Origin of the sequence: Carboxylicivirga caseinilyticus (genome assembly GCF_050589785.1) — a bacterium.
Lineage (GTDB): Bacteria > Bacteroidota > Bacteroidia > Bacteroidales > Marinilabiliaceae > Carboxylicivirga > Carboxylicivirga caseinilyticus.
Genome location: NZ_JBNGOX010000049.1, coordinates 1 through 41,640, shown reverse-complemented (window position 1 = coordinate 41,640; position 41,640 = coordinate 1). Strand labels below are relative to the sequence as shown.

Below are 41,640 nucleotides of genomic sequence, written 5' to 3'. Positions count from 1 at the left end.
ACAGTCCGTTTAAGAAACAACAATATCCAGCAACAAATTTATGACCTTGTTAACTCCATGTTCTGAAAATGGGTGTCTTTCGCACAAAACAGGAGCCCTCGATTATTTCGAGGGCTTTTTGTTTAATAGTTCTTCTAATCGAATAATTTCATCTCTGTATTGAGCAGCAAGTATAAAATCCAGTTCTTTTGCTGCTTTTTGCATTTCCTTTTTTGTTTTATCTATAGTTTTCTGCAAAGCTTCTTTACTCATGTAGCCAACTACAGGATCGGCAGCAATATCTTTCCCTTCGGGTTCAACGTAAGCTTTTGCTTTACCTTTTAAAACATTTGTATTTTGCTTGTTTATTTGAGTAGGAGTGATGTTGTTTTCTTCATTGTACTTAAGCTGTTTCAACCTCCTGTAATTAGTGCTATCAATAGTTGCCTGCATACTTTTGGTAATTTTATCCGCATACATGATAACTTTTCCGTTCAAATTTCGGGCTGCTCGTCCTGCTGTTTGGGTAAGTGATCGTTCAGATCGCAAGAAACCTTCTTTATCAGCATCAAGAATAGCAACCAGAGATACTTCTGGTAAATCTAATCCCTCTCTTAAAAGGTTAACTCCAACCAGTACATCTAATGTTCCTGCCCGAAGGTTTTCCATTATCTTTACACGCTCTAAAGTGTCAACATCAGAATGAATATATTCGCAATTAACAGATACTCGGTTTAAGTATTTAGTTAATTCTTCAGCCATCCGTTTTGTTAAGGTAGTTACAAGAGTACGCTCATTTTTCTCAATTCTTTCCTGTATTTCATTAATGAGGTCGTCAATTTGATTTAAGCTTGGTCGGATATCGATGACGGGGTCAATTAGTCCGGTTGGACGAATTAGTTGTTCAACAATAACACCTTCAGATTTTTCTAACTCATAATCAGCAGGGGTTGCACTAACATAAATAACTTGATTAACTAATTGTTCGAATTCCTCAAATCTAAGCGGTCTGTTGTCCATTGCAGCGGGTAATCTGAATCCATATTCAACCAGGTTTTGTTTTCTTGATTTATCGCCACCATACATGGCTCTGATTTGAGGAATAGTTACGTGGCTTTCATCAATTATGGTTAGGAAATCTTCAGGAAAATAGTCGAGTAGGCAGAAGGGACGAGTTCCTTCTTTTCTACCATCAAAATATCTGGAGTAATTTTCTATTCCAGGACAATACCCAAGTTCTCGAATCATTTCAAGATCGTAATTAACTCTTTCATCAAGTCTTTTTGCCTCCTGCTTCTTACCATTTTCTCTCAGGAATGATAAGTGTTGAACTAAATCATCCTGAATTTCTTTAATGGCTTGTTGGGTTTTTGCCTTTGAGGTAATAAATATATTAGCAGGATAGATAACTGTTGAATCTAGTGATTCGATTTTTGCTCCGCTGTCAGGATTGAAAGTTTCAATTTCTTCAATTTCATCTCCCCAGAAAATAACTCGGAATGCATAATCTGAATAGGCAAGGAAAATTTCAACAGTGTCACCTTTTACGCGGAAATTTCCTCTTTCAAACATTACTTCGTTTCTGGAGTATAGACTGTCCACTAATTGGCGTAAAAAAGCATTTCTGGTTATCTGATCTCCAACTTTAAGATATATGACACCTTCATGAAAGTCTTCCGGATTTCCTATTCCATATAAACAAGAAACAGAAGACACTACAATTACATCCCGTCTTCCTGATAGTAACGCAGACGTTGCACTGAGTCGTAGTTTTTCAATTTCATCATTTATTGAAAGATCCTTTTCAATATAAGTGTCTGTCACGGGAAGGTATGCCTCTGGTTGGTAATAATCGTAATAGGAAACAAAATATTCAACTGCATTATCAGGAAAGAAGGTTTTAAACTCACCATAAAGCTGTGCAGCAAGTGTTTTATTATGTGATAGAATTAAAGTAGGTCTTTGAGTTTCTTTAATAACATTAGCCATGGTAAAGGTTTTACCTGACCCTGTAACTCCTAAAAGTGTTTGATGCTTGGCGTTATTAGATATTCCCTCTTTTAGGGCAATAATAGCTTGAGGTTGATCTCCTGTAGGAGAGAAGTCTGCCGTAATTTTAAAATCCATTCTTTCAGTCTTGATTTGGTCAAATTTAAGAAAAGATAAAGAATGGTAACAAAAAAGAGCCGCAAGTGCAGCTCTTTAAATATTTTTATCTTCTTCTAAGTGATTTTCGTCGTTTGTTTATCGATTTGAGATTTTTCCTCGAAGAAGTACTCATTTGTCGTCTTGTTTTTAGGTAAGCTTTTCTGTTGTATTTAGGTTCGTTTTTCCATTTACTATCTTTGAGTAGGAAAGAAACGCCAATTGTTGCTGTATAATAAAAATCGGATGCATCTGTCGGGTGAACTGCTACAATGTTATCGGGAGTGCCGCTATACCATTCTTTATGTCCGTCAACCATATCAGTAAAAGGTAATGTTGCAGTGTATTCTGCATTTACACTAATTACAGAATTAACCCAGTAGGATAAACCTAAGCCTCCTGACACAGCTGGCGCAATTCCTGAAACGTGATGTCTCAATGTGTTGGGATCAAATCCTGCAGGACCATACCATGTTTTTGTATTGTAATAAACTAAACCAAACTGTCCGATCATATATGGACTAAAAGATCTCTGTTTAAAATAACCTAATGCCAAGTCTAATGGTTTGAACTTTAGTCCAACCATAAAATCAGCATAGTAATTTTCAAAATAGGTATACAATACATCCGTGTCGGTATAGTTTTGTTCACCCTTCATATTTCCACCCATCAATTGAATCCGGGCAGATAAAAATGGTAACAACTCTTTTTCAGCAGCACCTCCCAATGAATAACTGGTTCTGGATTGATCAACTAAATCACCATAAAACATGTTAATACCCGCCCGTGGCGTAAGGTGCACTCCATCCCATAATGTTGATCTGCGTCTTCGTTGAGCTGATGCTTGACTGACAAAAGCAAACACAGTTAGTGTTAGGATGAGATATCGTATTGGTTTCGGCATTCGAATGTGCTTTGAATTTTGAATGTAAAAATGTGAAAAAGTTTGTTATTAGAAAAATCAATTTTTTGTAAAAAGCATAAAAATGGCATTTCTAAGCTAAAAACTTTATAGATTATCAATTTTTAATAGTGAATGTTACGTTCCTTTAGACTTAAATTTAGCCCAAATTGTTACTAAATTTTGATTAAATGTAGTAAACTTCTTGAAAATATAGTCTATCACTAACCAATTATAAATGATTTTAAATTGTTTTTATTTAATTCTGAGTTAAAATTTTTCCCTGCGGAGGTATATAAGAATTCAATTTCCTGTTTGAAATATTCTTCCACTTTCCCTCTAACCACTTTCATTGTACTATTTATTAATTTATTATCTTCAGTAAATGCTTCAGGTAAAATAACTGATGTAGATGGCATCCATCTTGTAGGGAAAGTTAATTCAGGTGAAGTTGAATTTTTTACTTGGTCAATTTCGTTTTTCAGTATATCAAGAATTTCCTGAATAGTATCTGAATTTTCTATTGACTTATTATATTGTTTCAACCATAATTGAATTTTCTCTTTATTAGGCACAATTAAACCTGTGGTGTAAGGACTTTGATTATTGTGTAAAACAAACTGGTCGATAAACTGACAGTGATCTATTATAGCCTCCTCAATTCCTTCAGGGCTATATTTTTCTCCATCAGCACCAATTAGCAGGCTTTTGAAGCGACCTAAAACATATAAATAATTTTCTGAATCCAGATATCCTAAATCACCGGTAAATAACCAACCTTCTTTTATTGTTTCTTCAGTAGCATCAGGGTTTTTCCAGTAACCTTTCATAACATTTTCACCCTTGATAACGATTTCTCCTTTTTCACCAATTGGAAGTTCATTTCCTTCTTCATCGCAAATTTTTATTTCCAGGTCATTCACAACTTTTCCAGATGAACCAAGTTTGTGAAATTTGGGAGTATTAGCAGAAATAATAGGTGAGGCTTCACTTAATCCATAACCTTGGTACATTGGCATACCAATGGCATAAAAGAATCGCTGAAGTTCAATATCTAATAAGGCCCCTCCACCAATAAAATATTGTAGTTGACCTCCAAATTTTTCTTTTATCTTATTAAAGAGAATACTTTTAAAAATAGAATAGATTGGTTTCGTTAAAATCTTAAGGCCTTTACCTGCATTATCGCCTGTTCCATTATACCAATAAGCAAATTTCAATCCGTTTTTAAATAAAATTGTCGCAATATTTCCTTTTGCTTCAATCCCTTTTTCTATGTTTTTTTTGAAATTTTTAGCTAATGCAGGAACACTCATTAATATTTCGGGTTTGACTTCCATCATATTATTGACGAAATTTTTTAGTGTTTCGTGCTGATTACGACCAATCTGAACAGATGCTATTGAGGCTCCCTTATGCATAAAAGAGTATAAGGCTGCAGTGTGAGCGAAAGCGTGATCCCATGGTAAAACAACCAATGTTTTGTAATGCTGAGGAATTTCTATGTAACTAAATGCCTGCTCAATATTAGCGGTATAATTTCTTTGAGATAATATTATGCCTTTAGGGTCTGCAGTTGTTCCAGATGTATAACAGATATTTCCAAAAGTATCAGGTGTTACTTTTTGAATGGCTTCGTTTAAAGCATTTGGTTTTTCAGTATCAAATTCCTTCGCTTTAGTGTATAGTGTGTTAATGCTTATTTCATTTTCCTCCAGATTCTCTATTGAATCAAGTATAATGTACCTTTTTACATTAACTAATTGATCCTTAATTAATCTGATTTTGGGTAATTGGTTCTTTGATACAATGATTATTTCAGACTCTGAATGGTTTAATCTGAAAATAAGATCAGTATCAGCCTCAAGTTTCGTAGAAAGTGGAACGTTTATGGCTCCAATGTGAAAGATTGCTAATTCGCTAACTAACCATAATCTTCTGCCTTCTGACAAAAGAGCTAAACGGTCTCCATTTTGAATGCCTAAAGATAATAATCCATTAGCAAAGGTGTAAACTTCCTTTTTTATTTCCTGATAGCTGTAATTTTTAAAAGAATCATCTTCTTTTTCCCATACAAAGGTATTATTTGGATAGTTTTTGACAGTTTCTTCAAAAAAATCAATAATTGTTTTCATAATATCTTGTTGGATTTGTATTAATAACCTCTCTTAGTTCTTTAAAATGAAGGTTTTTTGCTATTGATTGCTGATTGAATTTTGTTATTTTATAACTGCTAAAGTACAAAGAATTCTTAAATCTCGTCAAATGTACGATAACGAACACTGATTGTTCGTATATAAACACAATTGATAAATAATTGATAATTCAATTATTTGATAATTTGGTGTTTAAAGATTTGTGGCATAAATATTGATTCATTAACTTAATATGCACATATGTCGTTAAACTTTAACCTAGAATTGTCATGAAGAGATTTATTGTTATTGCACTTGTATTTATGGGGTTAATACAGTTCAGTACTCAGGCTCAGGAAACTAATCAAGAGCAAGATAGTATTGAGTGTTTAAAAAACTATTCACTATACAGTTTATCTTTTAAAAAAAAGATGTATGATTATGCCATGCCAGCATGGCGTGAAATGTTTAAAAATTGCCCTGATGTAACGGTTAGTATATATTCCGATGGAGTAGCCTTGTATAAGCATTACATGAAAAAAGAGAAAGATGCTTCAAGGAAGGAAGCTTATTTGGATAGTATTATGATGGTTTATGACCAAAGAATCAAATATTTTGGTTCTCATCCAAAGTATCCGAAAGGATGGATTTTGGGAAGAAAAGCAATGGATTTGTTAAAGTATCGTAGAAATAATGTAGAGACATTAGAAGAATCTCTTGGATATTTTGAAGAATGTTACGATTCACAAAAACTATCTGTTGAACCATTGGTTGCTTTAAATTGGTTTAATACTACAGCTGCATTGGTTAAGCAAGATAGAGTTAGCCCAGATGAAGCATTGGATGTTTTTATTAAGGTCGATGAAATAGTTAATATTCACATAGAAAATGAAAAGAATCCTGAAAAGCAGGCTTTATTAGCTCAAATTAGTAAAGCTTGCGGTGAGACATTAGCTGGGACAGGATTAAATGATTGCAATCAAATTGAATTGGCCCTGACTCCACGTTATGAGGATATTAAGGATAATCAGGGTGCAATAAATCGTATGTTACAATTAATGAATAATCTTGACTGTACTAATAATGAATTGTTTGCAAAAGCATCTGAACAAAACTATAAACTTAATCCTAACGCCTCAGCTGCCTATTTTTTAGCTAGATATTTCTTAAAACAAGAACAGACAGATAGGGCTATCGAATATTATAATAAGGCAATTGATTTGGTGGAGGTAGATGATTTAAGAGCTAAATATTATTATGAATTGGCATTGCTTACTTTCTCCTATTCAAAAGATGGACCAAAGGCAAGAGAATATGCTGTCAAAGCTATTCAGAATAAGAGTAAATGGGGAATGCCTTACATCTTAATTGGTAATATTTATGCCATGGAAAGTAAAAAGTATGGTTCTAATGATTTCGAACACAGAACTGTGTATTGGGCTGCTATTGATCAATATAAGAAAGCAAAGGCAGTAGATCCTGAGTGTGGTGAAGAAGCTGATAAACAGATTCATGTTTATTCACAATATATTCCAGACAAGGAAACAGGTTTCTTTCAAGGTATTGAAGAGGGGTCGAAATATACTGTTGGCTCCTGGATTAATGTTGAAACAACCGTACGTTACAGATAAAAAATTGCTTCAAATAAATTCATGTTGAATTTTGGATTACGAAATGAGGTTACTTGAAAGTAGCCTCATTTTTTGTTTTTATATATAAATAATAAATACAATTAATAAAAGTGAAAAGGTCATAAGTACATATAAAAATGTATTGTTTAAGGATGGTTTGGAATATGGGTTCTTAAACCTTCCATAGAAACATTATTTTTTATGTGCTTTAATGTTTTAGAATGTGATGCTTTTCTGTTTTTATCTTAAATTTGCAGCACAAACAAATATTCAATTCTAAAATTTCATTCATGGTCCTGTTTTTCAAGGGAAACAATAAGAAAATCTTGGCTGTCGGCACCCAATCCGACTTGTTGGCTGAAGACATTAAGAAACTCGAATGGCTATTTAGCGGGGCAAAGCTTTCTGAAAGTAAAACTTTAGAAGGCTTTTTTGTTGGTCCACGTAAGGAGATGATTACTCCATGGAGCACCAATGCGGTGGAGATTACCCAAAACATGGGAATCAGTGGAATTCTTCGTATCGAGGAATTTTTCGAGGTGGATTCGGATAAAGCAGAGTTCGACCCTATGCTGCAGGTGTTATACAAAGGATTGGCTCAAGAAATCTTTACGATTGATAAAGAATCTGATCCGATTGTTGAAATTGAAGACGTTGCTGCTTACAACAAAGCTGAAGGCTTGGCATTGAGCGATGACGAAGTTGGCTATCTTGACGGATTAGCTAAGAAATTAGGAAGAAAATTAACCGACAGTGAGGTTTTTGGATTCTCTCAGGTGAATTCAGAACACTGTCGTCATAAAATATTTAATGGTACATTTATCATCGATGGTGAAGAAAAACCAAGTTCTTTATTTAAGCTGATTAAGCGTACTTCTGAAGAAAATCCAAATTATCTGGTTTCGGCTTATAAAGATAACGTTGCGTTTATCGAAGGGCCTAAAGCCATTCAGTTTGCACCCGAAACACAGGATAAACCTGATTTTTTCCAGACTAAAGAAATTGATACGGTTCTTTCTCTTAAGGCCGAAACGCATAACTTCCCAACAACAGTTGAACCTTTTAATGGGGCAGCAACAGGTTCAGGAGGCGAGATTCGCGATCGTTTGGGTGGAGGTAAAGCATCTTTGCCATTGGCAGGTACAGCTGTTTACATGACTTCTTATTCACGTTCAGAAGAAGGAAGAGCTTGGGAGCAAGCCACTGAAGCTCGTCCATGGTTATATCAAACGCCAGAGCAAATACTTATAAAAGCTTCCAACGGTGCCAGTGATTTTGGTAACAAGTTCGGTCAGCCCATGATTTGTGGTTCGGTATTGACTTTTGAGCATTTCGAGAACCAAAAGAAATTTGCCTTCGATAAGGTGATTATGATGGCCGGTGGTATTGGATTTGCTAAAAAATCGGATGCTTTAAAAGATACACCAGAAGCTGGAGATAAAGTTGTGATCCTGGGTGGTGATAACTACCGCATTGGTATGGGTGGTGGTGCTGTATCATCGGTTGCTACCGGTGAATTTGATAACAGCATTGAGTTGAATGCCGTTCAGCGTTCAAACCCTGAAATGCAAAAACGTGCCATGAATGCCATTCGAGCGATGGCTGAAGCTGATGAAAACCCGATTGTGTTAATTCATGACCACGGTGCAGGTGGTCACTTAAACTGTTTGTCGGAGTTGGTTGAAGAAACAGGTGGCACTATTCATCTTGACAAACTTCCTGTTGGTGACCCAACATTATCGGCTAAAGAAATTGCTGGTAACGAGTCGCAGGAAAGAATGGGATTGGTATTAAAAGAAAAAGATATTGAGCGTTTGAAATTGGTTGCTGATCGCGAGCGTTCTCCAATGTATGTGGTTGGAGAAACAACCGGCGATATGAGCTTCGTTTTCAAGGATGATAAAGGAAATGCGCCAATCAACTGGCAACTTTCTGATATGTTCGGTAATCCTCCTAAAACCATCATGACGGACAAAACGGTTGAAGAATCGTTTGCACCTGTTGTATATGATGAATCAAAAATTGAGGAATACCTTAAAAATGTATTGCAATTAGAGGCTGTTGCCTGTAAAGATTGGTTAACCAACAAAGTGGACCGCTCTGTTACTGGTAAAGTGGCTAAGCAACAATGTGCCGGTGAGGTTCAAATCCCATTGAATAACCTTGGTGCAACTACCATCGATTATACAGGTACTTCTGGTTTGGCTACTTCTGTAGGTCATGCACCAGTTGCTGCAATGATCGATCCTGCTGCTGGTTCTGTATTATCTATTGCCGAGTCGTTAACGAACCTTGTTTGGGCACCATTTGCTCACGGTATTAAAGGTGTTTCGTTAAGTGCCAACTGGATGTGGCCTTGTAAGAATGCAGGTGAAGATGCCCGTTTATATAAAGCTGTTGAGGCAGTAAGTGACTTTGCAACAGATTTGGGAATCAATATCCCAACGGGTAAGGATTCACTTTCGATGACTCAGAAATATAAAGACGGAGATGTGGTTTATTCTCCGGGAACCGTTATTATTTCTGCAGCAGCTGAAGTAAGCGACGTGAAAAAGATTGTTGAGCCAGTATTGGTTAAGGATACTGATACGTCAATTATCTACATCGATTTATCGTTCGATAGCCATAAATTAGGTGGTAGTACTTTTGCTCAGGTTGTGAATAAGCTAGGAGCAGAAGCTCCAACTGTAACAGATACTGATTACTTCAAAACTGGTTTGGAAACAATTCAGTCTTTAATTGAAGATGAGTTAATTTTAGCAGGTCATGATATTTCTGCCGGTGGTATGGCAACCGCATTGTTAGAAATGAATTTTGCCAATACCACTCACGGTATTAAAGCTGATTTATCAGATATTGCTGAAGAAGATTTAGTGAAGATTCTATTTGCTGAAAATCCGGGTGTGTTGATTCAGGTGAAAGATGTGGCTAAAGTAACTGCTCTGTTAGAAGAAAAAGAATTAGGTTTCACCGTAATCGGTTCTCCTGTCGAGGAAAGAACTTTAACGATTATTAAAGGAGCTGATACTTTATCATTCAATATTAACGAAATGAGAGACGCATGGTACAAAACTTCGTATTTGTTAGACAGAAGACAAAGTACTGAGAAGTTGGCCAAAGAGCGTTTCGATAATTATAAAAATCAACCTTTACAATTCAACTTTACTGAAGGATTCAGCGGTAAGTTGGCCGATTTAGGTTTGGATGCTGTTCGTAAAGGGAAATCAGGAGTTAAAGCAGCTATCATTCGTGAGAAAGGTGTGAATGGTGATCGTGAGATGGCTTACTCAATGTATTTAGCCGGTTTTGATGTGAAAGATGTTCACATGACCGATTTAATTACAGGCAGAGAAAGATTGGAAGACATTAACTTTATTGTTTTTGTAGGAGGATTCTCAAACTCAGATGTACTGGGTTCTGCTAAAGGATGGGCCGGAGCTTTCCTTTATAACGAAAAAGCAAAAGCTGCATTGGATGCATTCTATGCTCGCGAGGATACCTTGAGTTTAGGTGTTTGTAACGGATGTCAGTTAATGGTTGAGTTGGGTCTTGTTTATCCTGATCACGCCGAAAAACCAACAATGCTGCATAATGAGTCGCATAAGTTCGAATCGAACTTCATAAATATGGACATTGCTAAGAACAATTCAGTAATGTTAAATACCTTGGCAGGAAGTCGCTTAGGTGTTTGGATTGCTCACGGAGAAGGAAAATTCAATATGCCTTATGCAGAGGATCAATATCACATTGCAGGTAAATATTCGTATGATGCATATCCTGCTAATCCAAACGGAAGTGATTTTGCAACCGCGGCAATCTGCTCTAAAGATGGACGTCACTTAGCTATGATGCCTCATTTGGAGAGAGCTATCTTCCCTTGGCAATGGGCACATTACCCAACTGATCGTAAAGCGGATGAGGTAACTCCCTGGATTGAAGCTTTTGTTAATGCCCGTAAGTGGGTGGAAGCAAAGAAATAAATTTACTTACCTTAGTATAGAAAATGGCAATCTTATCAGGTTGCCATTTTTATTAATATAAACTTTCAATCAGATTTTGATAGCATGAAATTACCTGCTTACGTCTTACTTTCAATGAATTTGTAAGCATTCCATTTTCAATAGTAAAGGGCTCTGGCAACAGAGCAAATTTTACTATTTGTTCGTGTATTGGTAATTCGCTTTGTATTTCCTCAATAATTTCTTCAAAATACGTCTGAACCATTTTGTGGGTTATCATTTGATTCACTTCAGAAATAGTTTCTCCTTTTTGCTTAAGCCATTCAGATAATTTCTCATAAGCCGGCACTAATAGGGCTGTAATATAGTGTCGGCTATCTCCAATTATACATGTTTGCTCAATCATTTCACTTTTTGATAAAAGAAGTTCAATTTTTTGAGGTGATATATATTTACCGGTAGATGTTTTTATAATGTCTTTAATACGTTCTGACATATAAAGTTGGTTATTTCCGGTTAGTTGTCCCTGGTCGCCTGTATAATACCATCCATCGATTAATACTTCGTTGGTTTGTTCGGGTTTCTTATAGTAACCTTTAAATATGGTCTCGCCTTTGACAAGAATCATATTGTCTTCCGAAATTTTAACTTCTATTTCTGGCATGATTTCGCCAGTGTAATTAAAATCATATTTATCACTTCGCATGCACGAAACAGTTGCCAATGTTTCTGTTGCACCGTAACCGTAATTTACAAATATGCCCAATGCGTGAAAAAAGCGTTTTAATTCTGGTGTCATGGCCGCGCCCGAACAAGGCATGAATTTAATCTGATTACCAAAGAATTTTCTGATTTTAGAAAATACCAGTTTATCAGCAACAGAGTGTTTAATTGATAACAAGTATGGTGTTTTTATGTCATCTTTTTGATATTCAATGTATTTATGACCAACAGCAATTGACCAGTTGAATATGCTTTTTTTAATAGTACCACCTTCTTCTGATACAGAGATAATACGATCATAGACTTTTTCAAAAAAGCGTGGTACTACACACATTACAGTTGGTTGTACAATCGGAAGCTCTTTTGTAATTTCTTTAGGATCTTTGTTGTAAACGTTCGTTCCACCTGAATATAAAAGAAAATAAGTCCATCCTCGTTCAAAAATGTGGCTTAATGGTAAAAAACATAAGGAAATATCAGTGTCATCAACAGAAAGCCTTTTTTTGTGTATTCTGAATGATGCCATAAAATTGCTGTGATCCAGCATAACACCTTTAGGTTCACCTGTTGTTCCTGAAGTATATATGATGGTAGCTAAATCGCTTGATTGTCCACTGTTTAATCTTTCAGCGAGTTCAGTTTGTGTTCGATTTGAATAATTTGAGTTCATGATTGTCTCCAATTCAATCACACGATCATCCTTTTGCTGAGGACAATTAAAGGTGATGATCAATTCTAACGAGCATGTATCAATATTTAACAGAGGAAGTGCTTTTTGAACTTGTTCTTCATCGCCAATGAATAGTATCTTCATTTCCGTTTCATTGATGATGTATTCGAGTTGTTGTGTAGTTGAGGTGGAGTAGAAGGGAACTATCACACATCGGCAGGATAATATAGCTAAATCTGCAATTGTCCATTGTGGACAGTTATAACTAAATATTCCGATATTATCCTGAATATTAACGCCACAATTTAATAGAAAGGATGCTATAATTTCAGATTGGTTCTTAAATGTTCTCCAGTTAATTGAATGATAAGTATTTTCAATTTTGTACCTGAATACTTCCCTCAGATCATATTTCTCAGCTCTATTACGCAGCATGTGTGCGATATGTTCATCAATCATGTGTTTCCCCTATTTTGTTTCAGGAGAGTGTTTCCATCTTTTGTGAGACCATAACCAGTTTTCCGGTTTTGCAATTATGATTTCCTCCAGTTTTTTGACATAGCGCTTTGTTAACTCTCCATCCTTTAAAGCGCTGGGATTACTACATAAATCTGACAATTCAACGGTATAGAATCCCCTTTTAATTCGTTGAATATTAATATAAATAACAGGGTAGTTATTAGCTTTTGCATGTTTCTCCATCCCATGAAGAAAGGCTGTTCTTTGTCCTAAGAAATCAATCCAGTAGGCATGTTTTAATTGTTTATCCGATGGACTTTGATCGGCAGCCATAAGGTATACGCATGGTTTATTTTTGTTTGCTTCAAATGTTTTTGAAGTTTCGTAAATGGAAACTAATTCAGTTCCGCATCTTGACCTGCTTTTAAGGATTGCTTTATTAATGATTTTATTTCTGATGGGTTTGTAAAATGCGATATATCGGTATGGTGTTTGCACTCCTGCTGATACGCTTCCCCATTCCCAATTATTATAATGGGCTGTAACTCCAATTACGCTTTGACCGTTTTGCAGATATTTATCTAATAATTCCGGGTTAAGAATTGTATGACGTTTTGCGATGGTTGATTTGCGTAAAGTGAATGTTTTAAGACTCTCGGCCAGATTATCAGCCAGGTTTTGATAAGTAAGTTTAATCAGTTCATTTATTTCACTTTCACGTTTATCAGGAAATACTCTTTTAAGGTTTGACTGAATTACTTTTTGCCTGTATTTTATCCAATTTCCTAAAATTATTCTGGTAAAATCAGAAAAAAGATAGAGAATAAAAAATGGCGTTATACCAATAATAGCTATAAAAAAATAGAATAATCCCCCGAATATGACATTCATATATTGATATGAATAAAAATTAAAAGCTTGAATTTAAGTCGCAAAATAATGAATAATCTTCAAAGTAAGATGTCTATTTCTCCCAATTAGACTTATTTCCACTTATATTGCATTTGTTTATACTGTCCTGGCGACATATTAAATTCTTTTTTAAAGCTTTTAATGAAATATGAGCTGCTGTTAAAGCCAACCTGATAAGCAATTTCGGCTATCTGCAAATCTGTTGAAATAAGTTTTATGGCTCCTTCTTTCAAGCGAATGGTTCTGATGAAATCAGATGTTGATTTACCAGTTAAAGCCTTTAGTTTTCTATGTAAGTTACTACGACTCATATTCAGTTCATTACCAAGCTCAATAACTCCAAAAGTTTCGTCGGCCATATTTGTTTTAACAATTTCAAGCGCTTTTGTCACAAATTTCTCATCAATACCACTTGAAGTTACTTCTGATGGAACAATGATAGAATTACCTGTAAACAGTTCCTTTAGTTTCTCCCTGCTATGTAGCAGGTTTTCGATGTATGCAATTAATAAATCAGGGTTGAAGGGTTTTGGAACATAAGCATCTGCTCCAATTGATATACCCTCGATTCTGTTTTCAACTGAACTTTTGGCCGAAAGCAAAATAATCGGTATGTGACTGGTTTGGATATCATTTTTAACTAATTGGCATAATTCAATTCCGTTCAACTTGGGCATCATCACGTCGGTAATTATTAAATCTACTGAACGGTTAACTATTAATTTATGGGCCTGCTCTCCATCATATGCCTTAATAATATTGTAATGATTGCGAAGAATGCTGTTTAAATAATTAATCACTTCTCCATTATCATCGATTATTATTAATGTGTATTTATGTTTTACCTCTTTATAAGGTTCAGAATTGGGTGTTGAGTTGACTGTGGCAAGAGGCACTTCAAAGTGTTTTTGATTGTTATGTGATTCTAGGTCTCTGTTATCGATCACAAAGGGAATGGAAGCAGTAAAAGTAGTTCCAATTCCTTTTTCCGACTTCACATTAAGTGTGCCACCATGTAGCTTTACCAGTGATTTGGCTAATGGAAGCCCAATTCCTGTGCCTGGATTATGTTTATGGATACCTTGATTAAATTGTTTGTATTGTTCGAATACTTTATCCGGATCATCAGTTTGAATACCGGGTCCATCATCAATAACTGCTATTAATAAACAATTGCGATCTTTTTTGTCTAAACATTCTTCAATATCTACTGATAGAATTACTTCGCCATTTTCTTTGCCATATTTAAAAGCATTAGATAGGAGGTTGTATATTACCTTTTCAATAACATCTTCATCAAATTGAATAACAAGGCTTTCAATACTAGTTTTGATTTTGAAATTAATTTGGTGTTCAGTAGCCATATATGAAAAAGCCTGAGCTGACTCTTTTATAAACGAAATAATATCGCCTGTGGTAACATTTAATTCCATTGAGCCGGTTTCAACTTTTCTGAAATCCATCACCTGATTTATTAATCGTAATAAAAGGTTGGTGTTTTTATGCATAATCACAAAGAGCTCCTTGTCATCGTTATTCAGGGTTAGTCTTTTTCGAAGGGCTTCCAATGGGCCGGCAATTAAGGTTAATGGCGTACGGAATTCATGAGATATGTTGGTGAAAAATTGCAGACGCATCTGGTTAAGCTCCTTAATACGCTGACTTTCCATTGATTCAAACTGAAGTTTTCTTTTTAAATCAATCCAAAGAATAGAATAACGAATATAGGCATATATAATAATGCCCAGAGTAAGAAAATAGGCAAGAAAGGCATACCATCTTTTCCACCATGGTGCTAATACTTTTACGTGAAGTATTGTCTCTGAATGACTCCAGATACCATCATTATTGGCAGCTTTAACTCGAAAAATGTAATTACCCGGTTTTAAATTATTGTATTTGGCAATACGGTTTGTAGAATTTTCACTCCAGCTTTCAGAAGAGTTTTCTAACAGGTAGCTATAGGTGTTTTTTTCTGAATAGTAGTTGATGGCCACGAATTCAATTCCAAAATTATTTTGTTTGTGATTTAGTACCAATTCTTTAGTATCAGCAATGTTTTTAGTCAACGGACTATTAGCACTACCTACTTTTACGGGTACATTATTAATCAGTAGGTTGGTCAACTGAACATGAGGAACATAAGCATTTTCTTTTGTAATGTTAGGATTGAAATAATTTAAACCTTTAACACTTCCAGCAAATATCAGATCAGAATCGGTTATCATCAAAGTGTTGAAAGCACTGCCAATCAATCCATCCCGATTATCAAAATTCTGGAAACGTCCGGTTTCTATATCGTATTTTGATATTCCTCCCTGGGTGGCAATCCATATCCGATTGTTGTTATCTTGTTTGATATCATAAACCTGTTCCTGAGCCAATCCATCTTTTATGCCTAGTTCATTAAAAGTACCATTTTGGGGATCGATAATAATGACTCCACCGCCGTTTGTGCCAAGCCACATGTTGCCATCATAACTCTCATTAATGGTTAATATTGCATTCTTGCCAACGCCACTATTGTTGATCTCATCAAATAGCCAGCGCTTATATTGTTTGGTTTGATAGTACCATACGTAAACACCATTGCTGGTTCCAATCCATAAATTGTTTTTAGAGTCAACTTTTAAGCTTAGTATATAATCATTTAAGACATAGCCTAAAGCGGGAAATATTTCTTTTAAAGGTTTGAACTCTTTTGATTGAATATCAAAATTAAAAAGACCATTCCCAAGTGTACCTACCCAAAGCTGGTTAGCTTCCTGTTGGCCGATTGACCATACCGATAAATAAAGTTCTTCATTTTTAGTAGGTTCAATTGGATTGTATGAGTTAAAATTACCGTTTGAAGGGTTGAATAAAGCTAATCCACCACCATAAGTACCCAACCAGATGTTACCTTTTATATCTTCAAACAATCGTTTAATAACATTACTTTTCAGGTTAGAACTTTGTTGAGTATATCTCTTAAATCTTCCGTTATGTATATCAAAAAGGTTTAGGCCTCCACCGTCAGTTCCAATCCAGATTCTATCCTTATTGTCCTGCAGTAATGATATCACAGCATCTTCACTCAGGCTGAAGGGATTATTCGGCTCATTGGTAAAATAGGTAAAGCGGTTTCGGTCCAGATTTAACAATCTGATACCTTTACCTATAGTACCAATCCAATATAATCCGTTTCCATCAACAAATACTGTATAAACGGCTTTGGTATCAAGTCCTCTGAATGCTTTTGCCAGTTCTGTATTGTAGATTACCTGATTATTTGTTTGATCAATCACATAAATACAATCACCATCAATTGAAGCTAATATTTTGCCATCTTGAGATTGAGATAAGGACATAATAATGTTGATATTGTCATTACCATCTTTGTTAAGATTTAGCTTTATATATTGATAATTCTCCTTACTAAATTTATATAAACCCATGTTATTGGTGGCAATCCAGATAAAACCCAATCCATCATCAAGCAAACTGTTAATTTGCATGTTTTCAAAGTCGAAGTGTTTAAATGTCCTGGAATTTTTGTTATACAGACTAAGTCCATTTCCATAGGTCCCCATCCACAGTTCATCATCACTACCATTGCACAATGCAGATATATAATTAATGTAGTTATATTGCCTATGGTTTTGTGGAAAGGCATCAAAAGTTTTTGTCTCTTTATTATAAGAATTTAATCCTCCACCCATTGTTCCAATCCATAACCTGTTTTGATCGTCCATTAATAGGGCACCAATCTGGTTATTTGAGATAGAATAACCTTGGACTGTGTCTACATAAAATGTACTGATTTGTTCAGTGTCGTGATGAAATCTGTTTAATCCGAATTTTGTACCTATCCATATATTTCCTTCTTCGTCTTCTACCAGCGAAGTAATGAAGTTGTCAGAAATAGTGTTGGGTTCATCGTGCTTATGGTAGAAATTAGTTATTTCATATCCATCGTACCTGTTTAATCCATAATAACTTCCAAACCAAATGTAACCTCTGCTGTCCTGTATAATGGAATTAACCGAGTTATTACTAAGCCCATCATCTGTATCCAGACTTTCAAAGCGATACTGTGAAAATTGTGAATAAGCAGATACTGAAAGTATTGATACTAAAAGAAAGGTGATAACGAACCTTCGATTTAATTCATTCATAGATGGTTTGGAAATATTATTTGGGTTAAACGTGAATAAAAATAGCTAAAATAAATGCATTACAAAATGAAATCTTGTTTATCCTTATGAAGTTCTTTCAAAAACTTTTTTTAGCTAATATTTTTGTGCTTAAATATATAAGGATAAAATTATCCTTTTTTAACGAACTTTTCTTTGTCTAATTAAGTAAAAAAGTACCAATTTTGCATTCTCTTAATTTAAACCAAATTGTTCTGAGCCTGTTTAAAGCAGTAACCTTATTTAATTAATTAGAAAAGTTTAGATAAAATGAGTCATAAAGTGCCTGTGGCCAATAAGATTAAAACCGATTTACACGAAATTTTAGAAGTTCGTAATTTAACAGATTCAACTTTTGTTATGCGTTTTGAGCGCAAGGGACTGGAGTTTGAAGCTGGTCAGCATATATGTGTAGGACCACCTAATGGAATTCATACTCGGGAATATTCAATATATAGTGCCGAAAATGATGATTATATTGAAATACTGGTGAAGGAAGTTGAAAATGGGTTGGTTTCGCCAAGCCTGAAGAAACTTCAGAAAGGTGGCTTTGTTGTGGTAGAAGAACCTGTAGGTTATTTTACAATCAATAACAAACTGCCAAAGAATCAGAAATACGTATTTATTGCCAGTGGTACCGGAGTTTCACCTTTTCATAGTTTTGTCTTATCAAAACCTGAGATTGATTATACTTTGTTGCATGGTGTAAAATATGGGTCGGAAGGATATGAGTCAGAAACATACGACAAAAAGCGTTATGTAAAGTGTACATCGCGTGAGGGAACAGGTAACTATTATGGAAGGGTTACTGATTACCTGAAAGAAAACAAATTCGGTAAGGATGTTCAGTATTTCTTGTGTGGGAATTGCAATATGATACATGATGTGTATGATATATTGGAAGAGCAGGGGGTAAGTACCGATAACATTCACGCAGAAGTTTATTTTTAACAAATTAAAGCTAGTAGCCAGCAGCTAACAGCTAGAAGCTAATATGATGAAGTACCATTTAGTGACATTGGGATGTCAGATGAATATGTCTGACAGTGAAAGAGTGAGAAATGTGCTGGAAGGCATGGGTTATCAATGGGTAGAAAATGAAGAAGAGGCTAATATTATTGGTATTCTTGCTTGTTCAGTTCGACAGAAAGCCATAGACAAGGTGTATTCAAAAATAGCACTTTGGAATAAACGCAAGCAATCGCAGAACCTGATTACATTTATTAGCGGATGTATTTTACCTGCTGATGAAGAGAAGTTTCTGAAGCTTTTTGATATCGTATTTGCCATGCGCGAGCTTCCTAAGTTTCCGCAAATGTTATCGCAATATGGTATAACCACACCTGCCGGACTGGAAAAAGAAAATCTGAATCCAAAAGAAGAAATTAACTTTTTCTGGAAGGTTAAACCCAAGTATAACAGTTCTTTTGAAGCTTTTATACCAATTCAAAATGGTTGTGATAAGTTCTGTTCGTTTTGTGCAGTTCCTTATACTCGTGGCAGAGAAGTAAGTCGTCCATCGGTGGAAATCATAAGCGAGGTAAGAAGTCTTGTTGAGAAAGGATACAAGTCGATTACTTTGTTAGGACAAAATGTAAACTCATATGGGCTGGATAAAAAAGGTGCAGAAATCAACTTTGCACAGTTGCTTGAGGAGATAGGTAAGATTGGTGAATCAACTCAGCATCGTTTCTGGGTATATTTTACCTCTCCGCATCCGCGTGATATGGGACGTGAAGTGATTGAAGTAATTGCTAAATACAAATGCCTTGGAAAGCAGATTCATCTTCCTATTCAATCGGGAGATGATAAGGTGTTGATTAAGATGAACCGTAAACATTCGGTTAAAAAGTATCGCGAATCGATAGAAGCTATTCGTGAACTGATACCACAGGCAACCTTGTTTACCGATATTATTGTTGGTTTTTCAGGTGAAACGGAAGAGCAGTTTCAGAATACACGCAAGGCCATGCGAGAGTTTGAATACAATATGGCTTACATTGCCATGTATTCGAAACGTCCGGGGGCGGCATCATATAGCTGGCCCGATGATGTGGATCATAAGATAAAGAAAGAGCGTTTAGCTTTATTGACTGAAGACTTGGCAGAAGTTTCAGGTAAATACAATCGAAATATGGTGGATAAGGAATTCATCATTCTGGTGCGCGATACCGATCGTAAGAGTGGCTACTTAAGTGGTCAGACTGAAGGTAAGATCACCGTTCGATTTGCATCAGAAGATAAGAGTTTGATTGGTCAGTTTGTAAAAGTAAAAATTACATCGGCAACAAATTTTTCAGTGGAAGGCGAGTTGGTTGAAGTAGAAAGTTTGCAGGAGGTATAATGTTTCAGTTAGCAAAGAAAAGGGTAGGTTTTAAGACTTTGGGCTGTCGGTTAAATCAGTTTGAAACCGATGCGATGGCATCGAAATTTGTGGCTATGGGCTACGATGTGGTAGAAGACAGCAAAGATACCGATGTGTTTGTGGTGAATACCTGTACCGTTACTAACCAAAGCGATCAAAAATCGCGGTATGCAGTTAATCATGCGTTGAAGAATGGTCATAACGGAATGCTGATTATAACCGGCTGTATGGCCAATCATCATAAAGAGGCTTTGGAAGAACTGTATCCCAATGCCTATGTGGTGGATAACGAAAACAAAAGTGCTATTCCTCAATTGGTGCAGGCTCATTTTAATAAAGAGATTGTTCCTGCAAATACTACACAAGGTGGCGTTTTTAACTATGCGCCAGCATCTGAGACATTTCATACGCGCAGTATGATCAAGATTCAGGATGGGTGTGATAACTTCTGTACTTTCTGTATTATTCCCAAAGTAAGAGGAAGAGCTACCAGTCGGCCAGTAGAGGATATTCTGAAGAATATTACAGAAGTGGTTGGTTTTGGCTATAAAGAAGTTGTGATAACCGGTGTGAATATTAGCCGTTATGAGCACGAAGGAGTCAAATTCTCAGGGCTTCTGGCAAAAATACTGGATCTGCCATTTGATTTCAGGGTGCGTATTTCATCCATTGAACCTGATGGTTTCGACGATGAGTTTTTTGCTTTATTGACACATCCTAAAATGACGCCTCATTTGCATTTGTGCTTACAAAGTGCTTCTGAATCTGTTTTGTTGCAGATGCGAAGAATGTACACCTATCGTTCGTACAAACAGATTGTTCAGCGCCTGAGAGAAATTGATCCGAAATTTAATATTACAACAGATATTATTGTTGGCTTTCCGGGTGAATCTGAAGAGGATTTTCAGGCTTCATTAGATTCGGTTGATCAGATTGGTTTTAGCCATGTGCATACTTTCAAATACTCAAAAAGGGATAACACCCGGGCTGCCCGAATGACCAATGTGATTCCGGAAAAAGTTAAGTCGGATAGGAGTGAACAACTACGACATAAGACTGCGGAGGCCAAAAGAAATTACCGCCAACAGTTTATTGGATCAGAGCAAACTGTTTTGGTTGAAAAGATTGATAAAAGAGGCTTTGCTCATGGTTATGGTGAATATTATGTTCCGGTTCAGTTTAAAGCTGATGAGGTCAAGAAGAATAGCTTTTACAAAGTGAAGCTAACAGGTTTAACAGATTCTAGGGAAGAGCCTGTCTTGATTGGACAATTGATTGATTAGACGATTGGCTGATTATTCAATTAGTCGATTTTCAATGTGACAATTAATCAATTTTCAGTAAAGCAATTGATGTATTATTAATTTGTTTAATTGTTGGGTTAAAAGATAATTTTCAGAGCTATTCTTTTAAACATAAGGTTTAGATCATTACTTATTAAGCGCATATTTAGCTTTGCTGATTTTTAAATTTTGACTACGTCGATCTTCGATTCACCAATTGATGTTCCGCTAATGCGGAACAATTTGTGTTAATTAGTGAAATTTGTGGTTGATTATATTTAAAGACCGTTCTTTATATGCTTAGATGAAAGAGAGCACTTTTACCTACAATATTATTTAGCAAAATAAGTCCTAAACTCATGCTCAAAGTTGGGCGTAAAAACATTTTTACCCAAATTCTCATTGATCTCGTCTATCGACCAGAAACGTAGTTCATCTACTTCGGTTTCAGCTTTTTTGAATGGACCTTTATGGTTAGTTTTGAAAAGAAATACCAACTCATGTTCTATTTCGCTTTTCCATAAATAGGGCTTTAGTCCTTCAGCTTTGAATTGCTGCAAACCAATTTCTTCAAAAGTCTCTTTTTGCAGAGCTTGCTCAATATTTTCGCCTGCACTTACATGACCACCAACTGCTGTATCCCATTTGCCGGGCTGAACCAGCTTATTCATAGGTCGCTTTTGTAATAGTAGTTTTCCATCATTAAAAACATGTAAATGAACCACCGGGTGTAATAGTTTTGATCCATTATGAACCACTGATCGGGGAGCAGAACCCAATACCTGGCCTTTTTCATTCACCAAAGGCAACCATTCTTCTTTTTGTAGCTTTGGAGCTTGTTTCTTTTTCGTGTACCATTCAAAAGCAAAGAAAATACCCATCACAACAAACATTCCGGCACCATTTATAAAACTCCATACCTCTTTTATCTCAACAAATGAAGAAGCAATGGCAGCCCAAGAATATACCAGCATCACCCAAAAGATACGTTTCATGCTTTGTTGCATTTCCCAAACCTGGTATGGATTCATCTGTATCTGCTTCATATAACGTTGGCTCATCTGAAGAAGAATATTGTGTTTCGAAAAAGAGGAAAAGCCTATCATACCCGTCATTAAAAGACTGATGATTCCGGGTTTCAATTTAAAAAATATCTCGTTATCCAAAGCGATAGAAACAGCCCCGAGTGCAACAAGTAACCCAACATCAAGTATTACAAACCGGTCTGTTTTTCGTTCTTTAATATAGCTGTATGCCAACTCGATTATTCCTACTGCAATAGCAATAATTAAACCATAGAGAGTTCCCCATATTTCATCAACTACAATAAAAATAATGATGGGTAAAAAGCCGGGCAGGAGTCGTTTGATGAGGTCGAGTCTGTTCATATTTTGATTGTTTGCTGCGAAGATAGCTGTTTGTTATAGATTTTCTATCAATCTGTCAATTTGGCTGCTATTACCCTCTGCTTCCAAACTTTTTTGGGGTGCTACCTAACTTTTACCCCTTGCTACGTTGCTTTTTTGTGGTGATACCTTATCATTTGTCATAATTTCGGTGCTTTTATTCGCTGTTACCTCACTTCTAACGTGTACTAGACTGTTTTTAGTTATTGCTAAACAACTTTAGAACATTACTTCCACAGTTTTGAATCTTTGCTACTTAGGTTGGACGTCATTACTACTGTAGTTTGTTCCGTTGCTATACTACGTTATACTCTGCAATAATGGTTATTGATTATAAGTGTTGATAATATTAATATATTGTTTATTTTAGAATTGCAATGTTTGACCACTTATCAACTAACTTATGGGTATACTAAAAGAAATACCGGAATTATTGCAGGAAGGTGTTATCACTGATGAAACAGCAAAACGTATTCAGGATTACTATAAAAGCAAAAAAAGTTCCTCAACCAATAAACTTTTTATTGTTTTTGGTGTCTTGGGTGCTATATTGGTTGGACTTGGGCTTATTCTGATCATCGCTCATAACTGGGATGAGCTTTCGAGAATGACAAAAACCATATTTGCTTTTCTTCCTCTTATTATCGGTCAGTATTTGAGCGGATGGGTTATTCTAAAGAAAAGGGATAGTATTGCATGGCGAGAAAGTGTAAGTGCTTTTTTGTTTTTCGCTGTTGGAGCAAGTATCTCACTGGTGAGTCAGATATACAATATTCCGGGTAATTTAAGTTCATTTTTGCTTACATGGATGTTGTTGTGTATTCCACTGATTTATCTGATGAAATCTTCGGTTGCATCATTGCTTTGTTTGGCTGGAATTACCTATTATGCTGCAGAAACCAGTTACTGGACTTATCCGTCGTCAGATTCATACATGTATTGGGTGTCATTACTATTAATAATGCCTCATTATTATCATTTGTATCGGAAAAAGCCAACGAGTAATTTTATGGTTTTTCATAATTGGATCATTCCTTTATCGCTGGTTATCATTCTTGGTACACTGGCTGAAAAATTCGATGAGTTAATGTATATAGCATATATTGTCTTATTTGGCATTTTTAGTCTGATTGGTGACAGGGAATTCATTTCTAAGCAAAGATTATTAAGTAATGGCTATAGCGTTATGGGGAGCTTAGGTAGTATTATTATATTATTGATGTTGAGTTTTAACTGGTTTTGGGATCATCTGAGGACGACTGAAGTTTTGATGAATGAATTGGTACGCTCGAACGAATTTCTCTCAATTATAGTTTTGATTGCCTTAGCATTGGTGATGCTATTCTATCGAAAAAGAGAATTGACGATTGAAAACATGAATCCATTCTCGTTTATATTTCTTTTGTTGATACCAACTTATATTATTGGATTGAATTCTTCGGTAGCGATTATCCTGATTAATTTATTTGTATTGGGTTTAGGTATTTTAATTATTCTTCAGGGAGCTCAAAAAAATCATTTTGGAATATTGAATTATGGATTGCTAATCATTACCGCATTGGTTGTTTGTCGGTTCTTTGATTCGGATCTGAGTTTTGTTTTGAGAGGTGTGTTATTTGTTATAGTGGGAGTGGGCTTTTTTGCTTCAAATTATGTAATGCTGAAAAAAAGGAAATCTAATGAATAGGAAAAGTATAATATTGCCCCTTTTTATTCTGGTAGCATTGGTACAATTGTTTGTACCCTCTAAAATGATTTGGGACAGAGAAGCAATTTTAAGAGAAGGAACAGAAATTAAACTAAAAACAGCACCAATCGATCCTAATGATCCGTTCAGAGGAAAATATATTGTATTGGATTATGAAGAAAATAGCATCAAGAAAGACAGTACAGAAAGTTGGAGTCGGGGAGATGAGGTATTTGTTTATTTTAGCATGGATAAGGATGGATTTGCTAAGATAGAATCGGTTTCCAGAGCAATAATTGATGATAATCAACTGTTTGTGAAGGCAACTATTGGTAATCGTATTTGGAATGACACAGCAATGATACGGGTGGATTACGATTTTAATCGTTTTTATATGGAGGAATCTAAAGCCAAAAATGCTGAGATTGTTCATCGTGAGGCATTAAACGACACCAGTAAAATATCATACGCTCTTGTAAGTATTATGAATGGGGATGCGGTGGTGAAAGACGTTTTTATTGATGATGTTTCTGTCCATGAACTGGCTAAAGAAGATAATTAGGTATAGTTGAAAATATGTTTGATTGGCATAATTGATAGTTATTCGACTCCTCTGGAGTCGAGTGTTGAGTTGATCATATATTCTATAAATATATGATGCCTCTGGCATCAATAAAAGTCTTTAAAATTGGATGAACAGAAGCTTATGTTAGATTTTGATTAAAGGAATACTTACTGTTTTGAACTCCTTACGAGTTACGCATTTGTAGAAAGGGAATGCTTTTAATGGCTCAAATGGAGTTAATTCTTCGAACATTTTATAAATATATAATATCTCTGGTATTATTAGCTTTTTTGTAGATTGAAATTAAAGGGAATCTATACAAGGGAAATTATTGACTTTGAACTCCAGAGGAGTTCTATATCTATAGAAAAAGTTGTAATTTAAAAAACGACTCCAGCGGAGTCGAATATATACACCAAACCTACATTACCATGGCCAATACCTATTCTCAAATCTACATTCAGATTGTATTTGCCATACAAAACAGAGAAGCTTCCATCCAGTCGGAATGGGAAGCTGAATTACACAAATATATCTCAGGTATTGTAAAAGAAAAAGGGCAGAAAATGCTATCCATTAATGGAACAGATAATCATATCCATTTTCTAATTGGAATGAAGCCTTCCTGTTGTTTATCAGATCTGGTAAGAGAAATCAAAAAATCATCCACAAATTTTATAGAAGATAAAGGATTTAGTAGTTATAAGTTTAAATGGCAGGAGGGATTTGGGGCTTTTTCTTATGGTCAATCTCAGTTAGATGCGGTGATCAAGTATATCGAGAATCAGAAGGTCCATCATAACAAGAGTAGTTTTAAAGATGAATACGTCAAATTATTGAAGTTATTTAATGTTGAATTTAAGGATAAATTTGTTTGATTGGCATGGTAAATAGATATTCGACTCCGCTGGAGTCGGCTGTTGTATTGGATGGATATTCTATAAATATATGATGCCTCTGGTATCAATTATTTGAGCAATAGATTTATGGTTATAAAGTGGTTTTTTGAGATGAACTCCAGAGGAGTTCCATCTTTATAGCGAGATAATATGATGCTATCAACGACTCCAGCGGAGTCGTACCTATAAAACAAGAAAACCGAAGATAAGCATCTCCGGTTTTAAAATTCATTCGACTATATGGATGTTTATGAATTGTTGCGTTCGTATACAAACCAGTAGGCTGCACCCACAAATAAGGCACCACCAACAATATTACCCAGGGTAACCGGAATCAGATTATTTACCACAAAGCTTGTCCAGGTAACATCAGCTCCATAAAAAATAGCTGTAGGTATAAAAAACATATTGGCTATCGAGTGCTCAAATCCCATTGCCACAAAGGCCATAACCGGGAACCAAATTCCTAATATCTTACCCGAAATATCTTTGGCACCATATGAAAGCCACATGGCCAGCGCAACCATCCAGTTACAGCCAATACCTTTTAAAAAGGCTTTGTAAAACGGATTAGCTGTTTTTGCTTCAGCAATGCCTCTGATGCTTTCTAACCAGGGATCTTTAGCAAATAAATCAGTTAAATAAGCAAAACACAGAGCAACAATGATTGAACCAATAAAATTGCCAAGATAGACTAACGACCAGTTTTTTAAGATGGATTGAAAGTTTGTTTTACCCTGAAACCATGAAGGAATAAAATAAGCCGTATTACCAGTGAAAAGATCGGCTCCGGCAATAGCAACTAAGATGAGTCCCAATGGGAAAACGGCCCCAAATAAGAACTTCTGAATACCTGGATTGGAAGCCTCTAATCCGGGAAGTCCACCACCTACTACCACAGCAAGTAATCCTCCCATGGCAATATAACCTCCGGCAAGAATGGCTAATACAATGGTATTTGCGACTGATGTATTGGTTTTTGTCTCGGCTACTTTATTAACAACCGATACAATTTCTTTTGAGTTATAGTAGTTCATTTTTTATAATGCTTTGCTAAAAACAAAAAAGTTTGATCCTTTTCTTAGTTAATTATTACTTCCTTAAAATACTGCTTGAATATTTGGTAGGCAGTTTCCAATTGTTCAGGAGTATTGGATGGAACGCCTTCCAGTTCGTATTTCCAGCCCAGGTGATCATATTTATGAGCTCCCAGGTGATGATATGGCTGTATTTCCAGCTTTTCAATGTTTTCGTATCCACCAAAGTGTTCTCCCAGTTGTTTCAGATCTTTCAGATCGTCGCTGTATCCGGGTACCAAAACATAACGTAACCAAACAGGTTTATTTATTTCGTTAAGGTATTCAGCCAGTTTAAGTGTTTTATCATTGCTTTGTCCAACCAATGCGCGATGACGCTCTTCATTCATCTGCTTGATGTCGAGCAGAACAATATCGATATATTCCAGGGCTTCCTTTACAAAGTCATTAAGAACACTACCGTTGGTATCAACACAAATATGAAAACCTTCTGCCTTTAACGCTTTTAAAACCGGTATTAATTCCTTAGCCTGAAGCAAGGGTTCACCACCTGAAAAGGTTAAACCACCTTTTTTACCAAAGAAAGGTTGTTGGTTTATAGCCATGCTTACAATCTCTTCAGCCGAAGTAGGTTTGCCTCCTTTACATTCAATGGTATCAGGATTGGCACAGTACAAACATTTAAAATTACAGCCCTGCAAAAAAACCACAAGACGAATTCCGGGACCATCATAAGTCCCCAACGATTCAAATGAATGAACGTTTAACATGGCGTTAGTTTAAAAAGGTAAATAAGAGAAGAAGGCAGAAGCTACATAGCAACTGCCTCCTGTATATTGATCATTTGCCTGCTACATGCGATCGAAGAAGCTTCTTGAAATCACTTCCAATTGTTGCTCACGTGTAAGTTTTACAAAGTTAACAGCGTAACCCGATACACGAATGGTCAACTGAGGATATTCTCCCGGATTTTCCATTGCATCTTCCAAAAGTTCGCGGTTCAACACGTTTACATTTAAGTGATGTGCTTCTTTTGAGAAGTAGGCATCCATCATGGTAACAAGGTTCTCACGACGAACATTTTCGTCAGCACCTAATGATTTAGGCACAATGCTGAAGGTATTTGAAATACCATCCAATGCATTTTTATAGTCTAACTTAGCCACTGAGTTTAACGATGCAATGGCTCCGTTTTTATCACGACCATGCATTGGGTTGGCTCCTGGTGCAAATGGCACACCATGTGCTCGACCATCAGGCGTAGCACCTGTTTTCAATCCGTAAACCACGTTTGAAGTAATGGTTAATATCGACATGGTAGGCTCAGCATTTTTATATACACCTAGCTCTGATAATAAGCTATTGAAATACCCTGATACTTCTACCGCCAGATTGTCTACACGATCATCGTCGTTACCATAACAAGGGAAATCACCTTCGATTTTGAAGTCGGTACTTAAACCTTGTTCGTTACGAACCACTTTTACTTTAGCATGCTTAATAGCCGATAAGGAGTCTGCTACAATTGACAAACCGGCGATTCCATAAGCCAGGTTGATACGTGGATTGGTATCAACAAATGCCATCTGAGCTTTTTCGTAGTAATATTTATCGTGCATGTAATGGATGATGTTCATCGACTCGTTGTAAACACGAGCAACTTCTTTCATGGCAATTTTGTAATTAGCCATTATTTCGTCAAAGTCAAGAACATCACTTTTCAAAGCAGGAACACCTTCAATCATTTGTTTACCCGACATCTCACAACGTCCGCCATTGATTGCTAATAATAAGGTTTTAGCAAGGTTGGTACGGGCTCCAAAGAACTGGATGTGTTTACCAATTTCCTGGAACGAAACACAACAAGCAATACCGTAGTCATCTGATTTACGTGTGCTTTGCATCAAATCATCGTTTTCGTACTGAATTGATGATGTATCGATTGATACCTGAGCACAGAAGTTCTTAAAGTTTTCAGGCAAAGTGTTTGACCAAAGTACAGTCATGTTAGGCTCCGGAGAAGGACCTAAGTTGTATAATGTTTGTAGAAAACGGAAAGATGTTTTGGTAATCTTGTGACGACCGTCCATTAAACGTCCACCGATAGCTTCAGTTACCCAGGTTGGGTCGCCGGCAAAAATTTCATTATATGCATTCATACGCAGGTGACGAACCATACGTAATTTCATTACAAACTGATCGATAAATTCCTGAGCGCGTTCTTCAGTAATTGTTCCATTTTGTAGATCGTACTCAATATAAATGTCAAGGAATGATGAAACATTACCCAATGACATGGCAGCACCGTCTTGCTCTTTTACAGCTGCAAGATAAGCCATATAAACCCATTGAACAGCTTCCTGTGCTGATTCTGCAGGACGACTTAAATCCAAGCCATATTTGGTACCTAGTTCTTTAATTTGAGCCAAAGCTTTGATCTGCTCAGCTACCTCTTCGCGCAAACGGATTTTATCATCGGTCATAGGGCCTAATAATCCACGCAGATCTTCTTTTTTAGCCTCAATTAAACGGTCGATACCATATAAGGCCAAACGACGATAATCACCAATAATACGACCGCGTGCATAATTATCAGGTAGTCCGGTTAAGAATCCTAATGAACGGAACTTACGTATTTCATCAGTATATACATCAAATACACCATCATTGTGTGTTTTAGCATAATTACGGAAAATATCTTTAACGCGATCTGAAACCTCCAAACCTTGTTCACTACAGGCTTTTTCTACCACTGCAATACCTCCGTAAGGCTTCATGGCACGTTTTAAAAGCTCGTCTGTTTGAAGACCAACGATCAATTCAAGATCTTTTTGGATATAACCAGCATCAAAAGCGGTGATGTTTGATACAATTTCTGTATCGATTGAACGCACTCCGTTATTTTCGGTTTCTTCCTTAATAGCCTCCTTACAAAGATCCCATAATTTTTGGGTTCTTTCTGTTGGACCACATAAGAAAGAACTGTCTCCTTCATAAGGGGTGATGTTCATTTGAACAAAGTTTCTTACGTTAATTTCTTTGTTCCAAAGTCCATCTCTGAACATGTCTTTAATCTTGCTCATGATTAATTGATATTTACCTTTTATATAATATGCTATATAATTTCTAGCGATGTTTCGGGTGCAAAGTAAATAGCAAAAAATTAAATTTTCAACGCTATAAAAGACTTTTAAGTCTTATTTAAGAGGTTGGAATTCAGACATTCTAAATAATGATCATATTCAAGATTCTTATATGCCGAAAATGAAAATGCCTGATATCAATGAAGTTGAATAGGTGCTATGTGGAGATTGCAATATAAAACTTTAAATTGTAATGTGAAGATTACAACCTTATTTAGAATGATTGCTTCCAAAATATTTAACAAACATTAACATGTTTTGCAGCAGATTTTTGTCTTTTGCGATGATTTTTCAGGATGTATTTAAAATAAAAAGGCACTCTTATGAGTGCCTTAAGTATCTGAATAGATGGAATATTATTACAAATTGTTCAAATAATCCGTTACGTTCTTTTCAACACGACTTACAACAGTTGAAACATCGGCCTTTTCGAATTTATCACCTGTAATACTTTCATATAATTCAATGTATCGTTCAGAAATCTGATCAACAAACTCGTCTGGAATTTCTGGTAAAACATCACCTTTGCGTCCCTGGAAGTTGTTTTCCATTAACCATTCACGTACAAATTCTTTAGAAAGTTGCTTTTGGTTTTCACCTTTATCAAAACGTTCCTGATAACCGTCGGCATAGAAATAACGGGATGAGTCAGGTGTATGGATTTCATCAATCAGGTAAATCTGTCCATCTTTTTTACCAAACTCATATTTGGTATCTACCAAAATCAATCCTTTTTCTTTGGCAATTTCACTACCACGCTTGAAAAGTGCCAATGAGATTCTCTCCAATTCAATATAATCTTCTTCTGAAACTAATCCTTGTTTCAAAATTTCTTCACGCGTGATATTTTCGTCGTGTGCTCCTAATTCAGCTTTGGTAGTAGGTGTTAGAATTGGTTCAGGAAATGCCTGGTGTTCCTTTAAGCCTTCAGGAAGCGGTACACCACAAATTTCACGTCCACCATCTTTGTATAAACGCCATGAGCTACCGGTAAGATATCCACGAACAATCATTTCTACTGCAAAAGGCTCACACATATGACCAACTGTAACGTTAGGATCGGGAGTGGCAATTTTCCAGTTAGGTACGATATCAGCAGTTGCATCTAAAAATTTAGCTGCAATTTGGTTCAACACTTGTCCTTTGTAAGGAATTCCTTTAGGAAGAACAACATCAAATGCAGAAAGACGGTCAGAAACAACCATTACTAAATAATCGTCGTTGATGTTATAAACATCTCGAACTTTTCCTTTGTAAACACTCTTTTGACCAGGAAACTGATAGTCGGTCTTAATAATTGCTTTACTCATTTTATAGTAGATATTTGATATTTGTTTTTATTTCTTGTCGTCTTCTTTTTGTTTTTTATCATATGCTTCAACAATATCCTGCACTAATTGGTGTCGCACAATGTCCTTTTTATTGAATTCAATGATAGCAATCCGATCAATTCCCTTAAGTATTTTCATACCTTGTATCAAGCCCGAACTGCGAGGGTTAGGTAAGTCAATCTGAGTTACATCACCCGTTACAATAAACTTGGCATAAGCACCCATACGGGTAAGAAACATCTTAAGTTGGTTATTTGTTGTGTTCTGGGCTTCATCTAATATTACGCAGGCATCATTTAGTGTACGTCCACGCATAAACGCCAGTGGTGCAATCTGTATAGTGCCGTTTTCCATGTATTCTTTTAGTCGGGTAGGAGGAATCATATCCTGCAGAGCATCGTACAAAGGTTGTAAGTACGGATCAATCTTCTCTTTCATATCACCCGGTAAAAAACCCAGTTTTTCACCGGCTTCAACAGCTGGTCGACTTAAAATGATTCTTCTGACCTGTCTGTTCTTAAGAGCAGCTACTGCTAAAGCAATGGCCGTATAGGTTTTACCCGAACCTGCCGGACCAATGGCAAATAATAAATCGTTATTCTTAAACGACTTTACTAATTTATCCTGGTTTTCTGTTCTTGCTTTAATAGGTCTTCCGCTGATGCCATAAAGGATAATATCGCTGTCGCTCTTAGCTTCAGTTATACTATCGCCTTCAAGTATTTCGGAGATAGTAGCTTCTTTTAAAACATTGTATTGATTGTAATGCTCAATCAGATTATTGATTTTTTCTTCGAAATCAGCCATTTCTTCAGCATCCCCAATGGCTTTTAACCAATTGCCCCGGGCAACAATCTTTAGTTTTGGGAACCTGTTTTTAATGAGTTCTAGTTTCGCATTTTTTACACCTAAAAACTCTACCAAATCGACTGATTCGAGATAAATCAATTTTTCAATCATATAAAGGTCAATATTCCGTCATTTACTCTAATGCAAAGTAACAACAATTTTTACATTTCTCTTCTTTCAAAATACCCCAAATGAAAGCAAAAGTTAAATTGAACAAATAGATAGACTATAATTTAAAATGACCTCAAGTTTCCGATATATTTGTACTATTATTAATCATCGAAGGCTTTTAAACATTATGAGTAATAACACACATGAATTAACCCTGGTTGCGTTTAAAGAATTATTGGAAATAATGGATGAATTGCGCAGTAAGTGTCCCTGGGATAAAGAGCAAACGAATGAATCGTTGCGCACATTAACCATTGAGGAGACATACGAATTAGCGGATGCTATTATCAAAAAAGATCCGAAGCTGATTAAGAAGGAACTGGGAGACGTGCTATTACACATTGTGTTTTATGCTAAAATAGGTGCAGAAACCCATGATTTTACAATGAAGGAGGTAATAGAAGCTTTAAATGAAAAGCTGATTTATCGACATCCGCATATTTTTGGCGAAGTAAAAGTAGATGATGCACGTGAAGTTGAAGAAAACTGGGAAAAGCTTAAACTTAAAGAAAAAGATGGTAATAAATCTGTTTTGTCGGGTGTGCCAATGAGTTTACCTGCTATGGTGAAAGCTAACAGAATACAGGACAAGGCCCGTGGAGTTGGATTTGACTGGGAACATAAAGAACAAGTTTGGGATAAGGTTCATGAAGAATTGGGAGAGTTGAAAGTTGAAATTGATCAGATGGATCAGGATAAAATTGAAGCTGAGTTTGGTGATTTATTGTTTTCCATTATCAATGCGGCCCGTCTCTATGGCGTAAATCCTGAAAATGCATTGGAAAGAACCAATCGTAAATTTATTCTCCGATTTAATTATCTGGAGGAAAAAACTATCAAAGCCGGACTCGATTTAAAGGCAATGTCTCTTGAAGAAATGGATAAGATCTGGAATGAAGCAAAAAAAATAGATAAGGTATAACTGATTGTTTTATAGTGGTTAAGTAGGTTTCTGGCAGGATGTCCTGTTAATAATTGTTAAGTTTTGGCATGGAGTTTGGATAGATCTAACAAAGCTAATGCATTAAGCCTGATAACATGTCTAACTTAAAACTAGAAGCCATGAAAGCGAAACAATTAATATACACGGTATTGATAGGAACCTTTATTTTTATTTCGGGCAATAATATTTTTGGACAGGAGAAAAGATCATCCAGAACATCCAGAAATGAGGTAAGGTCAAGTGATAACAACAGAACACGGGTTAAACGTCAGTCTACTCAGACAAATAACAAATCAACTAGTTATGTGAAGAATAACAAAAACAATCAGAAATACAAAAAAGTAAACAATAGTAACAAAAAACACCATTATCAGTATGTAGAAGATCATTGTCATGCCGGATGCAATGTTCCTGGACACCATTCAACAACTGTGCATGTTCATCGTAATGGTTACAATCATCCGAAGCATCATAACCACTATGTGTATTTGCAAAGGCTTCCATCAACCCATTATATTAGTTTTGTGATAGGTTATGATACTTATTATCATTGCCAAGGTAGATTTTATACTTACTTGCCAGGTAGAGGATACATTGAGGCTGAAGTGCAGCTGCCAACCGTTAGATATGCACCTAGTCATTGTTCAGTAAGAGGTTATAATGGTTATAATTATCTGTATAGAGATGGTTACTATTACATACCTTATGAGCGTGGTTATTACAGAGTGAGAGATCATTCACCGGAGGTAGTTTGCAGAATTAGAAATTGACATTAAAACAGGCAATAAATTGTTAAACCCGTCATCTTTTTGACGGGTTTTTGTTTTTATAATGTTAAGATTTAGATTTTCTGATAAATATCACCTTTACAATTAATAAGAAGAATGTATTTTTGCAGCTTCAATTTTTGAAGAGAGTAATTTAGAAACTTTTAGAGTAGCTATTAATGGAGTTGAACACAACCAAAAAATTCAAAACAGACTTAGAGATTGCCCAATCGGCACAAATGCAGCATATTTCAAAAATTGCTGCAAAGCTTAATATTGATCCGGATGAATTAGAAATGTACGGTAAATATAAAGCTAAACTACCGTTGAGTTTAATCGATGAAGAAAAAGTGAAGGAGAATAAGTTGATTTTGGTAACTGCTCTAACACCAACACCTGCTGGAGAAGGTAAAACAACTGTTTCCATTGGGCTTACCGAGGGATTAAATAAAATAGGCAAGCAGGCAACTGCTGTTTTGCGCGAACCTTCGTTAGGACCCGTATTTGGAATTAAAGGTGGTGCAGCAGGAGGAGGTTATTCTCAGGTTGTTCCAATGGAAGATATCAATTTGCATTTTACAGGTGATTTTTCTGCCATTGAAAAAGCAAATAATCTTTTGGCTGCATTAATTGATAATAATATTCAAAGCAAGACACGTAATTTAAATATTGATCCGCGTACTATTGTTTGGAAACGTGTTATTGATATGAATGATAGAGCTTTGCGTGATATTACCATCGGTCTGGGAGGAACAGCAAATGGTATTCCCCGACAGGATGGGTTTAATATTACGGCAGCATCGGAGGTGATGGCAATACTTTGTATGGCAACCAGTTTGGATGATCTTAAAGAGCGATTAGGAAATATATTTGTTGGTTTTACATTCGATAAGAAACCAATCTATGCCAGGGATTTAAATGCACAAGGTCCTATGGCTTTACTATTAAAAGAAGCAATAAAACCAAATCTGGTGCAAACACTCGAAGGAAATCCGGCCATTATTCATGGAGGACCTTTTGCAAACATTGCACAGGGTACTAATACAATTTTGGCTACTAAAATGGGCCTATCATTATCTGATTATGTGGTTACAGAAGCTGGATTTGGTGCAGATTTGGGTGCAGAGAAGTTTCTTAATATTAAATCAGTTGCAGGAGATCTGAAGCCGAATACCATGGTTATTGTGGCAACCATTAGGGCACTGCGTCATCATGGTGGAGCTGTTAAAGAAGAATACGATACCCCAAGCAGAGAAAAGGTGGAAGCTGGTTTTGCCAACCTGGAGAAACATATCGAAAATGCGTTTAAATTTGGATTAAAGCCTGTTGTGGCCATCAATAATTTTGTATCCGACAGTGAAGAAGAGATTGCTTTGGTAAAGTGCCGTTGTAAAGAAATGGGTGTTGAAGCTGTTATCAGTCAAGGTTGGGGATTAGGTGGCGATGGCACCTTGGAATTGGCACAGGCTGTTGTTAGGGCTATTGAAGAAGGGGAGAGTGATTTTAAGCCACTTTATGATCATCAATCCTCTGTAATTGAAAAAATAGAAACTATTGCCCGTGAAATATATGGTGCTGATGGTGTTGATTTTTCGAAAGAGGCATTAGCAGATATTAAGAAAATTGAAACTCTGGGATTAGATAAGTTACCAGTTTGTATGGCTAAAACTCAAAAATCTTTCTCAGATAATGAAAGCTTAATTGGTCGTCCTAAAGGATTTAAAGTTACCGTAAGAGAATTTGAGTTTGCAGCCGGAGCGGGGTTTATAATTCCTATTCTGGGTAAAATGATGCGTATGCCAGGTCTACCTGCGGTTCCTGCAGCAGAAGGAATGGATATTAACTCTGAAGGAGTTATCTCAGGTTTGTCATAACAATACAATGTATTTAATAAATACAAAAGGCTATCCAATGGGTAGCCTTTTGATTTTTAGGCAACTAGTTCTTTGTGTTTGAGTATTAAATGTTAATTAAAGTGTAAATATGTATATTATTTGTAAATAATCTTTTATATATTTATGGCGGAAACAACCTAAACATACTATGATGTATAAATCTACCTTCACAGCTAATAGGCTAAATGTCTATTTTATATCCTATTATGTAGCAGCTGTTATACTTTCTTATTATTCGATTGAAACGGGTTTAATGGCTATCGCAATAGGTATTGCTGCAATGACTTATTCTGCTGGTATCGAATTGGATGTAGGAAACAATCGATACAGAAACTTTTCAAAGGTATTAGGCTATACAATGGGGGGTTGGAGACACTTGCCAGCCATAAAGTATGTTTCAGTTGTGAGGTATTTATCGGTTAGCGAAGGAGATAGTGGAGAAGCTGATACAAGTGATTACTTATACAAGTTAGTATTGGCTGTGGATGATCATAAGCGGGTGATTAAACTTTGCTCATTTAATAAAGAAAAAGCATTAGATGAAGCAATGAAAATTGGTGAGAACCTTGATTTAAAGGTATATGATTGTACAACTCCTGAAAGAAAATGGATTAGATAATTCAGTAGCATTAAATAAAAATCCCCACTAACAAATGTTAATGGGGATTTTAAGTAGTAGTATAAATGATTATAGTATGTTACTTAATTTAATGCCACAGTAAATCGTTCTTGGATTCATTGGGCCATAAACATAACCCGGATCACGGTTGATACCTGAATCAAAATCATCCTGGTAAGAATTAAATATGTTCTTAACACCTCCAAACAGTTTAAAAGGTAATCCTCCAATATTTATTTTATATTCAGCTTTAAAGCCCAGATCGAAAAAGGTAGGTGTTGTTCTGATTGTACCAACTATACCTTCTTCTTCTGTAATGATGTTATCCTGCGCCGTAAAGTTTTCACCATAATAAGCTACTTTCATTTTACCTGTATAAGTTCCGGTTGTTATCAGGCAAAGTTTTGGAAATACATCATAATCAAAAGAAAAGAATCCATAATTGCCAGGGGTACGAAGAAAGTCTTTTTCGTTTAATTCCTGTTCTGATCCAAAGGTGCTTGACTGAATAGTGTAACCAGCTCTGAAGTAAACTTTGTTAATAGGAGATATGGTTGCTTCAAAATTAACTCCTTGCACTGTAGCTCCATTTTCATCATTGCTTCTAATATAGGTTGTTACGCCTGTTTGTTCGTCATATTCTGGTGTAGAAGCAAAAGCATCATTAAGTTTGGTGTAAAAGCCTTCTGCTAGTAAACCAATATTCCATGTACCCATTGTCTTATTGAAATCAAAAGAAGTCATGTAACTGTGGCTTGTTTCCTGTTTTAGGTCCGCTTCATTGGCATATACTACTTTTCGTGATCCGGATGTTTCAATATGAAGATCTTCATCAAATACCTGTGGAGCACGATATCCCTGAGAATAACTGGCTCTCCATTGTAGTGAAGGTGAGATGTGCCACAATACATTCATTCGCGGACTAAAAACTTTTCCACTATTGTTACCGTCTTTATGCTCTATGTCAGTAATTTTATATTGATCGAATCTTGCACCAACTGATACTTTTACATTACCAATCTTTCTGTCATATTGAGCAAAAACTCCATAAATTGATTTCTTCTGATCCGTAATTTGAGTATTAGGTACATGTTCACCTGTTTCCAAATCAAGATACCCTAATTTCTTATCATCCATCACATCATTAACCGCTTCAATACCCGATATAATTGAATTATTACCAAAATCAGTTTTGAATTGTGTACCTATGTTGTAGGTTAGTCCGTTGGTATGACCATAATCGGATAAACTTTGCTCGGCACCATAATAAGAGGCTCTGATAACATTTTGTGCAGATCCGTATACCGACCACACGCTTCCTGTACCAACAAAGCGTTCATAGGTTAGGGCAGTAGTGGTTATTTTGTGTTCAACAGCTTCTGATATATCAGCTTCGTGATTTGGATAGTCAAATTTATTACCACCTCGACGTTCTTCATTCATTCGCATAAAATCCAAAGTAATTTTACTTCTGTAATCGATGCGATGGTTTAAACGGGCACCAAACGTAAGGTTGTCAATTTGTGAGATTTCAGAATAGCCATCTCCGTTGGAATCAAACGGATCTTTGTCTCGATAAAATCCAAATAATGCCAAACCGGTTTTTTTATCTTCACTAACAATTGTTGCATTTAAGTTAACTGAGTAATCAGATGCTGCTCCACCATCGGACCCGACTCCAACTGAGCTGTATTGTGTACCTATATTATAAGAATTGGATAGTGGATCTTTGGTAATTAGATTAATGGTACCTGCTATGGCATTACTTCCATATAATGCGGATCCACCACCTCTTATTACCTCAATTCGATCTATCATGCTGGAAGGCATCAGTTCAAGACCATAAACACCAGCCAGATTACTAAAGATGGCTCTGTTGTTTATTAATACCTGCGAATGCGCTCCATCCATACCATTCATTCGAACTTGAGTAAATCCGCAATTCTGACAATTATTTTCCAATCGTAAACCAGGAACATAATTCAGTCCTTCGCCAATTGATATAGTCTCCGTGTTTTCAAGTAGTTTAGGAGTTACAGTATTAACAATCATTGAGGCATCAGTACGCTTGGTTTCTTTTCTGTCGGCGGTTACTACTACCTGCTCAATACCTAACACATCTTCTTCCAGGTTGAATGTTATATTGTTGGTTTTACCTGCTTCAAACTGAATTAGTTTTTCAACTGGTTTATATCCAAGGGCCTGAGCTTTTACAATAAATTCTCCCTGTGGTACAAGGTTTAATTCAAATAAACCATTCAGATCTGAAACAGCACCCAAAGTGGTATTGCTGATTGAAACCGTTGCAAATGCCAAAGGTTCGCCTTTTGATGTTATGGTTCCTTTAAGATTACAAATAGGTTCGGGTGGGGCGGCCTGTGCCTTTACACTAGAAATATTAATAGAAAATAGGGACAATATGACCATAGCAAGGCCATACAAATAGTTGGTTTTCATTTTGTAGTGAATTATGGTGGAATATTTTAATTTTTCGTATTACTAAATAAGGTTTAGCATACTGGAGGGCCTCTGTGGGATAGACAATTAAAATGTAAAGAAAGATTTAATCCCGAACCAGACGGTTCGAAAGTTATCTTGAATTGAAAAGGAACTTCAGCAACTAATGGGTTTATATCAGAATTACATAAAAGTTGCTGTTGCTCGTAAAAACTAAACTCGCAATCACTATGAGAGTGATTGCCTCCATTAGGATGAGCATGGTGGAAGATTTTTCCACTGGCTGTTTTGTGTGAATGAAAAAAGAGAGCATTATTTACAACCTGCAGGGTAAACGCCACGACAAGCAGGATACTTATTCGTTTCAGCAGATTTAAGTATGTGTTGTACTCTTTTTTCATCAATACAAAAATGAAAAATTTCTTTAATACAACAAATCCCTATAAATAGGGATTTTTATGAGAACATACACTTTTAACGAAAATTAAATAAACCACTATGGACTGCAAGTCCATAGTTTTGGGGATGAACAGAATGACTGAAAGTCATTCTTGCGCTATTCGAGGATGAAGTTTGATCCATCTTGGTCTTCTGGTTTTCGATGATGTTCCAAATATTCATTTACCATCTGGTCTGTAATATTTCCAGAGCTCCAACATCCAAAGCCAATTGCCCAAAAGTGTCTACCCCAGTATCGTTTATTCAAGGATGGAAATTCTTGCTGAAGTTTGCGAGAAGTTCTTCCCTTTAACTTTCGCACTAACTCACTAATACTTTGTGATGGACGATAATTGATATGCATATGAATGTGATCGGATGAGACAACACCTTTTAATATCAACACATCTTCTGCTTCACATATTTGCATTAATATTTTTCGACACCTTACTTTAATATCACCTTGTAGAACTGGATAGCGATATTTGGTCGACCAAACTATATGAACTGTCATCTCTGAAACGGTATGTCCATTACTGCGCTGCACCATGACATAAAAATAACATTTTTAGAAGCTAAAGCGATATGCACTAAAGTGCATAGTTTTAACTACTATTGAGACCAATAAAAAAATAGGGGCTGAAATTAAAAAAGGCTGTCCATTTTTTTATTGGACAGCCTTTTATATTGTGTTAGATGTGTTGTTTAAAACTGCAATTCCATCTGTAATCTGGTAATAATTTGATCTCTTCCAGCCATTTTATCACGAAAAGTAACATCTCCTTGAAACTTAAAATTGTGACCAATTATGTATTTACTAACACCCAAAGTATAGTCGGTCATCTCATCGTGAAAGTCAATTTCTTTAGGTTTTGTAAATGAATAACGTCCCGATAGCTCCCAGTTGTTCTTAAAAACATATCCGGTTTGAATGTTGGCACCATATCCGGTATAGAATGCGGCTTCAACATCACCGTTGTCATTATAAACGAATTTTTTAGCATCATCAGTCACAGATCTGTTGGCAGCTTCAATCATAAGCGAGTAACCACGATATTTTAATAGAAAGTCACCTCCGATGTTTAATAAATCAGCTTCACCACCTATTACTTTTCCAACCTGACCTCTGTCTTTATATGAATGTGAATTGAAGTTGGTATAAGCTGCAATAGCAATCTTAGGTGTTTCTTCCCGGTTCAAATCTGCCGATTTATAGTCACCTTTAGATTTAAATTCGCCTAATGGTTGAACTTCAATTTGTCCGGTCAAACTTAGACCAGGTGCGTATTCATTGTTTCTGATTCCGTCACCCGACGTGAAAGCCCAGCGATCAGCAACAATAGTTTTACCAATCATAAATTTGTGGTGAAACTGAACACCAATATCCCTGTCAATATTATAATTGTCGTTAAATATTGAACGATCAACCATTTGCAAATTTGCAGATGACACAACGCGTTCCCTGTTTCCAGGTAGTTTGCCCTGGCCAAACCATAATTCAATGTTGTTCTTTTTGTATTTGAAGATGGCATCTCTCACATATCCACCCATAACATCATATTCAATTTTATAAACCAGGCTAGGATTTAGAAAGTATCCATCAAACTTCAAACGAGAACGTTTAACCCATGCTTTGTTTGCAAATTCAGCAGCCTCTGATTCGTTACTGTAAGTGTTAACAAAGTCCCATCTGGTTTGAATACGAGTGGTGAACTTTAAATAAAAAAGGTCATTTTCCGATTTGAATTGAATACCCTTGCCAACCTGTGCAGATACATCTGTCTTTGTTTGTGCCTCAGAAGTGGTAATACATACCACAACCATTAGAACACTTAATAGTAAAATTCTTTTCATTTTTCCTCCAATAAATGATGAAATATTCTTTAAGCCCCAATTCCCAATAAGGCTTAATTTTTTACAAAGTCAAGAGATAGGTAATAGAATGAGGGTGTCCAAAAAGTGATTCTGCAAATAAGGAATCTTTCAAATTGTAACTTTACATTCATTATACCCCACCAAACCTCCCCTATAAGGGAGGCTTAAGTCCCCTTCAGGGGATTTAGGGGTGACATAAAATGATATTTTATTACAAATTG

General features: G+C 35.9%; 28 protein-coding genes. 12 read left to right on the top strand and 16 right to left on the bottom strand.

Annotated features, from left to right (window positions below):
- Window positions 1–102: 102 nt before the first annotated feature.
- From uvrB to ACRD62_RS19445, 3 genes are all read right to left on the bottom strand, one after another.
- Window positions 103–2,106 (bottom strand): excinuclease ABC subunit UvrB, encoded by a 2,004-nt coding sequence (gene uvrB, locus ACRD62_RS19455; protein WP_430821787.1) that lies wholly within the window; start codon window positions 2,104–2,106, stop codon window positions 103–105.
- An 85-nt stretch (window positions 2,107–2,191) separates the two neighbouring features.
- Window positions 2,192–3,028, bottom strand: coding sequence for a hypothetical protein (locus ACRD62_RS19450; protein ID WP_430821786.1), 837 nt, complete (start codon window positions 3,026–3,028; stop codon window positions 2,192–2,194).
- Window positions 3,029–3,249: 221 nt separating this feature from the next.
- Window positions 3,250–5,160: an AMP-dependent synthetase/ligase gene (locus ACRD62_RS19445; RefSeq protein WP_430821785.1), complete on the bottom strand. Its 1,911-nt coding sequence runs from the start codon at window positions 5,158–5,160 to the stop codon at window positions 3,250–3,252.
- 290 nt (window positions 5,161–5,450) lie between these two features.
- On the opposite strand from ACRD62_RS19445, the gene ACRD62_RS19440 reads away from it, so the two are divergent.
- Window positions 5,451–6,791 (top strand): tetratricopeptide repeat protein, encoded by a 1,341-nt coding sequence (locus tag ACRD62_RS19440; protein WP_430821784.1) that lies wholly within the window; start codon window positions 5,451–5,453, stop codon window positions 6,789–6,791.
- 290 nt (window positions 6,792–7,081) lie between these two features.
- Window positions 7,082–10,771, top strand: coding sequence for a phosphoribosylformylglycinamidine synthase (gene purL / locus ACRD62_RS19435; RefSeq protein WP_430821783.1), 3,690 nt, complete (start codon window positions 7,082–7,084; stop codon window positions 10,769–10,771).
- Between the two features lie 52 nt (window positions 10,772–10,823).
- Here purL and ACRD62_RS19430 read toward each other — a convergent pair whose 3' ends face one another.
- The 3 genes from ACRD62_RS19430 to ACRD62_RS19420 all read right to left on the bottom strand — a co-directional run bounded on the left by ACRD62_RS19430 (window position 10,824) and on the right by ACRD62_RS19420 (window position 17,671).
- Window positions 10,824–12,602 (bottom strand): AMP-dependent synthetase/ligase, encoded by a 1,779-nt coding sequence (locus tag ACRD62_RS19430; protein WP_430821782.1) that lies wholly within the window; start codon window positions 12,600–12,602, stop codon window positions 10,824–10,826.
- A 9-nt stretch (window positions 12,603–12,611) separates the two neighbouring features.
- Window positions 12,612–13,493 (bottom strand): lysophospholipid acyltransferase family protein, encoded by an 882-nt coding sequence (locus ACRD62_RS19425; protein WP_430821781.1) that lies wholly within the window; start codon window positions 13,491–13,493, stop codon window positions 12,612–12,614.
- A gap of 92 nt (window positions 13,494–13,585) precedes the next feature.
- A complete protein-coding gene (locus ACRD62_RS19420) occupies window positions 13,586–17,671 on the bottom strand; it encodes a hybrid sensor histidine kinase/response regulator transcription factor (RefSeq protein WP_430821780.1) in 4,086 nt (1,361 codons plus the stop codon).
- A 288-nt stretch (window positions 17,672–17,959) separates the two neighbouring features.
- On the opposite strand from ACRD62_RS19420, the gene ACRD62_RS19415 reads away from it, so the two are divergent.
- Genes ACRD62_RS19415 through mtaB form a run of 3 tightly spaced genes read left to right on the top strand, consistent with a single transcriptional unit; the run spans window position 17,960 to window position 21,337 of the window.
- On the top strand, window positions 17,960–18,640 hold the full coding sequence (locus ACRD62_RS19415; RefSeq protein WP_430821779.1) for an FAD-binding oxidoreductase: 681 nt from the start codon (window positions 17,960–17,962) through the stop codon (window positions 18,638–18,640).
- 46 nt (window positions 18,641–18,686) lie between these two features.
- Window positions 18,687–20,033, top strand: coding sequence for a tRNA (N6-isopentenyl adenosine(37)-C2)-methylthiotransferase MiaB (gene miaB, locus ACRD62_RS19410; protein WP_430821778.1), 1,347 nt, complete (start codon window positions 18,687–18,689; stop codon window positions 20,031–20,033).
- Window positions 20,033–21,337 carry a tRNA (N(6)-L-threonylcarbamoyladenosine(37)-C(2))-methylthiotransferase MtaB gene (gene mtaB, locus ACRD62_RS19405; RefSeq protein WP_430821777.1) on the top strand — a complete coding sequence of 435 codons (1,305 nt, stop codon included), beginning with the start codon at window positions 20,033–20,035 and terminating at the stop codon, window positions 21,335–21,337. The genes miaB and mtaB overlap by 1 nt, the downstream gene beginning before the upstream one ends.
- A 332-nt stretch (window positions 21,338–21,669) precedes the next feature.
- Here the strand turns inward: mtaB and ACRD62_RS19400 are convergent, their stop codons facing one another.
- Window positions 21,670–22,725, bottom strand: coding sequence for an NUDIX domain-containing protein (locus ACRD62_RS19400; RefSeq protein ID WP_430821776.1), 1,056 nt, complete (start codon window positions 22,723–22,725; stop codon window positions 21,670–21,672).
- 421 nt (window positions 22,726–23,146) lie between these two features.
- On the opposite strand from ACRD62_RS19400, the gene ACRD62_RS19395 reads away from it, so the two are divergent.
- The 3 genes from ACRD62_RS19395 to tnpA (ACRD62_RS19385) all read left to right on the top strand — a co-directional run bounded on the left by ACRD62_RS19395 (window position 23,147) and on the right by tnpA (ACRD62_RS19385) (window position 25,873).
- Entirely contained in the window at window positions 23,147–24,430 is a 1,284-nt protein-coding gene (locus ACRD62_RS19395; RefSeq protein ID WP_430821775.1) for a DUF2157 domain-containing protein, read from the top strand.
- Window positions 24,423–24,992, top strand: coding sequence for a GDYXXLXY domain-containing protein (locus tag ACRD62_RS19390; protein ID WP_430821774.1), 570 nt, complete (start codon window positions 24,423–24,425; stop codon window positions 24,990–24,992). The genes ACRD62_RS19395 and ACRD62_RS19390 overlap by 8 nt, the downstream gene beginning before the upstream one ends.
- A 434-nt stretch (window positions 24,993–25,426) precedes the next feature.
- Window positions 25,427–25,873, top strand: a complete 447-nt coding sequence (gene tnpA / locus ACRD62_RS19385) for an IS200/IS605 family transposase (RefSeq protein WP_430821773.1) — start codon at window positions 25,427–25,429, stop codon at window positions 25,871–25,873.
- Window positions 25,874–26,142: 269 nt separating this feature from the next.
- On the opposite strand, the gene ACRD62_RS19380 is transcribed toward tnpA (ACRD62_RS19385), so the two are convergent.
- The 5 genes from ACRD62_RS19380 to ACRD62_RS19360 form a co-directional block, all read right to left on the bottom strand.
- A complete protein-coding gene (locus ACRD62_RS19380; RefSeq protein ID WP_430821772.1) occupies window positions 26,143–26,931 on the bottom strand; it encodes a formate/nitrite transporter family protein in 789 nt (262 codons plus the stop codon).
- A 44-nt stretch (window positions 26,932–26,975) separates the two neighbouring features.
- Window positions 26,976–27,701, bottom strand: a complete 726-nt coding sequence (gene pflA / locus ACRD62_RS19375; protein ID WP_430821771.1) for a pyruvate formate-lyase-activating protein — start codon at window positions 27,699–27,701, stop codon at window positions 26,976–26,978.
- An 81-nt stretch (window positions 27,702–27,782) separates the two neighbouring features.
- The gene (gene pflB / locus ACRD62_RS19370; protein WP_430821769.1) at window positions 27,783–30,014 is read right to left on the bottom strand and encodes a formate C-acetyltransferase; all 2,232 of its coding nucleotides are present in this window, start codon (window positions 30,012–30,014) and stop codon (window positions 27,783–27,785) included.
- A 419-nt stretch (window positions 30,015–30,433) separates the two neighbouring features.
- Window positions 30,434–31,384 (bottom strand): phosphoribosylaminoimidazolesuccinocarboxamide synthase, encoded by a 951-nt coding sequence (locus ACRD62_RS19365; RefSeq protein ID WP_430821768.1) that lies wholly within the window; start codon window positions 31,382–31,384, stop codon window positions 30,434–30,436.
- Window positions 31,385–31,411: 27 nt separating this feature from the next.
- The gene (locus ACRD62_RS19360) at window positions 31,412–32,365 is read right to left on the bottom strand and encodes a PhoH family protein (protein WP_430821767.1); all 954 of its coding nucleotides are present in this window, start codon (window positions 32,363–32,365) and stop codon (window positions 31,412–31,414) included.
- Window positions 32,366–32,552: 187 nt separating this feature from the next.
- Between ACRD62_RS19360 and mazG the strand changes: the two genes are divergently transcribed.
- The 4 genes from mazG to ACRD62_RS19340 all read left to right on the top strand — a co-directional run bounded on the left by mazG (window position 32,553) and on the right by ACRD62_RS19340 (window position 36,649).
- Window positions 32,553–33,347, top strand: coding sequence for a nucleoside triphosphate pyrophosphohydrolase (mazG, locus tag ACRD62_RS19355; protein ID WP_430821766.1), 795 nt, complete (start codon window positions 32,553–32,555; stop codon window positions 33,345–33,347).
- Window positions 33,348–33,487: 140 nt separating this feature from the next.
- Window positions 33,488–34,138 carry a hypothetical protein gene (locus tag ACRD62_RS19350; protein WP_430821765.1) on the top strand — a complete coding sequence of 217 codons (651 nt, stop codon included), beginning with the start codon at window positions 33,488–33,490 and terminating at the stop codon, window positions 34,136–34,138.
- A gap of 176 nt (window positions 34,139–34,314) precedes the next feature.
- Window positions 34,315–36,009, top strand: a complete 1,695-nt coding sequence (locus ACRD62_RS19345; RefSeq protein ID WP_430821763.1) for a formate--tetrahydrofolate ligase — start codon at window positions 34,315–34,317, stop codon at window positions 36,007–36,009.
- Window positions 36,010–36,181: 172 nt separating this feature from the next.
- The gene (locus ACRD62_RS19340; RefSeq protein WP_430821762.1) at window positions 36,182–36,649 is read left to right on the top strand and encodes a hypothetical protein; all 468 of its coding nucleotides are present in this window, start codon (window positions 36,182–36,184) and stop codon (window positions 36,647–36,649) included.
- A 69-nt stretch (window positions 36,650–36,718) separates the two neighbouring features.
- Here the strand turns inward: ACRD62_RS19340 and ACRD62_RS19335 are convergent, their stop codons facing one another.
- The 4 genes from ACRD62_RS19335 to ACRD62_RS19325 form a co-directional block, all read right to left on the bottom strand.
- Window positions 36,719–39,106 (bottom strand): TonB-dependent receptor, encoded by a 2,388-nt coding sequence (locus ACRD62_RS19335; RefSeq protein WP_430821761.1) that lies wholly within the window; start codon window positions 39,104–39,106, stop codon window positions 36,719–36,721.
- 53 nt (window positions 39,107–39,159) lie between these two features.
- Window positions 39,160–39,507 carry a hypothetical protein gene (locus ACRD62_RS22575; RefSeq protein ID WP_489672251.1) on the bottom strand — a complete coding sequence of 116 codons (348 nt, stop codon included), beginning with the start codon at window positions 39,505–39,507 and terminating at the stop codon, window positions 39,160–39,162.
- Window positions 39,508–39,662: 155 nt separating this feature from the next.
- Window positions 39,663–40,094: an IS200/IS605 family transposase gene (gene tnpA / locus ACRD62_RS19330; protein ID WP_430821760.1), complete on the bottom strand. Its 432-nt coding sequence runs from the start codon at window positions 40,092–40,094 to the stop codon at window positions 39,663–39,665.
- A 155-nt stretch (window positions 40,095–40,249) separates the two neighbouring features.
- Window positions 40,250–41,398, bottom strand: coding sequence for a hypothetical protein (locus ACRD62_RS19325; protein ID WP_430821759.1), 1,149 nt, complete (start codon window positions 41,396–41,398; stop codon window positions 40,250–40,252).
- Between the last annotated feature and the right edge of the window lie 242 nt (window positions 41,399–41,640).

What these genes read in the sequence shown, in the direction of transcription:
- mtaB (WP_430821777.1), top strand. Translation starts at nt 20,033, where the DNA reads ATGTTTCAGTTAGCAAAGAAAAGGGTAGGTTTTAAGACTTTGGGCTGT.
- ACRD62_RS19445 (WP_430821785.1), bottom strand. Translation starts at nt 5,160, where the DNA reads ATGAAAACAATTATTGATTTTTTTGAAGAAACTGTCAAAAACTATCCA.
- tnpA (WP_430821760.1), bottom strand. Translation starts at nt 40,094, where the DNA reads ATGGTGCAGCGCAGTAATGGACATACCGTTTCAGAGATGACAGTTCAT.
- ACRD62_RS22575 (WP_489672251.1), bottom strand. Translation starts at nt 39,507, where the DNA reads ATGAAAAAAGAGTACAACACATACTTAAATCTGCTGAAACGAATAAGT.
- ACRD62_RS19335 (WP_430821761.1), bottom strand. Translation starts at nt 39,106, where the DNA reads ATGAAAACCAACTATTTGTATGGCCTTGCTATGGTCATATTGTCCCTA.
- ACRD62_RS19360 (WP_430821767.1), bottom strand. Translation starts at nt 32,365, where the DNA reads ATGATTGAAAAATTGATTTATCTCGAATCAGTCGATTTGGTAGAGTTT.
- miaB (WP_430821778.1), top strand. Translation starts at nt 18,687, where the DNA reads ATGAAGTACCATTTAGTGACATTGGGATGTCAGATGAATATGTCTGAC.
- ACRD62_RS19430 (WP_430821782.1), bottom strand. Translation starts at nt 12,602, where the DNA reads ATGATTGATGAACATATCGCACACATGCTGCGTAATAGAGCTGAGAAA.
- purL (WP_430821783.1), top strand. Translation starts at nt 7,082, where the DNA reads ATGGTCCTGTTTTTCAAGGGAAACAATAAGAAAATCTTGGCTGTCGGC.
- ACRD62_RS19345 (WP_430821763.1), top strand. Translation starts at nt 34,315, where the DNA reads ATGGAGTTGAACACAACCAAAAAATTCAAAACAGACTTAGAGATTGCC.
- pflB (WP_430821769.1), bottom strand. Translation starts at nt 30,014, where the DNA reads ATGAGCAAGATTAAAGACATGTTCAGAGATGGACTTTGGAACAAAGAA.
- ACRD62_RS19350 (WP_430821765.1), top strand. Translation starts at nt 33,488, where the DNA reads ATGAAAGCGAAACAATTAATATACACGGTATTGATAGGAACCTTTATT.
- pflA (WP_430821771.1), bottom strand. Translation starts at nt 27,701, where the DNA reads ATGTTAAACGTTCATTCATTTGAATCGTTGGGGACTTATGATGGTCCC.
- ACRD62_RS19450 (WP_430821786.1), bottom strand. Translation starts at nt 3,028, where the DNA reads ATGCCGAAACCAATACGATATCTCATCCTAACACTAACTGTGTTTGCT.
- ACRD62_RS19440 (WP_430821784.1), top strand. Translation starts at nt 5,451, where the DNA reads ATGAAGAGATTTATTGTTATTGCACTTGTATTTATGGGGTTAATACAG.
- uvrB (WP_430821787.1), bottom strand. Translation starts at nt 2,106, where the DNA reads ATGGATTTTAAAATTACGGCAGACTTCTCTCCTACAGGAGATCAACCT.
- ACRD62_RS19380 (WP_430821772.1), bottom strand. Translation starts at nt 26,931, where the DNA reads ATGAACTACTATAACTCAAAAGAAATTGTATCGGTTGTTAATAAAGTA.
- ACRD62_RS19415 (WP_430821779.1), top strand. Translation starts at nt 17,960, where the DNA reads ATGAGTCATAAAGTGCCTGTGGCCAATAAGATTAAAACCGATTTACAC.
- ACRD62_RS19400 (WP_430821776.1), bottom strand. Translation starts at nt 22,725, where the DNA reads ATGAACAGACTCGACCTCATCAAACGACTCCTGCCCGGCTTTTTACCC.
- ACRD62_RS19425 (WP_430821781.1), bottom strand. Translation starts at nt 13,493, where the DNA reads ATGAATGTCATATTCGGGGGATTATTCTATTTTTTTATAGCTATTATT.
- mazG (WP_430821766.1), top strand. Translation starts at nt 32,553, where the DNA reads ATGAGTAATAACACACATGAATTAACCCTGGTTGCGTTTAAAGAATTA.
- ACRD62_RS19325 (WP_430821759.1), bottom strand. Translation starts at nt 41,398, where the DNA reads ATGAAAAGAATTTTACTATTAAGTGTTCTAATGGTTGTGGTATGTATT.
- ACRD62_RS19395 (WP_430821775.1), top strand. Translation starts at nt 23,147, where the DNA reads ATGGGTATACTAAAAGAAATACCGGAATTATTGCAGGAAGGTGTTATC.
- ACRD62_RS19340 (WP_430821762.1), top strand. Translation starts at nt 36,182, where the DNA reads ATGTATAAATCTACCTTCACAGCTAATAGGCTAAATGTCTATTTTATA.
- ACRD62_RS19390 (WP_430821774.1), top strand. Translation starts at nt 24,423, where the DNA reads ATGAATAGGAAAAGTATAATATTGCCCCTTTTTATTCTGGTAGCATTG.
- ACRD62_RS19420 (WP_430821780.1), bottom strand. Translation starts at nt 17,671, where the DNA reads ATGAATGAATTAAATCGAAGGTTCGTTATCACCTTTCTTTTAGTATCA.
- tnpA (WP_430821773.1), top strand. Translation starts at nt 25,427, where the DNA reads ATGGCCAATACCTATTCTCAAATCTACATTCAGATTGTATTTGCCATA.
- ACRD62_RS19365 (WP_430821768.1), bottom strand. Translation starts at nt 31,384, where the DNA reads ATGAGTAAAGCAATTATTAAGACCGACTATCAGTTTCCTGGTCAAAAG.